The sequence below is a fragment of the Anoxybacillus suryakundensis genome (genome assembly GCF_001418025.1).
GTDB lineage: Bacteria > Bacillota > Bacilli > Bacillales > Anoxybacillaceae > Anoxybacillus > Anoxybacillus tengchongensis.
In genome coordinates, this window is record NZ_LIOK01000004.1 from 57,672 (window position 1) to 115,342 (window position 57,671).

Sequence of the window (57,671 nt, forward strand, 5' to 3'; positions counted from 1 at the left end):
AAACGAACGTAATAAAACGAATAACGGTCTCGTTCGTCAATATATGTAATTTCCCATAGCGGGACCTCTTTTTCCATTCCTAATTTCACTGATACGACCGCTTTTGGTTGATACGGTTGTACGGAAGAGAGCGCTTGTTGTTTCGTAATACCTTCTGAAGCCTTTCGAACATCAACCACTCTTCCTTTTTCCGTCACCCATGCAATCATTTGTTCACCTTTATCATTTTTGCCTATGACGATGACGTATACATCGCTACCTCGATACGTATACACATCCGTCACTTCGACAATTCCCTTTTTCTCCACCTGCTTCATTGCACGTTGTTCACTTTCGTTTTTAGACGATATCGCATCGCTATATGCGTCGATGTATAGGAATAAAGCGGCGAACAACACGCATACGAAGGCAATGACTATTTTTTTCACCTTCATCCCTTCTTACGTTCGATAAATGGTAAACACAGCCTTTTCTTTATTTTCTTCATCAAGCGCTAGTCCGAACATTAAATCTTTTTCTTTTAACGTTCGGTTCAAACAATCAACAATTTTGTATAAGTCCGATGAGTATTCAACTTTTACAGTTGCTAATACTTCGATTTTGCTCTCCACGACCCGATCCTCCATGTGCACAAATTTTGTTACTTATATCGTTTATCATGAACGGAAACAATACACTTACACACCGATTTCGGTGTGTAAACATCTTCATTGTAGCAACGATTTCCTACATTGGTCAATTTGAATTAAAAAAATTCCTATCGTACACACCGCGGGCCGAATGCTGGCCCTTTTTTTAAAATGTCATGACATCGTATTCCTCTAAGTTGCATTTCACTACAATCACACCAAAACGATTTGTCTCATAACAATCGATCCAAGCCGCGTACAACCGCTCAAGCAACCGTTCACTCGGCCAGATGCCGTGCTTTTTGAAAATGATTGCTACTTGTGGGTCGACATGTTTTAAAAAAGACGTCCGCGGATAGTCATTTATACCGAAATGGGCAATTTTCAATATGTTTACGTCATGAAGCGGCATGGTCATCAACTTTCGCTCGACATCATTGTCAGCGTGCGCCATATACAAAAGGCGGAGTTGACCGTATTGAAGGGACATCGTTACATCTTTATGGGCAATATAGAGCGGCTGTATCCGAAAATGCGGAAGCGGTTCATATACTTTTTGTTCTTTCCATTCATGCACTATTTTCGGATCATACGTTTTGTGAATCCACTCGACATTTCCGGTATATTCTTCATCATCGCTCGTTAGTATAAGTTCATCGACTTCATTAACATGAAATTGGTCGAACCATCTTTTTAACTCGCGTTCTGTATGTGGTCCACCTGTATTGAGCAATATCGTTTTTCCGCTTGCATGCTTAAACAATGTCGCTTCACCGTTACTGAGCGGTAAAAAAATAATGGCCATTTCTTCTTCTTCAAGCATCATATCGATTTTTTGAATGTGCTCTCCTGTCGTTGAAGGATGCATGAAACTACTTAATACAAAAAAGAATAGCATCCATTGCAAAACATTCACTCCCTTCATCTACATCTTTTATCTTTTACTGATGAAGGGAATTTTATAGCCACTCATTTACATGTTGTAAAAGTTCGGTAAGTGGCGCATGATATATACGGATATGTGGCAATGATTGTAAAAAATATTTACTGTACGATGCTGTTAATAATCGTTGGTCTAAAACGAAAATGATTCCCCGATCTTCTTTTGTACGAATTAATCGTCCAAATCCTTGTTTAAAGCGCAAAATTGCTTGTGGCAGCGATAAATCGTAAAACGGATTACCCCCTTTGGCGCGAATATAATCGCTTTTCGCTTCCATGACCGGATCATCTGGTGGAGCAAATGGTAGCCGAACAATGACGACGCATGTTACTTCATTTCCTGGAAGGTCCACTCCTTCCCAAAAGCCACTCGTACCAAATAAAATCGCTTGCTCGAATTGTTGAAAATGTCTTGTTAATTTGGCGGCATTTCCACCGCTTACTCCTTGGGCAAGCAATACAAATGATTGCTCGTCATTGAGCTGTTTTGCGAAGGTATACGTTTGTTTCAATAGCTCATATGACGTAAACAATACAAGCATGCGGCCTTTTGCATGTTCAGCAATACGAATAATTTGCTGGGCGGCATGTTCAGCATATTGCTCAACAGTAACAGAAGGAAACGTCGGCACATCGTTTGGTACCATAAGCGCAGCTTGTTTTTCATATGAGAACGGCGAAGGAATAATACGCGTTAATGGATAAAAATCATCAAGACCAAGTCGCGCAATCATAAACGAGAAACGATTGTTTGTCGTTAACGTTGCTGAAGTTAAAATAACACTCCGCTTACGTGAAAATAATTGCTCAGCAAAAAAATGGGCTAAATCGAGCGGCTGTGAAATGACCGTAACCGCATTAACCGCTGCTTTTGCATCTACTTCTAGCCAACGAACAACGTCATCGTCGTCGTTCATTAATAAATGTTGCAACGTAGATAAAACGTCAATAAACGTTGTAAAAGGTTGTAGCTCTTCTTTTGGAATATCGTCTATCATTTGCGCCAATTGTTGTACTGTGCTCATAATGCGCATAAGTAATTCAATCGTTCCATTCCATTCTTTCCCATACTCTTTCCAAGGAACAAAGCGATAACGAATACGTCCATCTCCTTTTTGTCTGCGTAATACATAATAGCGAAGAGATTGAAATAGTTGATTTAGTTCATATTCAAGATCGCCTAGAAGCGAGCGAAGTGCACCCATTTTGTGTATCATAGCAATGTCGTTCATTCGTATCCACAATAGGCGAACGTACTCATATGACACGTGCCTGCCGAAAAAATGAGCAGCTACATCTTCTAAATGATGCGCTTCATCGATGATGAGTTGTTCATATGAAGGGAGAAACTTTTCATCAGCAGTTAAATCATGCATAACGAACGAATGGTTTGTAATAATGACATGCGCATGTTTAGCCTGCTCTTTGGCACGAACAAAAAAATCGTATTCCTCATTCGTGTCATCGCTATGCACATCTTCCCAAAATAGCGTACCTCCCGCAGTTAAGTTTAGTTCATCGACGTCACCTGTCTCTGTTTCTGTTAGCCAGACGAGCAATTGACATTTTGTTAAAGCGATATCGTAGTTCGTATCTATATCGTCTAACGTACGAGCAAATTTTTTTACGCTGATATAATTTCGTTTGCCTTTCAAAACAGCTGTTGTAAATGAAAAAGGAACAAGCTGTGTGACCCTCGGTAATTCTTTTTCAATCATTTGTTTTTGCAACTGGAGCGTATGTGTGCTAATGACGACAGGTTGCTGTTGCTTTACCGCATAAAAAACAGAAGGAAGTAAGTACGCCATCGTTTTTCCAATGCCTGTTCCCGCTTCAATGAGTGCATGTTGACACGTTTGTAACGCGTAGTCGACGTCTTCCATCATTTGTTTTTGTCCATCTCGATATTCAAATGGCGAAACAAATGGGTTTGTCGCAAGCCATTGTGAAAAAGATGGAATATGTTTACGGTAGTCAGTTCGTTTTGGCGAAAACCATTTTTTTAAAGCGACCCCTTCATATTCAACCGTTTCTTCGTTCTGCTGAAGAGAGCGTTCTTTTTTAGTGATGTATTGATCTAAAAGAGCAGTTAACTCACTCTTTAGCGCTTGACTGTGTCGGCGCAGTTGTTTTAATGTCACAATCGGTAAACGAGATAGCTTATGCAATAAAAAAAGAAGCAGTTGGGCTGTCGCTTCTGCGTCGCAATCTGCTTGATGAGGACGATCATGTGCAAGCGACAACGCTTCAGCTAAATGATTCAACTTATAGCTTGACTGTGTCGGCATAAGAAAACGGGCGAGCTCCACCGTATCTAAAAGCCGACATGTCGGCGGTTGTATGCCGCTTCGGATAAACTCCTCTTGTAAAAATGCCCAGTCGAAATGAACGTTATGCGCGACAAAATAAGCTCCTTCCCATTTTTCAACAAGCATTGGGGCAATATGGTGAAACGGTGGCGCATCATGCACCATCGTATGATCAATGCCCGTTAACTGTTGAATAAAAGGGGGAATGTCTCGCTCTGGCTGAATAAATGTTGAAAAACTTTCGCAAACTTTGTCGCCCTCGATGACGACAAAACCGATTTGAATGATGCGATCTTCTTTTTTCGGAGCGTTTCCTGTCGTTTCAATATCGACGACGACAAAGCGATCATTCATCTTTTTTCACCTCGCATCTGTGTAACAAACAAAAAGAGGCGGCATGGCCTCCGCTATAAAACGGTTGCCGCCGGCTCTTGTACGATGAGTTCTTTAATGCGGTTATGCTCGTCCATAATCGCAATTTTTGGGCGATGTGACGCCAATTTTTCTTCTGGTACGAGTACATATGAAATCACGATAATGATATCATCTTTTTGAACAAGGCGAGCTGCTGCTCCATTTAAACAAAACACACCGCTTCCTCTTTCACCAGGAATAATATATGTTTCAAATCGTGCTCCATTATTATTATTTACAATTTGTACTTTCTCATTTGGAACCATTCCAACTGCATCTAAAATATCTTCATCAATTGTAATGCTACCGACATAATTTAAATTCGCTTCCGTCACACGAGCACGATGAATTTTAGCGTTCATTAATGTGCGAAACATGGTGTTGCCTCCTTATTGTACGTTCATAACGATATTATCAATCAAACGAGCGTTTGTAAACCGTACAGCGAGCGCAAGGATAATCTTTCCTTGTAACGTCTCGAGTGGCTTTAGCTCTGGATAAGAGAAAATTTCAACATAATCAATGACGCCATTTGTATGTTGTTCAATATGATGCACAATCGCTTGTCGTACCTTCCCTACGTCGCGTTCTCCTGCTTCAATTAATGATTTACCTTTTTGTAAAGCGGCATATAACGCAGGGGCTTCTTTTCGTTCTTGCTCGCTTAAATACAAATTACGTGAACTTTTCGCCAGTCCATCGTCTTCACGCACTGTCGGAACAGCAACGAGTTCAATCGGAAAATGGAAATCGCGAATAAGCCCATCGATGACCGCCACTTGTTGCGCATCTTTCATTCCAAAATATGCGCGATGTGGCATGACAATATGAAACAGTTTCGTCACAACCGTTGCGACCCCGTCAAAGTGCCCTGGGCGAGATTTGCCACAAAGTACATCGACGCGCTCATGCACCTTCACTGTTACCGACGGCCTATGCGGATACATTTCACGAACGGACGGATAGAAGATGATATCAACACCCGCCCGTTTAGCTATTTCATGGTCGCGTTCAAAATCGCGTGGATAACGTTCAAAATCTTCATTCGGTCCAAATTGAAGCGGGTTGACGAAAATGCTTAAAACAACAAAATCATTTTCCTCCCGCGCTCGCTTTAATAACGTAACGTGTCCTTCGTGCAAGTAGCCCATCGTTGGCACGAAACCAATCGTTTTTCCTTTTTGCCGTTCGGCTAACATACGGGCTTGCATCTGTTCGATTTTTTCGATTGTAATCACGATTGTTTCCCTCCGTATAACGCTAGCCATTGTTGTTCGTTCATCGTAAACGATTGCTCATCGCTTGGAAATTGGCGCATTTTTACGTCAGCTACATACTCCGCTAGCGCTTGTTGCATCGTTTGTTGTACGTTCACATATTGTTTAACAAATTTTGGTACACGTTCTACCCCATATCCGAGCACATCATGATAGACGAGCACTTGTCCATCCGTACCGACTCCCGCCCCGATACCGATCGTTGGAATTGTCAATTGCTTTGTTATCGCTTCACCAAGTTGCTTCGGTACACATTCTAAAACGAGGGCGATCGCTCCGGCTTGTTCACACGCTTTTGCTTCTTGTATGAGACGTCGAGCACTTTCGGCATCTTTTCCTTGTACTTTATATCCACCTAACACACCGACCGATTGTGGCGTTAAACCGAGGTGAGCGACAACAGGCACGCCTGCTTCTGTTAAAGAAGAAATGACTTGTAATACAGAACCTGCCCCTTCGACTTTTACAGCATTTGCACCTGATTGTTGCATGATTGCTTTCGCATGTTGTAACGCATCAGAAAGCGTGCTATACGACATAAACGGCATATCTGTAACGATAAACGTATTTGGTGCGCCACGTCGAACAGCTTTCGTATGATGAATCATATCTTCCACTGTCACAGGGATCGTCGAGTCGTATCCTAATACGACCATTCCGAGGGAATCGCCAACTAAAATCATATCAACACCGGCTGCCTCAGCAAGCTTCGCTGATGGGTAATCGTAAGCCGTCAGCATGACAATTGGCTCGTGATTTTTTTTCATGTTTAAAAAATCTAATTTCGTTTTCATATACATCCTCCTCTCAATATGCAGAGGAAATGGATAAAAAAAGCCTTCTTTCTGCCAAAATAGAGAAAGAAGGACTTTTTGTTTTGCTCCATCCCTCTGTCCCCGTCCGGTTGATCGGATCAAGGCAGAAATGATCGTCAATATGTCGTATGCGTGGTGCAGTTCTTATGAAGATACTGCCCAATTTCAACCGCTTTCATTTTAACAAATATTTCGAAATTTTCCTACTGTTTTTTTATTTCAATATCTGCTGAGTAAATGTAATGAATGGCTCCATCTTCGGTTTGCACTTTTAATGTACCTGAATCTGTAATTCCAAGCGCTACACCGCGAATTGCCCCATTTAGCGTACGCGCTACAATTTGCTGACCAATCGTGACTGCATAGCCTTCCCACAACAGTTTAATCGGTAGAAAGCCGTGTTGTAAATATTGTCCGTATAGCTGTTCTAATTTTTGTAACAATGTTTGAACGATTTTCGGACGGTGAAACGTTCGTCCCGTTTCAAGCGCCAGAGACGTCGCAATCGGGGCAATATCATTTGGAAACTGTTTTTGATTGACGTTCATGCCAATGCCGACGATGACTGCCCGTACTTGATCGGGATCGGCTTGCAATTCTGTTAAAATGCCAGCGACTTTTTTGCCATTGACTAATATATCGTTCGGCCATTTAATATCCGGTATGATGTTTGTTTCTTCTTGAATTGCCTCGGCAACCGCAACAGCAACTAAAAGCGTCAGCTGAGGCGCTTGTTGCGGTGGAATAGACGGGCGCAAAATTAAACTCATCCAAATCCCTGTTCCTTTCGGCGAATGCCATGACCGGTTTAAACGTCCTCTTCCTGCCGTCTGCTCCTCGGCAATGACAATCGTTCCTTCTTCGGCGCCTTCGTGGGCAAGTTGATGAGCTAATTGTTGCGTTGAGGGCACGCTTTCTTGATCATATACGTTCCAACCAAAACGTTTCGTTTTTAATCCGAGTTGGATCTCATTTGCGTTCAGTTTATCAGGCATTTGTTTTAAACGATAGCCAAGCCTGCGAACGGCTTCAACTTCAAATCCTTCTTTTCTTAAGTCTTCGATATGCTTCCAAACCGCTGTTCGAGAACAACCGAGCTGCTCACTAATTTTTTGCCCGGACAAAAATGTTCCATCTGCTTCTGTAAATAGTTTCAACAGTTGTTTTCTCGTCTCTGATTGCACACCGCCCACTCCTTTAGCTTCTCTTTCTCATTTTCCACTTTCCGATGCAGTACGGCACGCTCGATATTTTCAATCATTGTGGCTAACCATGGACCAGCTTTTCGTTCAAATAGAGTAAGTAAATCGTTTCCATTAATCGCAAGCTCTTTGCGATTGCGAATGGGTAACGCCTCCCACCGTTTTAATAACAGATGTACATGCGGCTCATCATGTTTACATGCTGCGCGTATGCGCTCGATATGTGGAATATATGGTCCATACTCATACAATGTATCAACTGTCCAATCCGACAGCGAACGAATATGTTCGAGCGCCTTTAAACAAATCAAAACGTCACGAATGAAGTGGTTTGGTAATTTCCATTTTTTCAGTTCTTTTTGATGAAAATGGACGACAAATGCAAATCGGGCCCATGCTTCCGTGCGATGAGTTGGCACAATGGAATAAGTAGCTAGTTGAGCAAGTTCCCTTTTTTTTGTGGCAAGCTCTGGCAAGTAACAAAATAAATTCGTTTCAATTAAAAGGTCAATTGCTTTTGACATAAACGGACCGAGCAACAATTTTTCAAATTCAACAGCGATGCGCTCAACAGCAATATGTTGCAATAAATGTCCGTATTGTATAATGGCTTGTTTCGTCTTTGTAGATAAAGAAAAGCCGAGTTGGCTGACAAACCGAAGCGCTCGCATCATCCGCAACGCATCTTCATTAAAGCGCTCCGCAGCATCACCAACTGTTTCGATCATGCGCTGCTTTAACGCTTCCGTTCCCCCAAACGGATCGATGATGTCACCGTGCTCATTCATCGCGATGGCGTTCATCGTAAAATCGCGTCGCTGCAAATCTTCATAAAGGGAGCTGACAAACGTGACCTCTTTTGGCCTTCGATAATCTTCGTAACGTCCTTCTTTTCGAAATGTTGTCACTTCATATGAAACGCCACGCTCAATAACCATCACCGTTCCGTGCGCAATACCGACAGGAACGGTTTTCGGAAAGATGGACATTACTTCTTGTGGATGGGCAGATGTCGCAATATCAATGTCACCGAGCGGTCTTTGTAGTAAATAGTCCCGAACCGCCCCGCCGACAAAATACGCTTCATGCCCGTGACGTTTCAATGTTTCAATGATAGAAAGCGCCTGTTGAAATTGTTCGTTCATCATTCATCCCCTTTAAGTTGAAAATAAATATGTTCATATTGTGCCACAATTTTCTCAGAATAAAATTTTTCATACACGGTTTCACACGCCCTCTGTCCCATCGTTTGACGAAGGACTTCATCCGTTAATAAACGGAGCGTTTGACGTGCCGCATCGTTGATATCACCGAGCGCACATAAGAAGCCGTTTTTTCCATCTTCAATGACTTCTGGAATGCCACCAATCGCCGTGCCAACGCAGGGCACATGACATGCCATCGCCTCAAGTAAGACAAGACCGAAGCTTTCTTTTTCTGACAATAATAATTTCACATCGCTAATCGAGTACAAGTCTGCTAAATTTTCTTGTTTTCCTAAAAAGCGAACATGGTCGCATAGTTTCAATTCTTTCACGAGACGACAAACAACCGTCATTTCTGGCCCGTCACCGACAAGGAGCAATTTAGCAGGGACTTGTTTCACAACAAGCGCAAATGTACGGACGACATCGCATACCCGCTTCACTTTACGAAAGTTAGACACATGAATAACTACTTTTTCATGCGGGGCGATGCCGTATTGCCGACGAAGTTCATCATTTCGCCGTTTGCTGTATACACGTTCGTCAACAAAGTTATATACCGTTTGAATCGGCTTTTGCACGTCAAGTAGTTCATACGTTTGAATAGCTAACGCATTCGATACAGCTGTAACGACATCGGATTGCTCGATGCCGAATTTAATTAAGTCACTTAATGACGGATCGTACCCAAGCACAGTAATATCTGTACCATGTAGCGTCGTCACAATTTTTAAATGATCACCGACCATTTGTTTTGCTAAAAAGGCGCAAAGGGCGTGCGGAACAGCATAGTGGGCATGAATGATGTCAAGTTGTTCCCGCTTCGCCACTTCTGCAATTTTACTCGCCAACGCCAAATCGTATGGCGGATATTGAAATACGGAATACGGATTAACTGTCACTTCATGATAGTAAATATTAGGATATACTTTATTTAGTCGAAACGGAATGCTTGATGAAATAAAGTGAATATCGTGACCGCGTTCAGCAAGCATTTTTCCTAATTCCGTCGCAACGACCCCAGAGCCGCCGACTGACGGATAGCAAACGATTCCTATTTTCAGTTTCATTTTTCTTCCCCTAACAAATCATGTGCAAGTATAATTGGTTTTTTTGATACAAACCCTTCCGCAAACGAAACACCGACTTCTTTTCCGAACAATCGCTCACGGCTTTCAACGGTTTCAATATAGCCGTTCGTTAACGGCGTGTCAACTGAACCGCTCATTCGCTCAAATTGGCTTTCGTATGCCTGTAAACTCGCTAACTTTTTATCGATCGTATGACTAATATCAACAACAAAATGAGGGCGATGAAATCCGTTAATCATATAAAAATAAACGGCTTGCACGCGATGAGGAGGGAGCTGTTGTCCATCTTCATAGCGGCGAATGGCAGCTGAAAACACCGCTTCTTCCACTAATCTCGCGCATTGTCCATGATCCGGGTGGCGATCTTCCCAATATGGTGCAAATACAATATGCGGTCGATATGTACGAATAACTGTCACGATCGGGTCAATGTGCTCTTTTTGCATAGTTAGTCCACGATCTGGAAGATTGAGCTGTATACGTGTATGAACGCCGAGAATGTCAGCTGCCCGCTTTGCTTCTTGCTGGCGAATATGTACCGTTCCGTTCGATGATAGCTCTGCTAGCGTTAAATCACATATGCCGATATCGTATCCTTGTTGAGCGTATTTCGCAATCGTTCCGCCCATACCGATTTCAACATCATCGGGATGGGCACCAAATGCTAACATATGCATTACTTCTTCCCTCGCTTCACAATATTCCGCCATGCAAAATCGCCACGCTCTAAACCGTGTATCAGTACTTCAGCTGTTCCCATGTTCGTCGCCAATGGAATAGCATACACGTCACAAAGACGAATAAGGGCGCTAACATCCGGTTCATGCGGTTGAGCTGTCAATGGATCGCGGAAGAAAATAACCATATCCATATCGTTATTTGCAATCATCGCACCGATTTGCTGATCGCCTCCAAGTGGACCAGATTGAAAGCGATGAACAGAAAGACCTGTCGCTTCTTGAATGCGCAATCCCGTCGTACCTGTTGCATATAGCTCATGTTCAGCTAAAATATGTTGATAAGCTGTCACAAACTGAACCATATCTTCCTTCTTTTTATCGTGCGCAATTAAAGCAATTTTCAATGCCCTCTCCTCCTTATTCAATTAAATGTTCTAATCCATATACGAGCGTTTCTAGCTTCATCACCGTTTCAACAGAAAAGCGAACACCCGACATAAATGATGAACGATGAAACGAATCGTGACGAATCATCAATGTTTGTCCATCGCCACCAAAAATGACTTCTTGATGGGCTACAAGCCCTGGCAAGCGAACGCTATGAATGCGCATGCCATCATATAAGGCTCCGCGCGCTCCTTCCATCGTCTCTTTTTCAGCTTCATGCCCTTGCATAAATGAAGGACGCACTTGTTGAATGAGTTGCGCTGTTTTCAACGCTGTGCCAGACGGAGCATCGAGCTTTTGATCATGATGCAGTTCAATAATTTCTACATGTGGAAAATATTTAGCCGCCATTTGCGCAAATTTCATCATTAAAATCGCCCCAATGGCAAAGTTTGGTGCAATAATCGCCCCGATTTTTTTCTCTTCAGCTACTTGTGTTAAACGTGTTAAATCATCTTCTGTAAATCCTGTCGTACCAACGACTGGTCGAACACCGTAATGCAATGCAATTTCCGCATGACGTTTTCCGACTTCTGGCGTCGTTAAATCGATGAATACGTCTGCTTGCACTGTTTGTAAGCATCGCTCTAAATCTGTAAAAATCGGGACTTCAATTGCTGGAAAACCGTCAAGTTGTGCTAACGTTTTTCCTTCGTTTATTCGGTCTACAACAGCGACAAGCTCAAAATGTTTTGTTCCATGAACGAGAGAAACAGCTTCTCGACCCATTCGTCCACGTGGTCCGGCAATAACAATTCGAATCATCTTCCCTCTTCCTTTCTTGTCCAACGATCACGATCTCGCGTTTGAAATTTATGCATGACCGTATCATGCGCTTCTTGTAAATCGATATGTAACGAATTGGCCATACATATAAGTACAAACAATACATCCCCTAGTTCTTCTTGAATCGTTTTTTCTCGTTCCGTTTTCTTTTTTGGTTTTTCACCGTAGTGATGGTTCACTTCGCGAGCCAGCTCACCTAATTCTTCTGTTAAACGAGCCAGCATGGCGAGCGGACTAAAATACCCTTCTTTAAACTGTCCGATGTATTCGTCAACTTCATGTTGCATTTGCCGCATCGTTTTTTCCATTGTCTTCACCTCTTACATTCATGTTAGCTAAAAGTGGGGCATTTGACAAATGTTTTTGACGGGTGCGATGACATTCCTCTATAATAAAAAACGCAGTCATATTCGAGAGGTGAAGACGATGAAACTAAAGAATGTCGCGTTTATTTTACTAGGATCTGCTATTTTTGCGTTTGGACTTGTCCACTTTAATATGGAAAATAAATTGGCGGAAGGCGGATTTACAGGGATTACGCTTCTTTTATACTTTTTGTTTGGCATTGATCCTTCTATTTCAAACTTAGTGCTGAACATCCCACTCTTTTTTATCGGATGGAAATTGCTTGGACGGACGACGTTTTTTTATACGATTCTCGGAACAGTTAGTTTATCTGTATTTCTTTGGGTTTTCCAACGGTACGGATTTCACATTCCACTCAATAACGACCTTACGTTAGCGGCATTGTTTGCTGGTGTGTTTATCGGGGTCGGTCTCGGTATTATTTTCCGCTACGGCGGAACAACAGGCGGTGTCGATATTATTGCGCGGCTCGTATATAAATATAAAGGCATTAGTATGGGAAAAACGATGTTTTTGTTTGACTCATGTGTCATTTTTCTCTCGTTGCTGACGTATTTACCGTACCGTGAAGGCATGTATACGCTCGTTGCGGTGTTTGTCGGGGCGCGCGTGATTGACTTTTTACAGGAAGGAGCATACGCGGCAAAAGGCGCAACCATTATTTCTGAAAAAAGCGATTTAATTTCTGAAAAAATTATGACGGAAATGGAACGAGGGGTTACAATTTTAAAAGGAATCGGCTCTTATACAAAACGCGAACGAGATGTTTTATATTGCGTTGTAGCTAAAAACGAATTATCGCGTTTAAAATCCATTATCACGTCCGTTGACCCATATGCTTTTGTCGCCATTAGCGATGTACACGATGTACATGGTGAAGGATTTACACTAGATGAAAATAAACAACCGCTACATGAATAAAAGCGTCCATCGACGGACGCTTTTATTGTTTATCCTTTACCACTTTTCGTTCTTTTTCCCCACGATATTTTCGCCATCCTACATACGTTAACGTCATAATAATCATGCCACCGATAGACGTCATAACCCACCAAAGTGACGGAAGTGTCGTTTCTTTTTTTCCATCAGCAAACAAAGCGTACAAATCTTCTTCCATTTGTCGCAACTCTTTCATTCGCTCTGTTGCATGCAACTGACGAAAAGCAGGAGCTTCTAAAAGAGAAATATGAGCAGATACACGTTGCACTTGTTCACGATCGGCGTTAATTTTTACGCTCGGTTCAATGAGTTGATACCGTTGTAAAAATTGATGAAACGCTTGTTGAAATAGTTGTTCGTCCTCACGTTCCATCGCTTGCTTCATCTTTTCAAATGCTGACATGACAGCGTATTTCATTTCTTTCCAAAGCGGTTGATGTTTCGTGTGAACAGCATCAACAGCAAGCCGAAATTGCGTTAATTGATTGATTCGTTGTTCCATCGGTACACTCGATGCCGTAACCGCTTTTAATGCTTCTTCGTGCGTAGCCGTTAACACATATATGACATCCATGGAATGAATGTCTTCACGAAATAATGCGAATTGTTTTTCGAAATATTCTAATAACTGCTTCGCTTCTTGCAGGCGATCATTTTTTGTTAGCTGAAGCGCTTCGTCAGAAATTTGATCGAGTTTGTCCCACTCATGTCCGTTTGCATATACGGTATACGGAAATAAAGAAATGATGATAAACATCACGACGAATCGAATGCGCATCTCCTTGTCCCTCCTTACGATCTTACTATTGAATATATGATCGCAAAAAGAGACATAGACCTCGATTTATCGCCGACGCGAAAAAATGTACGCCACCGCAATCGAAACGATGCTTAGCCAAAATGTAAAATAGCCGATTTGTAGCGTATATTGCGCCAACATCCGATATTGTGGCATCATCCCAAATACGTAATCGATGACGTCGTTATGCAATGTCCAAATGGCAGCGATGACAACATGACCAAATGACATGCGATACTGTGGGGCATATAGCACTGCTTGCATCGCCATCGCTCCGTGCGATACAACGAGCATCCATCCCGCCCAACCGAGTTCTCCTGTCACAATAAATACAAGCATATTCATGACAACAGCCCAAATGCCGTATTTTACGAGCGTAACAACCGCCAACGCTTCCATGAGTGGCCAATGCGTATGACGAAGCCAAGCGATTACAACAAAAACAAAAAACAAACTCGCTGTTGGACTATCCGGGACAAACGGAAGAAAGATCGTTGGCGTTTCGGACAATTGCGGCCCATACCATATGTAACCATAAATTGTCCCAATGACATTGACGACCAATAATAGCATTAAAAACGAGCGATGCATCAGCCAATCACGTATGTATAACATATACTAAACCTCCCATATGTACAAAAAAGCTGACTGATGTTCAGTCAGCTTTCATCAATTATTCTGCTTTTAAACCTGCAACGAACTCTGCAAGCTTTTGCAATTCTTCATCCGTACCTTTGAACAATCCAGCAGGCATGCCACCTTGACCGTTTTTCGCAATATTAGCGATTTCTTCAGGAGATAATCCTGTGCCGACAAGAGATGGAGCAGCTGGACCACCTTGTAAGTTTTCGCCGTGACATGTTAAGCATGTGTTTGCTTCTAAAATTTTATATCCTTCTGCATTTTTGTCAATTTCTACTTCTGCACGAATTTTTCCTTGCTCAGCAGCCGCTTCCCAGTCGTGCGTGACGACAGATTCCCATGTTAAGAAAATGATTGCAGCGAGCGTAAGCAACATCATACCAACGGCAACTGGACGCTTCGATGGACGACGCTCCGGACCGCGATCTAAAAACGGCGCAAGCAATAGTGCTCCAAATGCGAGACCAGGAATAATAATTGCTCCGACAACGGTATATGGACCAGATGCAAACGAGTATTTCAATAGCTGGTACAAGAATAAGAAATACCAGTCTGGAAGCGGAATATAACTTGTATCTGTCGGATCCGCAATTCGCTCAAGTGGCGACGGATGTGCGACGGTTAAACATAAAAAGCCGATTAAAAAGACGGAGCCGACCATCCATTCTTTTAATAAAAAGTTCGGCCAGAACGCCTCGGTTTTCCCCGGATATTCGGAATAGTCTTTCGGAATGTTCGGCTTGCGCATGGCAGGCACGCGTGAATCGCCGACAAATTTCATCCCTTTTCCGCGATGCATATCGTTCCCTCCCTTATGCTAAATTTTACAGTGGACCAGAGATACCTTGTTTTCGAATCATTAAGAAGTGTGCAGCCATTAAACCTAATAACGCCCCTGGCAAGAAGAATACGTGAATCGCAAAGAAGCGCGTTAACGTTTGAGCTCCAACGATTTCATGATGACCTGCCAATAACGTTTTAATCGCTGGGCCGATAACTGGTGTCGCTTCAGCAATTTGCAATCCTACTTTTGTCGCAAAGAGCGCTTTCATGTCCCAAGGTAATAAGTAACCTGTGAAGCCAAGACCCATCATAACCATAAAAATAAGTACACCAACGATCCAGTTCAACTCACGTGGCTTTTTGTAAGCACCTTGGAAAAATACGCGCAACGTATGTAAAAACATCATCACAATAACAAGGCTTGCCCCCCAGTGATGCATGCCGCGCACAATTTGCCCAAACGCCACTTCGTTTTGTAAGTAATAAACAGATTCCCAAGCGTTTTTAATATCTGGTACGTAATACATCGTTAAAAACATACCAGATAAAATTTGGATAACTGTAACGAAAAACGTTAATCCACCAAAGCAGTAAACAAACGCTGAAAAATGATGCGCAGGGTTTACGTGCTCTGGCACTTCATGATCTGCGATATCGCGCCACAAAGGCGTAATATCTAGCCGTTCATCAACCCAATCGTAAATCTTATTAAGCATATATTACGCCTCCCCTCGTGGTTTCGCTTTTCCTAAATACAACGTGCCGTCTTTCACTTCATATTCATAACGGTCTAGTGGAGCCGGTGGTGGCGTGTTTGGCACGTTCGTTCCGTCCTTTTCGTATAATCCATAGTGACAAGGACAGAAGAAACGGTTTGGATTGCTTTTTTCACCGTTCCAGTTCACCGTACAGCCAAGATGTTTACAGATTGGTGATAGCGCAACGATATCCCCGTTTTCATCTTTAAATACCCAAGCCGATCTTGGCTCTTCTGACTCATACCACGCGTCTTTTACTTTTACTTTGAAGTCGAAGCGCTGTGGTTCTGTCGTAATGTCTTTTACTTGGGCAACCGCAACCATATCTTGCCCAGCTTCTTCTTTTAAGATCGGATCTAAGGCAAAGCGCACCATTGGTGATAAAATACCAGCTGCCATAAATCCGCCTACACCTGTTAACGTGTAGTTTAAAAATTGCCGTCTTGACACGCGATGCTTTTTCTCGCTCATCGTTTTCCCCCCTCTATGCAAAGTTAAGTCCATCCGGACGAATTGTTATAACACATATATAAAACTAGGACAACCTAATGATATATCATGTTTCCATCAAGGTCAATATAATGATAGTGTAAACGCTATCTAATTTTTTAACGTCCATTTTGCAACTAATGCATCCATTACTTGTTCGACTTGTTGGCGCATCACTTTTTGCTTATATGCTCCATCAGCATGTTCAAGCGGTAGCGCTGGTACATACACAAACGATTCATCCGCAATATCCGCATGCGAAGTAAGAAAACATATGTGTTGAAATCCCGCTTGTTTCAACATGTTTATCCACTCATACACCCGCGCTTGTATTTGTTCTTGCACGAAATATGTGAGTGGCGGAAATAACATCACCCTCCCTTTAAACTGTCGCTCCACTTCATTTGCAATAAACAACGTATGCTCGCTCATTTCAGCAAACGCTTTCATATTTGTGATTCCTATCGGTACACACGGAACGAGCGCGGTATCCACATACTCCTTCGCTTGTTGATACATGTCTACATCTTTTGCTGTCCATTTCATTCAAATCACTCCTTATGTTTCCATCTTACACGAAATATATATGTATTTTTTTGAACATTTTGTGACAAATATATACATAGCAAAAAGCGTTGCGAAACCACGAGGTTAGCGCAACGCTTTTAATTGTTCAGTCAGCTCACGAAACTTTTGTTCATCTTGCTGATCAAGCGCCTCGTCAATTAATCGCATAATTTTTTGTCGTTGAAAATGTTGAATCGATTGGTGCACAATTGTTTCAACGAGTTGTTCATCTTGTTTGTTCGCTTTTTTTGGCATATACGGATTTTCTTCAAGCACTGCCACGTATTGCGGCGAATGAAATGCACCGCGAAAATTAAGTTGAATGTAAATATCCTCATCACGATTTAAGCGAATATCGTGAAACGATTTTTCCGCATCTGTCGTGATGACGTTTTGCTTATAAAATCGAAACGGCACATCGTCAACACAATGCGTCGACATCATCATGCCACGCGGACAATATTCCGCATGTTCCACAAAATGCACGTTTTCCATGAGTGCATCATGACTAAGTAAATAGTTTAAAATCCATACACATTCACGCCGTTTTAATTGATAATTGTTTAAAAACCAGCGAACAAACTCTTTCTTCTCCCGAACAGAAACCATTCCCTTCCCCCCTTGCATCCGAATGACAACTTCATTCAAACTGCAACATCATATGGGCAATCTCTTCGTTTGTCGAATCGATACGTAATAGTTGTTCAAATATATCTTTTGCTCTTTCTCTTCTTCCCTCCTCAAATAAAAAGTAGCCAAAATCATATAAAAAGTTTGGATCATCTTTAAAAAAAGTATATGCTTCTTCATAATGATTTAATGCCTGATCATACATTTCAAGCTTTTGCTTCGCCTTCGCAAGTTCCCATTCAAATTGTGGATCATACTCACCTTGATCGATCGCTTGTTGAATGACATGTACAACGTCTTCATACCGTTCCTCATGGAAAAGCAAACTCGTCTGTATAAACAATGCTTCTAAATAACCCGGATCAATATCGAGCGCTTTTTCAATGTACATCAACGCTTCCTCTCGCTTGCCGAGTTTTAATGCGATTTTCCCAACATATACGAGTAATTCTTTATTCCATTCATCTATTGTTAATCCTTCTTTTGCTATTTCGTAACTTTGTTGTATATCTCCTTCTTGTTCATACGATTTTGCTAAAAATAAATAAAGAGGCACATACTCGCGATCAAGCACTTTTAGCTCACTAAATTTCGTAATAGCTGTTTTATATGCTTCCGCTTGATATGCTGTAAATCCGTATTGAAATAACGTATGCACATCGAAACGTTCGTTTAATGCTTCTTCATAATAAGATAATGATCGTTCAAATTCACCAAGTAAGCTATATGCTTCCGCTATGCGCTGGGCAATGACAGTACCTGCGAGCATTTTTGTTTTGTTTATGACTTGTTCATAATATAGCAAACTTTTTTGATATTGACCGGTCGTAAAGTATAACTCTGCTAATGCAAACTGAACGAGTGGTTCGTCTGGCATGTTTTCATATGCTTTTAATAGTTTTTGTTCACTTACTTCATCTAATCCTTGCATTTGATAAAGGTCTGCCATTAACAAGCATGCGCGCACATAATATGGGTCATCTTCTTCTATGTCCATCAACAATTCGAGCGCTTCTTCTTCTTTATCCATCTCTGTATATATTTCTGCTAAAAAAAGTTGTAGTTCGCGTTCGTCTGGATAACGTGTAAGCAACATACGAACGAGCGATTCCGCCTCTTCTAACAATCCCCACGAAAATAGTTGGTCTGCTAACATATATCGCTCTTCATCGTTTCCGTTTTGTTTCACTTGTTCGGCAAGTGCTAATGCGCGTTCAACATCACCTTGTTCAACGAGTTGAACGATTTGATCTACTGTCTTCATCAATCTCACCCTCATCATTCATATCATCACGCTTTATCATACCACCGAACAAATAAGCATGCAAAAAAAGAAGCTGATCCATCATAGAATCAGCTTTGCAAGGCATGCAAATGTTCAAAAAATGCCGGATATGACACCGCAATCGCTTCGGGACGTTGGAGAGTGACGTTTCCTTTTGTGATGCATGCTGCGATAGCTAACATCATCCCGATGCGATGATCACCGTAGCTATCAACAATGACATCGTTTGCATAAAGCGGTGTTTTTCCGTGAATAACCATCCCATCCTCTGTCGCTTCGATGTGAGCACCAAGCTTTCGTAACTCGGATACGACCGTAGCAATACGATCTGTTTCTTTTACTTTTAACTCACTTGCATCTGTAATGACGGTCGTTCCTTCTGCTTGTGTTGCTAAAAGCGCAATGATTGGGATTTCATCAATTAATCGTGGGATTATATCTCCTCCGATATGCGTTGCTTTCAACGTTGAAGTACGAACGGTAATATCGGCTACAGGTTCACTTTCTTCATGACGAACATTTTCAATAGAAATATTTGCCCCCATGTCTTTTAATACATCAATAATCCCTGTGCGCGTCGGATTCATTCCGACATGTTTTAATGTAATTTCACTATTTGGGACAATTGCGCCAGCGACTAAAAAGAAAGCTGCGGAAGAAATATCACCTGGCACTTGTATATCAATCGCTTGAAGCGTTTGTCTTCCTGTGACGGAGACGCTTAATCCGTCGACATGCACGTCCGCTCCAAACGCTCTTAACATACGCTCAGTATGATCGCGTGAACGATGGGGTTCAGTAACTGTAGTCGTTCCTTCTGCATGTAAACCTGCAAGCAAAATAGCCGATTTTACTTGTGCGCTCGCAACAGGGGAATGATATGTTATCGGCTGCAATTGGCCACCACGAATGGCTAACGGTGTATAGCGTCCTTGTTCTCGGCCGTCAATGTGCGCACCCATTTGTTTTAACGGTTTTGTGACGCGATCCATTGGTCGTTTCGCAATCGAATCATCTCCGATTAAACAAGCATGGAATGGACAAGCTGCTAAAATGCCTAACAATAAACGTGTCGTCGTCCCTGAGTTTCCGACATTTAATATATGTGTAGGTTCTTTTAAACCGTCAATCCCTTTTCCTTCTACAATCACTTCATTTCCTTGTTGGGTAATTGCTACACCCATTTTTCGAAAACAATCGATTGTACTTAAACAATCTTCACCTGTTAGAAAATTTGTCACCCGAGTTGTCCCTTTCGCCAGCGCACCAAACATAACGGCGCGGTGAGAAATCGACTTATCTCCCGGGATAGCAATCTCTCCTCGCAATGCATGAATATTTGTTTTTAATTCCATCATTCCACCCTCTTTTACACAACGTGCGTTTCATAGTTTGTATTTGCTTCAATACAATGCTTTGCTCGTTGACGGTCATCTTCTGTTTGAAAGCTTAAACGAAGCACACCATAAATATCTTCGCGCGTTTCAATAATACGGATGTTTGTAATACTAATGCGCGCTTTTGCCAAATAACCCGTAATTTCAGAAATAACCCCTGGATAGTCTGGCACATCAACATACAAATCGTAAAAAGAAGGAATCGCTCCTTTCATTCGAACAGGCAACCCATCACGAAACTGTTTCGCTTCATGAAAATATTGATAAATGCGTTCGCTATCACCGTCAGCAACGTATGTGCGGATTTTTTTCATTTCCTCGATCCAACGATCAAACAGCTGCAGCAACTCCTCTTTATTATGTATGAAAATATCACGCCACATTTCCGGATTGCTTGAAGCAATGCGTGTAATATCACGAAATCCACCTGCCGCTAATCGGCTCACAAGTTCATCTTCTCGCTCATACTGCTGTGCTTGATGAACAAGGCTTGCTGCAATGATGTGCGGAAAGTGGCTAATGACGCCAGCAATGCGGTCATGCTCTTTCGGTGTTAATGTAACAAAATGAGCTTTCGTTCCTTCAAGCCAATATTTTAGTCGTATGACATCTTCTTCTTTCACATGTTCCGTTGGTGTTAAAATGTAAAACGCATTTTCAAACAAATGCGCACGCGCAGCTGCCACTCCGCTTTTATGAGAGCCGGCCATCGGGTGTCCACCGATAAACGTCGCTCCTTTTTCTAATAACGGCAACGCTTGTTTGACGATGCGCTCTTTTGTGCTTCCGACATCTGTTACAATGACGTTTGGTCGCAACGGGAGATGAACTAAGTCTCGAAGCAATTGCTCCGTTTGAACGACAGGGGCAGCAAGCACGATGACATCCGCTTCACATGCCCCATGAGCAAACGACGGTACCAATTCATCAATGACACCAAGCGAACGCGCCAAACGCAACGATTCGTCTGATACGTCATATCCGATCATTGTCGCGTTCGGATGCGCTCGCTTTATAGCAAGCGCAATCGAACCACCAATTAAGCCAAGACCGGCAATTAAAATGTTTCCTCGCAAAACTGCTCACTTCTTTCTTTCAACATGTTTGTTAAAACACGAATAATCGTTTCGTTTTGTTCCGGTGATCCGACTGTAATGCGCACAGCGGTCGGAAAACCGAGAGCGCATCCTGAACGAACAATGATGCCGCGTTGAAGCAAATACGTAAACACTTCGTCACCGCTAAAACCGAAATCAATTAAAATAAAATTCCCTTCCGACTTGTAGTAACGCAAGCTATGTTCATCACAAAACGTGTAGAATTGATTTAACCCTTGTTTATTTTGTTGTGCACATTGTTCAATAAATGTTTGATCGTTTAATGCAGCTAATGCTGCCACTTGCGCCAGCCGAGATGTATTAAATGGTTCACGCGCTGGCTCGATTGCTTGTAAAATATGCTCGTGGGCAATGCCATATCCGATGCGGAGCGCTGCTAACCCGTATGCTTTTGAAAACGTGCGTAAAATCATCATATTTTCATATTGTTGAAGCAAAGAAACGGTATTTGGATAATCTTCCGCTTGCACGTATTCATAATACGCTTCATCAACAACGACGAGCACATGTTTCGGTACTTTGTCCAAAAAGGCACGCAAAGAAACGTCATTCACATACGTCCCCGTCGGGTTATTTGGACTACAAATCCAAACGACGCGCGTATGATCATCGATCGCTGCAAGCATCGCTTCTAAATGATGATGCCCGTCTTGAAGAGGAATCTCGCGCACTTCCGCACCTTCAATGACCGCATTATGGCGGTATTGTGGAAACGTCGGCGTAGCCATCACTGTATTCGTCCCTTTTTGTAAAAAGGCGCGACAAACAATTTGAACGATTTCATCCGAACCATTTCCGAAAATGAGTTGCTTTTCATTGACACCAACGTGCGATGCAAGCGCCTCGCGCAACGCTCGGCTATATCCGTCAGGATACAAAGCTAAGTAATCAAGTTCTTTCATAATCGCCTGTTGAGCAAGTGGTGAACATCCGTACGGATTTTCATTTGATGCAAGTTTAATGACCGTTTCTAACCGATATTCACGTTTTACTTCTTCAATCGGTTTGCCCGGTTGATACGGTTTTAGTTGGTTCAGTTGTTGTTTGACTTTCATTTTTCCCCACCCTTTTCAATGGTTCAATAAGTGAAACGACATATTGAGAAAAAGCGATAAGCGCGTTTGGGCGTGTACGGACGTCGTTTAATTCATCTTGTAGCTGTTCAATTTTTTGCACAATGGCGCTACCGATGACGATGCCATCACACACGTGTTGTAGTCGATCTACTTGTTCAGCTGTCGAAATACCGAATCCGACGACAACAGGGACACGGGTATATAATTTCACTTGTTTCAAAAATTCGTGCAATTCCGCCGGCAACGAATCCCGAATGCCCGTTACACCTAACGATGACACGCAATATAAAAACGATTGAGCTTGTGATGCAATCATTGCGATGCGTTCATGAGACGTTGGAGCAACAAGCGAAATATAAGGAATTTTATATGCGTCACCTAATGTTCTCATATACTCGCTTTCTTCAAACGGTAAATCTGGAATGAGTACACCGCTCGCACCGTTTTGTTGCGCTAAAGCAAAAAAGCGTTCTTCTCCTAATTGTAACACAGGATTGTAATACGTAAAGACAATAATCGGAATTTTTACACCTTTTTTTCGCATCCGTCCAATGAGCTCAAGCGCTTTTGTTAACGTCATTCCATTATTCAGCGCTCGGCTCGCTGCTCGTTGAATAATTGGACCATCTGCAAGCGGATCGGAGTATGGTACACCAAGCTCTAATATCGTCGCACCTGCTTTTTCAAGCGCAATCGCTAAATCCATCGTCACGTCTTCAGATGGATCGCCAGCAACGATAAATGGAATAAAATGTTTCATCTCGGCTCATCCCCTTCCAAATAGTTCATGACCGTTTGCACATCTTTATCTCCTCTTCCTGATAAACAAACGAGAATCGTTTCGTTTTTTGGACGAAGAGGGGCGATTTGAAACGCTTTAGCAAGTGCGTGCGCCGATTCGATCGCTGGAATGATTCCTTCTGTTTCTGCAGTCATTTGAACTGCTGCAATCGCTTCTTCATCTGTGACACTTTCATAGCGAACACGACCGATATGTGCTAAATATGCATGTTCTGGTCCGACACCTGGATAATCCAATCCCGCTGAAATCGAATAAGGCTCTGTAATTTGACCATGTTCATCTTGCAATACGTATGTGAGGGAGCCATGAATGACACCTTTTGTCCCTTTTGTTATTGTTGCAGCATGCTCAGTTGTATGCACACCTTTTCCGGCTGCCTCGACACCAATACATTCGACGTCATCCTCTAAAAATGGATGAAACATGCCAATCGCATTACTTCCACCACCAACACAAGCGATGATCGTATTTGGGAGTTTTCCTTCTACTTTTAACATTTGTTCGCGCGCTTCTTCCCCGATAATACGTTGAAATTCACGCACCATCATCGGATACGGATGCGGTCCAACGACAGAGCCAATCATATAAAAATGATCGTCACAATGCTCCACCCAATAACGAATCGCTTCGTTTGTCGCATCTTTTAGTGTACGATTGCCGCTTGTTACGGGAATGACTTGTGCACCAAGCAGTTTCATACGAAATACGTTTAATGCTTGTCGCTTCACATCTTCTTCACCCATAAACACTTTACATTCCATACCAAAACGAGCGGCAACAGTAGCGGCAGCTACTCCGTGTTGGCCAGCACCTGTTTCAGCGATAATTTTTCGTTTTCCCATTCGTTTCGCTAACAACGCTTGCCCAATGGCGTTGTTAATTTTATGAGCACCTGTATGGTTTAAGTCTTCACGTTTAAAGTACATTTTCGCCCCGCCTAATCGTTCTGTCAAGTTTTTTGCAAATGTTAAAGCGGTCGGGCGACCTGAATATTCATATAAATGATGCATATATTCCGCATGAAATGAAGGATCTGACAACGCTTCATGCAGTTGTTGTTCAATATCAGCTAACGGGCGCATTAATGTTTCTGGAACAAACTTTCCGCCAAACATGCCAAAGCGACCACGTTCATTTGGTAATGTTACCATTTCATCACCTTCTGTTCCATTTGTTTTATTTTTTGTTCACTTTTCTGCTCATTTTCTTCAATGCCACTACTAATATCTATACCAAACGGCTCATATGCTAACAGTTGCTCAACATTGTCCGGCGTAATACCTCCAGCGATGAAACAAGGCACACCTTGGTTATATGCTTCTTCCATATAGTGAGGAACATTGCACCAATCAAATGAGATGCCTGTTCCCCCCCACGCTCCTTTTCGTCCGCTATCAATGACAAAACCGTCTGCAATGCCCTTCCATGCGCGCATATATGTCCATGCTTTTGGGGCGTGATGAATGACTTTCCAAACGGGAAGTTGAAACGCCTCTTTTATCTCCTTCACCATCTGGACCGTTTCCATCCCATGACATTGAATAATGGATAATGGAACGTGCTCAAGAACGGAAGCAACGGAACGAATAGTTGGATGAACGAAAACCCCAACGATTTGTTTTGTTTCAAGTTGAACGACAGATAACCATCGTTTTACATCTTTCGATTCGACTTTTCGCTTACTTTCCGCAAACACGAATCCGATATAGTCCGCTTTGCTTTTGGCAATAATTTGAACATCTTGCAACGAACGATTCCCACAATATTTTAAAACGGTCATATTTCACGCTCCCCAAACAATTCATAAACGGCTACATCGACAGCCGGCTTGCGCATAAGCGCTTCACCGACGAGCATCGCATGAGCGCCTGCTTGGCGAACGGTTTGTACGTCATCATATGTGTGAATGCCACTTTCACTAACGATAATGCATGGAGGCAAAAGCGGAACAATTTGTTTTGTCACATGAAGCGATGTGTGAAACGTTGTTAAATCGCGATTATTGATGCCGATCACTTTCGGTGTGAAACGTTTTAAAATCGCTTCTACTGTTTTTTTGGTATGCACTTCTACTAAACATTGCAATCCCATTTCGTGCGCTTCTTCATATAATTCATGCAAAAAACTCGGATCAAGCGCTTCACCAATGAGTAAAATGGCATCTGCGCCAATGCGCACACTTTCGACAAGTTGTTTACGATCAATAATAAAGTCTTTACGTAAAATTGGAATTTGCACGTGTTGTTTCACTTGCGTCACGTATGACCGATGGCCAGCAAAATATTTTTCATCTGTTAAAACGGACACGACATCGGCACCTGCTTGCTCGTATGCACGGGCAATATCAACGACATTCACATGTTGTCGAATGATTCCTTTTGATGGTGACGCTTTTTTCACTTCTGCAATCAATCCTAAAACGCGACGTGGCTTTGCTAAAGCGTCGTAAAACGAACGACGCGGAAGTTGTTCATATGTCTCTGGTAATTGTAACGATAAAACTTCTTCCCTCTTTGTTTGTAAAATGGCTTCAAGCATACATAGCACCTCGCAATCGCTGTAAATATGCATAAGCACGACCCGTTTCAATCGCCCGCTTCGCCATATTCACTCCTTCTTCAATATTCGATGCAACACCAGCAACATATAAAGTAACACCTGCGTTTAGTAAAACGATATTTGTCGCACTTTCATTTGCGCGTTGAGCAAACACACGTTCAATGAGTTGCGCACTTTCGTTTACGTTATGAACGCATATGTGAGACAAACAACCACGCTGTAACCCTACATCTTCTGGTGTAATGATGCGCTCAATGATATGGTCATGTTTGAGTTCAATTAATTGTGTTACCGCACTGATGCTACATTCGTCTAAACCGTCATCGCTTGTGACAAACACGGTATGTTCCGTTCCCACTCGTCGCAACGCTTCAGCCATTTTGCGCGCATCTTTTTTATCATGTACGCCAATGACTTGGCGTTTCGGTCGCGCAGGATTGACGAGCGGACCGAGCAAATTGAATACTGTTCGCATTTTTAAACTTTGACGAACAGAGGCAACATGCTTCATTGCCTCATGATAAAATGGGGCGAATAAAAAAACGAGCCGATGTGTACGTAACGCTTGTTTTGCTTCTTCTTCCGTTTTCGGCATTGGGATTAGGAAATGCTCAATGACATTCGCGCTTCCACTTGTCGACGACACCGCACGATTGCCGTGCTTTGCGACTGCAACATCGAGCGAAGCCACAAGCAAAGCGACGGCTGTCGAAATGTTAAATGTCCCTTTTCCATCTCCACCTGTTCCACACGTATCGATCACTGGTTCGTCGAAAGAAACCGTTCGCATACGTTCACGCATGGCCCGAATAAAGCCAACAAGCTCATCAACCGTTTCACCACGAAACCGCAACAAAACTAAAAAAGCAGCTACTTGTCTTTCATCCGCTTCCCCGCTCATCATCGCATGCATCGCTTCATACGCTTCTTGTTCCGTCAACGTTTGTTGTCCAGCACATTTATGCAAAAACCGTTCAAACATGTCGCTTCCCCCTTTGAAATACGTGCTCTGCAAGCTGAATCGCATGAATTAAAGCGCTCGCTTTATTTCGTGTTTCTTTCCATTCCAATGCAGGCAATGAATCCGCAACGATTCCCGCCCCTGCTTGTACGTATGCTACATTATTTTTTAATACAGCTGTGCGAATGGCTATACACGAGTCAATATTCCCGTCAAAACCAATATAGGCAACCGTACCTGCATATACGTTGCGTGCTGTCGGCTCTAGCTCTTGAATAATTTGCATCGCCCGAATTTTCGGTGCTCCACTCACCGTTCCTGCAGGAAAAGCTGCGATAAGGGCATCAAGCGGATGAACGTCATCACGGAGCGTTCCCGTTACTTTTGAGATTAAATGCATGACGTGTGAAAACTTCCCGATTTGCATAAATTGTGGCGTACGCACCGTCCCATACATAGCAACGCGACCGATGTCGTTGCGTGCTAAATCGACAAGCATATAATGTTCCGCTCGCTCTTTCGGGTCATGAAGCAACTCGTTCATGAGCGCAACATCTTCTTGTTCATTTTTACCGCGGCGACGCGTCCCTGCGATCGGATCAATTTCAAGCTCCCTGTTTCGTACTTGAATGAGCTTTTCTGGGGAGCTACCGACGATGTGTTCTTCACCAATTTTTAAATAAAATAAGTATGGTGACGGATTTAATAAACGTAATAAACGATATAGCTCAAGTCCATCAATGGAAGTTTCAATCTCAAATCGTTGCGACAACACCGTTTGAAACACATCTCCGCTTGCAATGTACGATTGAATGTTTTCAACAGCTCCATAAAACATTTCGCGACCCATATTCGAACGAACTCGGTCAAATGAAACACATATATTTCGGTCGAACATCATATGTGCTTGTTCATCGTAGCCTTGAACCATTTGACGTGCTAGCTCATCGATTCTTCGGCAAGCTGCTTCATATTTTTCTACTTGTTTTGCTTCATCATCTGTTTCCGTTAAACGAACATAATGAATAAGTAATAGCTCTTTCTTTATATGATCAAAGGCAAAAAGTGTTTCACAAACGACAAAATGGACGATTTTCATTTGTAAGTCGTTATGTGCATGATATGGAACTTTCTCAATAGAAGAAATAAAATCGTAGCTTATATACCCGACAGCTCCTCCACGAAACGGAACGTCCAATGATAGCAGTTGAACGTTTAAATGATGTTGCATCATCGCAAACGCTTCTTGAATTGTCGCCGTACACGCGAGCACTTGTTGTTTTTCTTTTACAAAAAATTGCTTGCCGTCATCACTTTCAATCGACATAAACGGACGAATGCCGATAAACGAATAGCGCGACCAAGGGGACATATCGTCTTTGCTCTCAAGCAAAAACGCCGCCTCATCACGTAACGCCACAAATAGCTGTATGGGTTGAAACGTATCTGCAAAAAAACGGCGCACAATCGGAATCGTCCGAAACCGGGAAGCTGTTTGTAAAAATGTAGCTATATTCATGATCGTTCTCCTTTCTTGGAGAATGAACATGAGGGGGAAACAAAGAGGAAAGTAAAAAAGCCTAAAGACGAGCGGCCTTTAGGCGTACGTATCCTAATGATCCTCTGCTCCGCTCTCACTCATTCTCTACTCCACTCAACTCTTACTCCACTCAACTAACTTATAAACCATCATATTATATGTCTGACTTTTTTGTCAACTTTAAATCTGGGCGAAGTTGGATAGCATCGCGTAAATATACGTGATGCATATCTTGTTGCGTTCGATTTGTATGTACGGTCATCATGACGCGAATACATTTTGGTAACGCGTGTGGAACGTTAATTTCACGCATACACATGACGGGCACATACGTCCAGCCGTCCAGATGACGCAACGCTTTTGCTGGAAACGTAGCGTTTAAATCATCGGTCATCGAAATGAGTACCGATACGACGTCTTCTGCTTTCACATCGTTTTGCTGTATCATTTCCGTTAACAATCGCTTCGTTTCATCTATAATTTCTCGTTCATCGTTATCGCTCACAGTCGTTGCCCCGCGAATCGCTCGAATCACATTTTTCCCCTCCTTCTTCGGCAAACACGTATAACCATCTCAATAATTGCTCATCGTCTATACGCTCTACACATACCGTTCCAATCTCTTTCATTAACACCATACGCACCGTTTGATCTTTCGCTTTCTTATCTTTTTTCATTTTTTCGAGCAACCGTTCGGGCGATACGTGCGATGGAAGGGATGTTGGAAACCCGTAATGTTTAAACAGCGTTCGAAAAGATGAATAAAAAAGCGGTTGTTTGTAAAAATGTTCGCTTACAAAAATGGCAAATAGCATACCAAGAGCAACCGCATCTCCATGCGTCATCACCCCATAACCAAGTTCACTCTCTAGCGCATGACCGAGCGTATGACCGAAGTTTAAATGAGCGCGAACACCGTGCTCTTTTTCATCTTTGGCGACAATAGCGGCTTTAATTTCAATTCCTTTTTGAATCGCGTATTGCAAACGGTCACCATGCAAATCATCGAGCTTTTGCACATTCGCTTGTAACCAGCCGAAAAAAACACGATCATAAATTAAAGAGTGTTTAATAATTTCCGCAAAACCTGACCGCATTTCCTGTTCTGGAAGCGTATGAAGCAAAGAAATATCGTAAAAAACGAGTTCAGGCTGATAAAAAGCGCCAATCATATTTTTTCCGAGCGGATGGTTAATAGCCGTTTTCCCACCAACAGCACTGTCATGCGCTAGTAACGTCGTCGGCACTTGAACGAATCGAATGCCACGCATATATGTCGCTGCGACAAAACCTGCTAGATCTCCAACGACCCCTCCGCCAAGCGCAATGATTAATGAATCACGATCGAGACGGTTTGTTAACGCTGCTGTATGACACGCGTAAAACTGTTCAAATGACTTCGCTTCTTCTCCACTTGGAATAATATGCGTATACACACGGTCATATGTTTGTCGAAGAGCTTGTTGCACATCGGCTAAGTAAAGCGAAGCGACTGTTTCATCTGTAATGATAAGGACAGCTGTCACATGTGGACAAATACGATCAATCATGCGATCTATCATATGCAATAATTCATTCCCAATGACAACTTCATATTGTTTCGACGACGTAGCGATGTGAATGCGTTTCATCATTAAAACTCCTTTGCGTACCGGCGCATGTTTTCCACATTCTCTATAATGAGATCGATGCGATCTTGTCCAAATTGTTCGACAATGGCATTTGCAACTTCCCATGCTACAACGGCTTCCGCAACAACGCTTGCAGCTGGAACTGCGCAACTATCTGAACGTTCAATGCTTGCTGCAAACGGTTCTTTCGTTTCAATATCAACACTCATGAGCGGTTTATATAATGTCGGAATCGGCTTCATGACTCCGCGAACAACGATCGGCATGCCCGTCGTCATCCCGCCTTCAAATCCGCCAAGTCGGTTCGTTTTGCGCGTATATCCCATTTCTTTGCTCCATATAATTTCATCGTGCACTTCGCTGCCAAAGCGACGTGCAGCTTCAAATCCGATACCAAACTCAACGCCTTTAAAGGCATTGATGCTAACAATCGCAGCAGCAATTTTTGCATCTAACTTCCGATCATAATGAACATAGCTCCCTACGCCAACCGGAACACCTTCAACAATGACTTCAACAATTCCACCAATCGAGTCGCCTTTTTCTTTCGCTTCATCAATTGCGGCCATCATCTTTTTTTCCGCTTCCGCATCAAAACAACGAACAGGAGATTGTTCTGTCACTCGTTGCAACTCCTCAAGCGATGTATACGCGGTATGTTCCGCCTTTACTCCTCCAATTTCAACGACGTGGCTTGCGATGCGAATACCTAATTCCGATAAAATGCGCTTCGCTACCGCTCCAGCTGCTACGCGCACCGTTGTTTCACGCGCCGAAGAACGCTCTAATACGTTGCGCATATCACGATGACCATACTTGATCGCCCCGTTTAAGTCAGCGTGTCCTGGACGTGGGCGCGTCACTTTTCGTTTCACTTCTTCTGTATCACTAGCGAGCGGTTCGATCCCCATAATGTTCGTCCAATGTTTCCAATCGCGATTTTCAACAACGAGCGTAATCGGAGAACCGAGCGTTTTCCCGTGACGAACACCGCTTAAAATCTTTACTTCGTCTTTTTCAATTTGCATGCGTCGTCCGCGACCATATCCTTTTTGGCGACGCGCTAAATCTTCGTTAATATGCTCCGCCAAAAGCGTCAATCCGGCCGGAACACCTTCAATAATTGTTGTTAATTGTGGACCGTGAGATTCACCAGCTGTTAAGTATCGCAATTCCCTCTCTCCCTTCATCTCTTTAAAGCGATTATGTATGAATATAGCACATTTTTTTGGTGGACGTAACCCCTTAATTGCACAGAAAGCGACCAAGTGCGGTCGCAACTACATTTTTCGATAAAAAAATGTATCTTCCACTTCAAAACCGTATGCCGCCGGATTAAAAATTTGTTCCGTGCTACCGACGAAAAATATTCCTCCAGGTCGAAGAGCGCGATTAAATTTTAAGTACAACTCATGTTTTGCTTCTTCTGTAAAATAAATAAGCACGTTGCGACAAACAATTAAGTCGAAGTTTGTATCAAACGGATCGGCAAGCAAATTATGCTTTTTAAACGTGACCGCTCGTTTAATATCATCGATAATTTTATAGTGAGCCCCTTCTTTAACAAAAAATTTTTTCTTCACATCTTCTGGCACTTCTTGAAGAGAACGTTCCATATAAATGCCAAGCTTCGCGCGAGCCATGGCGTTATCATCAATGTCTGTCGCTAATACACTCACTTGCGATAATGGCATAAATTTAGACAAAATAATCGCTAACGTATATGGCTCTTCCCCAGTTGAGCAAGCGGCACTCCAAACTTTCAATCGTTTATTTTTTTCAAGAAGTTTCGGAATAATTTTTTTCTCTAGCACTTCCCATCGTTTTGCATTTCGGAAAAATTCAGATACGTTAATCGTCATGCGATCTAAAAACTCATGAAACAACGCTTGATCATGATTCATTGCCCGAAAAAATTCATCAAAATTTTTAAATCCTTTCTTTTCATAAAGAGAAGTTAAGCGCCGTTTCATTTGCGCTTCTTTATATAACGCTAAATCAATACCTGTTTTTCGTTTCACGTTTGCAATAAATTGTTGATAATCACTCATTCTAAAAACTCCTCTTCCTTTTCTTTCATACATACAGTATAACGAAAATGTGAAAAAACAGGAATAAAAAAATAAAGATAGGCATGCGCCTACCTTTTTAGTATATCCACTCGTTCATTAGCTTGTTGTAAGAAACGAGTTCTTCTTCTTTGAAAAATAGTTGAATTTCGCGCGCAGCGCTCTCTTTTGAGTCAGAACCGTGAATGATATTTTTTCCGACAGTTAAGCCGAAATCACCGCGAATAGTGCCTGGTAACGCTTCTTGTGGGTTTGTTTTTCCCATCATTTGACGAGCTGTTGCGATAACGTTCTCGCCTTCCCATACCATCGCAAATACTGGACCGGACGTAATAAATTCAACGAGCTCACCGAAAAAAGGACGCTCTTTATGTTCTGCATAATGTTGTTCAGCAAGTTCACGCGATACTCGCATCAACTTTGCTCCGACAAGCTGAAAACCTTTGCGCTCAAAGCGAGCAACGATGTCACCGATGACACCGCGCTGTACCCCATCTGGTTTGACCATTAGAAATGTTCTTTCCATGACGAATTCTCCACCCCTGATACGTTATGTATTGGAATTGACTCCTCCGCAATTATACCATTTTGTATGCAAGTTAGCAATATTCGCCATGAAAACGTTTTAATTTTTCTTTTAATATTTTCGCTTTCCGATATATTTCGCAATGTTATAAAGTGCTGTCCAAGCGCGATTGCGCGGCAATTTTTGTAACGTATCAAGCGCTTTTTGCAAATAGCGATCCCCGAGCTCATACGACTTTTCGATTGCATTTGTTTGCTTAATGCGATCAATGACATTTGCCATTTCAAGATTTGTCGTATGTTCGTTTACTTTCATAATTTGTTCTTTCAATGTTCGTTCCCTCATGGCATACAAAACAGGGAGCGTTACATGACCTTGCGATAAATCGCTGCCTGCTGGCTTACCGAGTTGCTTTTCTGTCCCAATAAAATCAAGAATATCATCTGTAATTTGAAACGACATACCGACGTAATAACCGAACCAATACAACTTTTTATGGACAGCTTCAGGCGCTCCTGCCACGACAGCGCCGAGTTGGCAACTTGCTGCAATGAGCAACGCGGTTTTTCTCTTAATTCGTTGCAAATAACGACGTAAATTTTGATCAAATCGGTATTTGTCGCTAATTTGTTCAATTTCTCCTCGACATACTTCAACAATGGTGTTTGCTAAAATGTGATGAGCGACTGGATCATCGATTTCACACATTTGCTCAAGCGCTCGGGCAAACAAATAGTCACCAACGTACATGGCGAATCGATCGCCCCATTTCGCTTGAATCGTCTCCTTTCCACGTCGCAACATCGCCCCATCAATCACATCATCATGGACAAGGGAAGCCATATGAATGAGTTCAAGAGCAACAGCTACCCGCTTCATCTTCTCAAAATGATACGTACCAAATTGTCCGCCAAGCAAAACAAACACCGGACGAATGCGCTTTCCTCCCGCTTCGAGCAAATGTAACGATGCTTCGTTGACGAGCGGATCGGACGTTTGCACCGTTATTTTTAATTGTTCTTCGATTCGGTTTAAATCTCCATTCAAAAACGAATACATCGCTTTTAGTTTCATCACTATTCACCTTAACGTCTATCAGGTTTATGTCCGAGATGCATCGCTGCCACTCCAAACGTATACGGTTTCACTTGTACGTCCACGAAACCGGCTTGACGAAACATATTCGCTAACTCATCCATTCCCGGAAATTCGCGTGCTGACTCTTGTAACCACGAGTATTCTTCATAACTTTTCGCGAAAATTTTCCCAAAAAAGGGCATAATATAGCGAAAATAGGCATAGTACAGTTGCCGAAAACCGATAAGCGTTGGCTGTGACGTTTCTAGACAAACGACTTTTCCGCCTGGCTTTGCTACACGATACATTTCTTTTAATACCGTCATATAGTCAGGAACGTTACGCAATCCAAAGCCGATCGTCACATAGTCGAACGTATCATCAGGAAACGGTAAACTCATCGCATTACCATGGACAAGCATAACGTGTTGAAAACCGTGCTCTTTTACTTTTTCTTCCCCAACTTTTAACATATTGCGACTAAAATCAAGCCCATACACTTCACCGCTAGGTCCAACGGCTTCGGCTAACGCGATTGTCCAATCTGCCGTTCCGCAACATACATCGAGCGCTTTCGCTCCCTTTTGTACATTCATTCGTTTCATCGTATCTTTTCGCCATGCGACATGACGTTTAAAACTAATGACTGAATTCATCCGATCGTAATGATCAGAAATTTTTTCAAATACACGATGCACACGTTCTTCTTTCGACTGTTGCATAAAAATCCCCTTCTTTCAACTGAAATCAAACGAGGAGATGAGAGAATCGCTCTTTTACTTCTTCGTGCACATGAAACGGGAGAAGATCTTGCAATTTTCGCTGACAGTGATCGATATAATCTATTAACGCTGTCGATTTCGCTCCATCACGATGAACACGTTTTAACGAGAACAAGTAATACGCTAATTCTCCCCACTCATGAGCATGCACATGTTCCGCAAGCTGACGAAGCAAAGCGGATTCAATAACAGCGATGCAATGAAAGCGTTCAAGATCATTCGACGACAGTTGCTGCAGGCGAATTTTTTGTATATTGATCTCTTTAATCGCTTCGGCAAAGCGACGAATGAGTGAAATGTCATGTCGTCGCGCTAAAAATTCGTAGTACAATCCACTATATAAATCTCCGGCAAGCACCGTTAATTGCCTTTGTTGCATCATTTGTTGCTCATCTACTTCATCATGGGTGTCAAGGGCGAGTTGAATTAACATCATGGCAAACACGTAATCGAGTGCGATGTTTTCTTCCACTTGAGCGGAACGTAACATATAAAGAGCAAACGATATGCGATCTTCATCTATGATGCGTGGTTGTATATAGCGATCTACATACGAATGGGCAATTGCCTGTTGAATGCGCGTCTTTACTTGTTCGATTTGCTGTTGTATATCCATGACTCATCACCCTTGCTTCCCAAAAACTCAAACTTTATTATATCATAAACCTTCTTCACGTTAACGATGATTTTTCGCATCAGACTGGATTTCGCCATGTTGCGTTTGAATAAGTGCTTTTCCACGCACTTTAATCGCTGATGTATGCTCTGTAAATTGGGCAATAAGCACTTCCCCTTGATCAAGCTTTTCAGAATGATGGAAACGCGTATCCGAACCACGCGTCAACCCGATGACATTCACTCCGTCTTCTAACGCTTTAATTACAACATAATCGCCTTGCATCGTAATAACCCCTCCTATTTAATAAGCGCTAATATTTCCGCGCGAGCTTTGTCATCTGTTTCTAGCGTTCCACGTACTGCCGTTGTAACTGTTTTCGCTCCTGGTTTTTTCACGCCACGCATCGTCATGCACATATGTTCAGCCTCTACAACAACCATCACTCCATGTGGTTCGAGCGTCTCCATAATGGCGTCAGCTACGGTTGCCGTAATTCGCTCTTGTAACTGCGGACGTCGCGCGACTGTTTCGACCGTCCTTGCTAGTTTGCTTAATCCTGTCACTTTGCCGCCACGCGGAATGTATGCAACATGAGCAACACCGAAAAATGGAACGAGATGATGTTCACACATCGAATAAAATGGAATGTCTTTGACGAGGACAAGTTCTTCATGATCTTCACTAAATACCGTTTGTAAGTGTATTTTCGGATCTTCGTTTAAACCTGAAAACACTTCCGCATACATTTTTGCTACCCGCTTCGGCGTATCAAGTAAACCTTCACGATTTGGATCTTCACCGATAGCTTCTAAAATTAAGCGGACTGCCTGTTCGATTTGTTCTACATTCATTTGTTGCATCCTCCTAGCATTCAACTTCACGTAATCCGATTCTAGCATATAAAGATGAAAAAAGGCAAAAAAGAAGAGGTAGCTCGCAACCGGCTACCTCTTTGGCTGTATGTAATTTCTTACTTTACAGCATCTTTTAACGCTTTCCCAGGTTTGAAAGCAGGAACTTTGCTTGCAGCAATTTCGATTTCTTCTCCTGTTTGCGGGTTGCGTCCTTTGCGCGCCGCACGCTCACGCACTTCGAAGTTACCAAAACCGATTAATTGCACTTTATCACCGTTTTTAAGCGCTTCTGTAATCGCATCAAAAACCGCATCAACTGCTTTAGATGCATCTTTTTTAGAAAGGCCGCTTGCTTCAGCTACCGCGTTGATTAATTCCGTTTTGTTCATGCCATTCACCTCCTCCCAAAGCGTATGTATTATACATTACTTTCAGTTGTTTACACTTTCTATTGTTTCTATACATTAACATGCCTTATATTAACTGATTCTTGCTCATAATTCAACATTTTTTCAGCAAAATCATGCAATTTGCCTATTATTCTCCAACGAGTCTAACATTTTCTGAATAAAGATTATCATATCGCTCTTTTTCACTGCAAGAAAAAATTTTCGTTTCAAAGCAAAAAAGACCCCAAATGGAGTCTTTTTATAATATAATGGCAATCAGTCCACCAGATCCTTCGTTAATGATGCGCTCTAACGTTTCTTTTAGTTTGTAACGGGCATTTTCAGGCATAAGCGCCAACTTTGCTTGAATGCCTTCCCGAACAATGGAACTGAGCGAGCGGCCAAAAATATCAGAATTCCAAATGGAAAGAGGATCATCTTCAAAATCTTGCATCAAATAACGGACGAGCTCTTCACTTTGTTTTTCTGTTCCAATAATTGGTGCAAACTCTGATTCCACATCGACTTTAATCATATGAATGGATGGGGCAACGGCTTTTAGTCGAACACCAAAACGAGAGCCTTGGCGAATAATTTCCGGTTCATCTAAGCTCATATCAGAAAGTGACGGAGCAGCGATACCATAACCTGTTTGTTTCACCATGCGAAGCGCATCAGCGATTTGATCGTATTCTGCTTTCGCATAAGCAAAATCTTGCATCAATTGCAGCAAATGATCTTTTCCGCGAATGTCAACACCGACAACTTCTTTTAAAATTTGATCGTACAATTCGTCCGGCGCGTATAAATCAATTTCTGCAATGCCTTGCCCCATTTCAATACCAGCTAAACGAGCTTCATCAATAAAGTCATATTCGCTAAATTGTTGCACGACGCGGTCGACATCGCGTAATCGCTTAATATCTTTTACTGTATCGCGCACTGCATCTTGATAACTTTCACGCAACCAATGATTTTCGCGCAACACCATAACCCAGTTTGGTAAATTGACGTTCACCTCTAATACTGGAAACTCATATAATGCCTCACGGAGCACTTGATATACATCTGTTTCACGCATTCCTTCTACACTTAATGCTAACACCGGAATATCGTATTTTTCGCTTAATTGTTGCTTTAACATTTCTGTTTCTGGATGTTGCGGACGTACTGTATTAATAATCATAATAAACGGCTTACCTACTTCTTTTAATTCGTTGACGACACGTTCTTCCGCTTCGATATAATTTTCGCGCGGAATTTCTCCAATCGAACCATCCGTTGTAATGACCACGCCGATCGTTGAATGTTCTTGAATGACTTTTCTCGTGCCAATTTCGGCTGCTTCTTGAAACGGAATCGGCTCTTCATACCATGGTGTGTGAATCATACGTGGTCCGTTTTCATCTTCAAAACCTTTTGCCCCTTGGACTGTATAACCGACACAATCTACAAGACGAATATTCACTTCTAGTCCATCGTCTACTTTCACTTTTACCGCTTGATTCGGAACAAACTTCGGCTCTGTCGTCATGATCGTTTTTCCAGCTGCACTTTGTGGCAGTTCATCTTGTGCCCGCGCTTTATCTGCTTCGTTTTGAATATTCGGAATGACAACAAGTTCCATAAACTTTTTAATAAATGTCGATTTGCCTGTTCGAACAGCACCGACAACTCCTAAATAAATATCTCCGCCTGTTCGTTCAGCAATATCTTTAAAAAGATCGACCTTTTCCAACTGCCTTCCCTCCCTTATATTTGAAACATATGAGGACACTATATGCATATGTTGTTGTCCTATTTGTTTATGACTAAAAAAATCCCTTCTCTAAAATGTATTTGTTTAGAGAAGGGATCATGACTTATTTCACAAGAAAAATTGGCTCTTTTTTCTTTTCATCAATCGTATAAGGGAGGGAATAAGCAGGTACAAAAAGCGAATGCTTGACAAGCAAGTCGCGAATATCATCTCCATACCGATAGTGATGCGCTTCTGTTTGCAGTTTTTCGTATAAATCAATACGGTAATCAATATAAATTTCCCCTTTGCCATCGATGATGAGAGGAAGGTTTTTTCCGGAATACGGGCTAACGACATGGGGAGGCGCATCTAAACGAAGCTTCTTGTAATCGAGCGTAAATACACCTTTCGCCAACACGTCTTTAAATGGCGGGTAACCATGGGCGTCTTGATACATACGAATACGCAATTTTAAATCACGAATCGCCTCTGCGGCACGTAAATCGAGCAATTTCACTGTCGGATTTGTTTCGACATCAACGAGAACGTATTGATATACGCCACCGCTTTCAAATGCATTTCCTGGCGGCTCTGCCATATATCGTGGCACAAGCATGTTGAAATCAATCGGATATTTTTGATAAATTGGCGTAGACATATCACGTGTTTTAATTGGTAGTAAACCACCTGTCGCTTGTCGATATTCATTTACTGCTTGTTGCACACGCTCGACTTGTTCTTTATACGGAATTTGGTTTTGTGCTAATCGCTCTTGTGGATATAAACATCCAGATAACATCATCGATACGACAACGACCATTGCAGAAATTAGCCACTTTTTCATTATTCATCCATCCTTTTATTCTTGCACCGGTCCGCTAAATACGACAAATACAATAATGAGACCAGCGATAATCATACTTATGTATGCAATTGTCGCTAAAACGATTTTAATGACCTTATTTTTTACCTTATATCGACTAAAATAAATCGAAAATACAGAGACAAACATCAATCCAATTCCTGTTAATGAAATCCACATTTTTAAAAGACCCGGCGACATCTCTCTCCCTCACTTTCTATAATAATGGCTGCATAAAAAAGCTGAAGTAAAGCGGGGCGTCTTTACTTCAGACGATGACTAAACATGCACCATCCATTCAAGTCTGAGAATGTTTTCATAGCATTGTATGCAATATAAATAACAAAGCGCTCTTCACATGCCCATTTCAAAGAAAATTATAGCGAAATGTTTGCCAAATCTTCAAGTTCTGACGTTTTTCCACGAGCCATCAACGAATCTACTGCACTTTTTACATCTTTTCCGTTAAATAATACATCGTAAAGTGCATTTGTAATCGGCATATCCACATTCATTTTTTTCGCTAACTGATAGGCAGCTTTTGTCGTTCGCACACCTTCAACAACCATTCCCATATTTGCTAGCACATCATCAAGCGCATATCCTTTTCCAAGCATATTTCCTGCGCGCCAGTTGCGTGAATGGACGCTTGTACATGTGACAATTAAATCACCAATTCCTGTCAACCCGGCAAACGTAAGCGGGTTGGCACCAAGTCGACTACCGAGGCGAGCCATTTCCGCAAGCCCGCGCGTCATAAGCGCTGCTTTCGCATTATCCCCGTAACCGAGTCCGTCGGTAATTCCTGCTGCTAATGCAATAATGTTTTTTAATGCCCCGCCAATTTCTACTCCGATTAAATCTGGGTTTGTATATACGCGAAAATATTGGTGATTCATAAACAAATCTTGAATGCGCTCCGCTGCATCCATATTTTTCGATGATACGGTCACCGTTGTCGGATGACGTAAACTCACTTCCTCGGCGTGACTTGGACCTGATAAAACGACAACATCTTGCAACCGTTCTCCCATTTCTTCTTCAATAATTTCTGAAATACGTTTATTTGTATCTGGTTCAATACCTTTGCTAACCGAAACGACCGTAATCGGCTGTTCTTTACACGCGCGAACACGCTGCAACACATCGCGAATCGCTTTTGTCGGAACAGCTAATACGACCGTTTCAATCCCTTCCAGTGCTTTGGCAAGATCTACATAACCGACAATCGTTTCAGGAAGATGAATATTCGGTAAATATTTCTCATTCGTATGTTTTTCGTTAATTTCATCAATTTGCTCTTGGCGCTGTCCCCAAAGTCGAACGTCGTGTCCATTATCAGCAAGAACGATCGCCAAAGCCGTGCCCCAACTACCTGCACCTAATACTGCAACCATCTAGTCACCCCCTTAATTTTTCGGACGTGCAATGATTTTGATTGGCGTTCCTTCAAATCCGAACGTATCACGAATACGGTTTTCTAAAAATCGCTCATACGAAAAATGCATAAGTTCAGGATCGTTGACAAATACGACAAATGTCGGTGGTTTTACTGCAACTTGTGTCATGTAGTAAATTTTTAATCGTTGGCCGTTATGTGTCGGTGTCGGATTCATCGCAATTGCATCCATAAGCACTTCATTTAATACGTTCGTTTGGACGCGCATTGCATGATATTCGCTTACCATTTGAATAACCGGTAGCAACTTGTGCAATCGTTGTTTCGTTTTGGCAGAAACGAATACGACGGGAGCATAATCAAGAAATTGGAAATGATCACGAATTTTTTTCTCGAATTCATTCATTGTCTTTTCATCTTTTTCAATCGCATCCCATTTATTCACAACAATGACGACACCACGGCCGGCTTCATGTGCATATCCAGCAATTTTTTTATCTTGTTCAATAATGCCTTCTTCGGCGTTAATGACGACAAGCACAACATCAGAACGCTCAATGGCTTTTAATGCACGCAACACACTATATTTTTCGGTACTCTCATACACTTTTCCTCTTTTGCGCATCCCCGCTGTATCAATAATGACATATTCTTGTCCGTCTCGCTTAAATGTCGTGTCGATTGCATCCCGCGTCGTTCCTGCTATATCGCTAACAATGACCCGTTCTTCTCCTAAAATTGCATTAACAAGAGATGATTTCCCAACATTCGGGCGACCGATTAAACAAAACTTAATGACATCGGCATCGTATTCTTTCGTTTCACGCTTAGGAAAATGCGCAACGACTGCATCTAACAAATCTCCGATTCCTAATCCATGCGTACCTGAAATCGGAATCGGCTCTCCGAATCCAAGCGTATAAAAATCGTAAATGTTTTCACGCATGTCTGGATTGTCAATTTTATTTACAGCCAAAACAACTGGTTTATTCGAGCGATATAAAATTTTCGCTACTTCTTCGTCCGCTGCTGTGACACCGTCACGACCATTCGTCATAAAAATAATGACGTCCGCCTCGTCAATTGCAATTTCAGCTTGTTGACGAATTTGCGTTAATAAAGGTTCATCACCGATATCAATTCCACCGGTATCAATAATGTTAAACGTTGTATTTAACCATTCTGCGCTACTATAAATCCGGTCACGTGTCACTCCCGGCACATCTTCTACAATCGAAATACGTTCCCCAACAATACGATTAAAAATCGTCGATTTCCCAACATTTGGACGACCAACGATCGCTACAACTGGTTTCGACATATTCTCACACTCCTTCACTAAAATTCGAAACCCGAACAAAAAAGAAGCCCTTCCACTGAAGGGGCTAGCTTTCCCATTTTATCAAAAAAATCAATGTTTCACAATAATGAGCAAATCGTCGCTTAATGCGTGAGCAATGCCGTCTAAAATCGCCTCTAAATTGGCTGCGATGCGCTGCATTTCTTCATCATTTTCACAAACGAACGTCATCCCGCCAGCCACTTTATGTGGTGACGTCGTAATGACAGCTAAAATCATTTTTTCTACAGTCATCTTAACACCTTCCCTGCTCGATTCGTTTCGGATTTCGTTGGCATGCGAATCGCATTTTCTAACGTCGGTACGTTACGAATGATCGCTTTAGCTTTTTCGACATCTTTTTCTTGAGGTAAAATGAAAATGCCGACTCGGCCATCATCCAAATCGCGCTTAGCAAGCGGTACAAGCGCTGGTGTGCCGGAATCGCGATACACACCTAACGCCGTTGAAATATCATGCAAAATCGCTTGACGCTGTCCGAGATTTGCAATGGTTGAGCGAGCGTTAAAGTTTTTCGGTTTTAAAATAAATCCCATGCCGTATCGTAAAATTTCTTCGCGCCGTGCTTCTAACCCGATATTCATCATATAAATATTGTCGACATACAATCCAGCTCCTTTAAAATGCGGCTTCACGTATTCCACTTCGACAATATCCCCAAGCCGACTACCAGACATTAGTTTACGCGCAACGATAAATGAAATGACAGCCGCAACAAGCCCAAGCCATACATTCCAAACTAAGTAAGCAAACGTGCTTAAAAATGATGAAAAAATAACTAAATAGTTTCTCCCTTCAAAAACGATCGCAATTCCTTCAATATACGTCTTGCCTCGCGGGACGAGCTCATATTGATCAAGCTCATTTAACGTATTTCGTTCCATGTTGCGCACATCGCGAAACTGAGAGGCAGCTAATGCTAAAAATGTAATGGCTGCAAACTCTTTTTCCATAATAGCTGGGACCGCAATCGTTCCGAGCCCAGCTGCAATAAACCCTAAAGCAATATGAATAATTTTCCCGTGTAAATAAGTCGGATATTGACGGTAGTCTGTTTTTAATAAATACAGTCTCGTTAATATACCAATCGTTACGCCAAATAAAATCGGATACGTATATTCGTTCACGTCTTAACCTCCTTTACCCGCTTTTGAAATCGTCCATCGATATACATAGGTAATTGTTCAAGCCATTTCCATAAAAATAAACATGCTGTTGCTAACGCCCAGCCATCTAAAAAAGAAAGGGAACCGATCAAATGAGGAAAAGAAAATTGCTTTAACACAAATGCATATAAAAAATCACCTTGACAACACCCGACCGTCAACACAAGTAAGCGATCATAAAATGAGCGATAGAAGGCAGACAATGCAAACAAAAGTGCGAAAGCTAGTAACCATCTCGCTTCAATAAACACCCAAATCGGGTCGAACAATAATAGAAAATGAAATGCGGCATACAACATGGTCAAACTTGCACTTGCGAATGCAAAATAAACGAATATCGCTCCCTTTTGTTTCATTACGAAAAAGTAACTAACAATAAGCATAAGTATGTAAGTAAGTGAAATGTGAAACGAAAAAATGGTTACCTCATGAATAGATAATGTAATTAACAATAAAACATATAGACAAATCGATAGACGAACGCGATTTTTCGGGGCAAAAAATGTGTAAACAATCCATAAAAACCAGGAAATCCAATAAAAATAACCTCCTTCCACCGTCACACCTCCACTTTCCATTATGTCTTATTTTTAAAAATTTAATCTCTGCATGTAAAAAAAGAGAACGGACAAAATAAAAAACAAGGAGGGATATAGATGGGGAAAGATCGCCAAGAGAAGAAGTTAAAGCAATCACGTCGCGTTGAATCAGATCGTGATCCAGCGAAAAATTTTAAAGGGAGCACAAAAATAGAAACATAACGATCTACACAAAAAAGGTGCCCCGTCTTTTTTCGGGACACCTTTTTATGAGCGCTGACTATAACGCGTCGTTTCGACGCCGCGTTCGCGCAACCAATGATGCGTTTTTCCTGTAATAACGAGGGGTGCTTTCTGTAAGTCGGCAATCGTTGCAGTACCAAGTGCAGTCATGATGAGTGTTAAGTCTTCATGCAAACGATGAATTTCGGCCATTAATGCCTCTATGCCTTGCTCGATTAACATACGCAACATATAACCTGCCATGCCTACCGCAGAAGCACCGAGTGCAATACATTTGGCCACATCGAGTGCATCTTGTACTCCTCCGCTTCCAATAATGCTTATACGCTGCACTTCGGACGCCACTTCCGCAATCGATGCTGTCGTCGTTATTCCCCATTCGTTAAAATACGCAAGCTGTTTTTCACGCCGCTTATTTTCAATTTGTGCAAAATTTGTGCCTCCAAAGCCTCCGACGTCAACAGCACATACACCTACATTTTCTAGCGCTCGTGCCGTCTCTTTGCTCATTCCAAATCCGACTTCTTTGACGATCACAGGCACATCGACGGCAGAAACAATTTGTTCAATGCGTGAAAGCGCTCCACAAAAATTACGATCCCCTTCAGGCATAACTAATTCCTGAACAACATTTAAATGAATTTGAAGTGCGTTCGCTTCGATCATATCAACGGCACGCTTTGCCTCGTCAACCGTTGCTTCGCTGCCTAAGTTAGCGAACACAATGCCATGTGTATTGACTTTTCGAATAATTGTAAACGACTGTCGCTCTCGTTCATCTTTTAAAGCGGCCATTTGTGAGCCAACGGCCATAGCCACGCCACATTGCTTCGCAATATAGGCGAGCTGCTCGTTAATTTTTGTCGTTTCGTCGCCCCCGCCACCTGTCATCGCATTAATGAAAATCGGCGAACGTAATGAAAGTTCGCCGATGTTTGCTTGTAGATCGATATGAGCAGTGGATATATTCGGCAAGCTATTATGCACAAATGTAATATCTTCAAATCCGTGCAAGCGACGTTGTCCTGTTACAAGAGCGTATTCAATATGTTGTAATTTTCGTTTTGCACGTTCCACTGCGATCACCATTTTATTTTAATTTTTTTAACTGCTCTCCAATTACTTCGCCAATTTGAAATCCTGTCGTCGTTTCTGTTGAAGTTGTATATTCACGATAATCTTCTTGTACATCATCTTCAAGCAACTCTCGAATGCTTAATGATAATCGTTTCTCTTGTTCGCTGACAGCAAGAACTTTTACTTTTACGACATCGCCTTCTTTTAACACTTCATGCGGCGTGCCAATATGTTTCGTTGAAATTTGAGAAATATGAACAAGGCCTTCGACTCCTGGGAGCACTTCGACAAACGCTCCGAATGGGGCTAAACGTTTGACTGTGCCTTCTAATACGTCGCCTTCTTTTATTTTTTGTTCAATGCCGTCCCAAGGAGCTGGAAGTGCAGCTTTCATTGATAAAGAAACGCGTCCGCTTTCCTCATCAATCGCAAGCACTTTCACCTTTACAACATCGCCTTCGTTTACGACGTCTGACGGATGATCTACACGTGTATGAGCAAGTTGAGAGATATGTACAAGACCATCAATGTCGCCAATATTGACAAACACGCCAAAGTTGGCCATACGTACCACTGTTCCTTCAAGCACTTGACCGACTTGAAGCGACTGTAATACGGCTTTCTTTTTCGATGATTGTTCTTCTTCTACAACCGCGCGATGTGATAAAACAACGCGATTTTTGGCACGGTCAAGCTCTACAACTTTCACAGTTAATGTACGTCCTTTATAGTCTGTGAAATCCTCGACAAAATCTTTTTCAACAAGCGAAGCCGGAATGAATGCACGGACGCCAACATCCGCCACAAGTCCACCCTTTACAATATCTTTTACAACCACATCAAACGTTTCACCATTTGCGTGTTTTCGCTCGAGATCTTCCCATGCTTTTTCTGCATCTGCAGCTTTTTTCGATAAAATAAGGGCTTCATCTTCTACTTTTTTCACTTGTGCAATCACTACATCTCCGACTGCAAGTACATCGCTTGCTTTCTCGATATGAAGGCTTGATAGCTCACTAATTGGGATAATACCAACTAGCTTGCTTCCCTCGACATCTACAAGCACTTGCTTGTCTTCTACTTTTGTTACTTGACCTTTCACTGTGTCGCCTACTTCATAGACACGCACATCAACTTGATTCATCTCTTCCATAGTGAATACCTCCTTACACTCCACACCTGCTCGACGACAGAAATATATGTTCAATGGGCGAACAACGATGTGCTCGTCCATTTGACACACAGAAAAAAATTCCTTTTTTACTAATCTGTATTAAAACATCCATTTTGTCAAGTCATAACTATTGATGTTTATGCAAAAGTTGTTGAATGTGTTCCATAATGACGGCTGTTACTTCATCAGCACTTGCTCTTCTTTCTCGCCACGGCGCAAAATCAATTGGAGCACCGTATACGACTTTTAACTTTTTCCCAACACGATAAGGACCGATAATAGCACACGGCACAACAACCGCTTCGCTACGCAACGCAAAAAATCCTGCTCCTGCCAGCCCTTTTTTCAATTTTCCATCTTTACTTCGCGTTCCTTCTGGAAATAATCCGAGTACTTTTTTTTCTTTCAATAAAGCTAAACCTGTTCTTAATGCCTCACGGTCGCCCATTCCACGACGAACGGGGAACGCATGTAGACGTGAAACGAGTTGTTTCACAATAGGTGTGCGGAACAGTTCTTCTTTTGCCATAAAATGAACTGGGCGCGGACATGTAATGCCGACGACAGGCGGATCTAAGTTGCTAATATGATTGGCACAAATCATGACAGCACCTTCTTTTGGGATATGCTCTACCCCACTTACTTCAATACGGTAAAGCGGAGTAAGCACTTGTTTTACAACTGTACGAGCAAACGTGTAAAAACTCACTACCCCTCCACCCTTTCTTGAACGATGCGCATAATACGATCGACAACCTCATCAATCGATAACGATGTCGTATCAATTTCAATGGCGTCTTCTGCTTTTTTTAATGGAGCAACCGCACGTTCAGAATCAATTTGGTCACGCCGAGCAATTTCTTCTTTTAGTTGCTCGAAATCAGACGGAATACCCCTTTTTACATTTTCTTCATGGCGCCGTTTAGCTCGCTCTTCAACAGAAGCAAGCAAAAAAATTTTCACTTCAGCATGTGGCAACACATGTGTGCCGATATCGCGACCGTCCATGACCACGCCGCCATGTCGACCTAACTCTCGCTGACGTTTGACCATTTCTTCGCGCACAGCTGGATGTTTCGCTACATACGATACGTTATTTGTAACATCATTCGTTCGAATCGCTTCGGTCACATTTTCACCATTCGCAAACACAAGCTGTCCACTTGGCGATGGCTTTAATTCAATATATGTATCATGAAGTACATTCATTAATTGTTTTTCGTTATGAACGTCTACTCCGCGCTGAAGAGCGCAATATGTTAAGGCGCGATACATCGCTCCTGTATCAATATAAACGTAAGATAATGCTTCCGCTAATCGTTTCGCGACCGTGCTTTTACCAGCAGCCGCCGGTCCGTCAATCGCGATCGAAAGTTTCTTTTCCATAATGCCTCCTGTGAATCAGTTTGTTTTCAACAAAAAAGCAGGAACGCCCCTGCTTCTTATATTGTACCATACCGCTTATCGTTGGTCGAATGTTTCAATCGTTTTTAATACGGAATTTTTCATGACACCTTCGTAATGAACGACTTTTACAATATAAGGAGCCAACGACGAATGAGAAATAACAAATTGAGCAATAAGCAAAAAAATAAATTGAATGATTGCTAGCTTCCATAACATTCGTTCCACTGTCTTCATTCGTTTCTCCCTCTCTGTCATTTTTATCTTATTATGAGAGAGAACGTATCGATTTATGCGTCAAACTGCTCTTTTTTTCTTAACTCAAGCTGTTTTTCAAAGCTGTAACGAATTAATGTGAGCCGATCGACATCGCTCACTTCTAAAAACTGCAAAGATGCTTTTACGACGTTTTCTTCAAATATACGAACAACGCGTGCAGGAAAACGTAAATAATGATAATCCCCTGAACGCATATGCAGCACGAGCCAAATTTCAATTGTCATCCCATGTTTTAACCCTGTTTCGCGATGTGGCAATACAATCGCTGCTCCCCCTGCACTTATGTCGCTTGTCACTGTCGTAAATGGAGCAAACTCATCATTGAGAGGATGAACAGCAACGTCTACAATCGTTTCAACACGTACGAACTGACGACGTTGAATGCGTAGAAGGTGTCGATCCCCTGGATATGATAAAATGAGCAACGGAATGTTTTGTTTTGTGCGACCTAACACTTCCGCTTCAAACGCATAAACAGCTTCATCCTCGCCGACAAAACTGACTTTTAATTGCGTTCCGTCTAACAAAAAAGCTGTGCGATTTGTGCTCATATCAATTGGGTAATCAATATAAATTTTTCCTTCTTCTATTTCAGCTACTTTACACTTATACTTCTCCATTTGCTCGCTATATTTTAGTTCAAGCGTTAACGGTACTCCAATTTTAATCAATGTGTAAGTCCCCCTTGCTAAAAACATTTCCGTCTTTCCATTTGGTATATGAAAAATACACCTCATAGCATTTTCAATTTGACAATAACATGATACCATCAAAATGAAAAGAAAAGAATTGGGAACGAGGAAGAATTTATGTGGGCTATTATTTCTGCGGGCATTGCTCCCGGACTAGCGTTGCTCAGTTATTTTTATTTGAAAGACGAATACGAAACCGAGCCGTTATCACTCGTTTTGCGCATGTTTTTATATGGTGCATTTTTAGTTTTTCCGCTTATGTTTATCCAGCACGTATTAAAAATTGAACATATGTTACCAAATCCTTTTGTTGAGGCGTTTTTATCAACAAGTTTATTGGAAGAGTTTTTTAAATGGTTTATATTTTACTATGCCATTTATGATCATCGGGAATTTAACGAACCGTATGATGGCATTGTTTATGGAGTGAGTGTATCACTCGGGTTTGCTACGCTTGAAAATATTTTATATTTATTTGCAAACGGGGTAGAGTTTGCAGTTACTCGCGCGCTTTTACCTGTGTCAAGCCATGCATTGTTTGGTGTTATTATGGGTTTTTATTTAGGAAAAGCAAAATTTGGGTTACCTAAAAAACAAAGAAATTATATATGGTTTTCTTTCCTTCTCCCATTTTTATTTCATGGCATATATGACTATATTTTATTAACACAAGAACGTTGGATATACTACATGCTCCCCTTTATGATTTTTTTATGGTGGCTCGCTTTACGAAAAGTCAAACTTGCAAAAGGAATGACGATAGAGATCGCACAATCATCAAGTCAGGCGTAACGCTTGGCTTTTTATTATGCCGTTTTGTTTGTCTCATGTATAAAAACGTCATTGTGACAAAAAATAGCGTTAAAAGGTATTGTTTACACATCAAGGGAGGAGTCACAATGCGCAAATGGTTCATTTGTTTATTTTTGATTTTTTCGTTTAGTTATACATCGCAGGCACATGCATTTTCTAAACAAGTCATTCAACGCGGAGCTGTCGGTGATGATGTCATTGAACTACAAGCAAGATTGCAATATCTCGGCTTTTATAGAGGGAAAATTGATGGGGTGTTTGGTTGGCGAACATATTGGGCGTTACGCAACTTTCAATACAAATTTAAGTTGCCTGTAGACGGATTAGTTGGAGAAACGACAAAGCAAAAATTAGTACGCGCCTCAAAATATTACAAATCGTTTGTTCATAGCAATTTAAGAAAAGGAAACACGTTTACTCATTATGGTGGCATTCCATTAAGCAAACAAGTCAAGGTACGTCAAACGAAAGCCAAAAATCAAGCAACTGCAACGAGAACAACAAATAAGCAAGCAAACAAAACGACAAATCCTCAGCAAACAGCTGTAAAACGTGTAAAAACGGCTGCAGTAAATGTACCAAATGGCTTTTCTCAAAATGATATACAACTGATGGCGAACGCTGTGCATGGTGAAGCGCGGGGTGAACCGTATATCGGCCAAGTAGCTGTTGCAGCAGTCATTTTAAATCGTATCAATAGTCCTTCGTTTCCAAACACAGTAGCTGGCGTCATTTTTGAACCAGGAGCGTTTACAGCTGTCGCAGACGGACAAATTTGGCTCACTCCAAATGAAACATCCCGCAAAGCGGTACTTGATGCGTTAAACGGGTGGGATCCATCTAGCGGAGCGCTATATTATTTCAATCCAAACACAGCAACAAACGGATGGATTTGGAGTCGTCCACAAATTAAACAAATTGGAAAACATATTTTTTGTAAATAGGAGGGGAGTTTTTTGCTACGAATTTTACTCATCGCCGCTCTATCGATTGGCATTGCTGGCACAGCATATTGGGGTTATCGGGAACACCAACAAAAAAATGCGATTTTGATTCATGCGGAAAACAACTATCAACGTGCATTTCACGATTTAACGTATCAAATCGACTTGCTTCACGACCAAATTGGAACAACGCTTGCCATGAACTCCCGGCAATCGCTGTCACCTGCGCTTGCGGAAGTATGGCGTCTTGCCTCTGAAGCGCACGCAACTGTTGGGCAGCTCCCTCTTTCTCTTTTGCCTTTTAATAAAACAGAAGAGTTTTTGTCTAATATTGGTTCATTTAGCTACCGTGCGGCGATTCGGGATTTAGATAAACAACCGTTAAATAATGAAGAATATAAGACATTACAACAACTATATAAAAAGTCTGCTGATATTCAACAAGAGTTGCGAAATGTGCAACATCTCGTATTAGAAAACAACTTGCGATGGATGGATGTTGAGCTGGCACTCGCGACAAACAACCGTCCAAACGACAACACAATTATTGACGGGTTTAAAACGGTAGAAAAAAACGTCCAATCTTATAACGAAACCGATTTCGGTCCTTCGTTTACAAACGTTGAAAAGCGAACAAAAGGGTTTGAACATATTTCTGGAAAAAAGATTACGAAAGAAGAAGCAAAACAAATTGCAAAAACATTTCTTAGGCTAAAAGGAAATGAGGAAATACAAGTTGTTCATAGCGGAGAAGGAGCGAGTGATGCGTTTTATAGTGTGACAATTAAAAATCCAAAAACAAAGAGTGAGACGTATATGGATATTACCGAAAAAGGGGGATACCCGATTTGGGTTATTGAAAATCGCCCGGTTAACAAACAAAACATCAGTTTAAATGACGCAACGATACGCGGGCTTCGCTTTTTAAAACAACATAAATTTAACAACTTCGAACTGTACGAAAGTACGCAGTATGATCATGTCGCTGTGCTCACGTTCGTTACAGCACAAAACGGTGTTCGTATTTACCCCGAATCGATTAAAATGAAAATCGCACTAGATGATGGAAACATTATTGGTTTTTCCGCTCGCGACTACTTATCGTCAAAACGTGAACGAACCATCCCAAAACCAGCGATTTCGATTGAACAAGCACGTAAAAAAATGAATCCGAATGTCACCATTATGGAAGAAAGAAAAGCGATTATTATGAACAATGTAAATCAAGAAGTACTTTGCTATGAATTTTTAGGAACGCTCGGAGACGACACATACCGCATTTTCATTAATGCACAAAATGGAATCGAAGAAAAAGTAGAAAAACTTCAAAATCCTGAACCTATATATGGTGAAATATAAGGGGCTAGCAATCAGCCCCTTTTTTCTGTCGTTTCGATGATGGCGTCACGCATAATAGTGATCATCGCTTCTAGTTGTTCAAATGTACTAGCTAACGGTGGCATAAAGACGATGACATCCCCTAGTGGACGTGTTAGCATCCCTTTTTCTCTCATCGTTAGCGTAGTTTTATATCCCATACGTTCGGCCCATGGATACGGTTCGTGTGTATGACGATCACGCACAAGTTCGATGCCACACATGAGTCCAAGCTGGCGCACATCACCAACATGATCGAGCTCAGTAAACGATGCAAGTTGTTCAGCAACGAACACCGCCTTTTTCTCTATTTGTTCTATTAGTCGCTCACGCTCAAAAATTTCTATGTTAGCTAAAGCAACTGCACAACCGAGTTGGTTTCCTGTATAAGAATGTCCGTGAAAAAACGTTTTAAACTCTGTATAATCGCCATAAAACGCTTCATAAATCGTTTCAGTTGTCAATGTAGCTGCAATTGGCAAATAACCGCCAGTAATACCTTTTGCAACCGTCATGATATCAGGTTTCACATTTTCATGCTCGATCGCAAATCGTTTTCCTGTCCGTCCAAAGCCCGTAGCTACTTCATCGACAATCAATAAAATGTTATATTTCCGACATAATTGTTCTACTCCTTTTAAATATCCCGTTGGCATTACATGCATGCCACCTGCTCCTTGAATCATCCCTTCGACAATCATAGCTGCAATTTCTTCATGATGTTCAGCAAATATTTTTTGTAACGCCTCTAACGCTTCATCACGCACAACGTTTGGATCGTTGCTCGGATGACGATAGACGAGCGGAAATGGGGCTTTATAGCTCGTAAACATAAGCGGTTCATATACGGTATGAAAAATGTCGATGGCTCCAACGCTAATGGCACCAACTGTGTCTCCGTGATAGCCGTTTGTCAGCGTGACAAATTTTTGTTTTTTATCTTCTCCGATATTCCGCCAATATTGAAAAGCGATTTTTAACGCAATTTCTACAGCTTCTGCTCCACTATCCGAATAAAACACGCGGGTTAAATGGCTTGGCGTCCATTCGATTAATTTTTCGGCTAATGCAATAGCAGGAACATTCGCTGCACCTAAAAGCGTCGAATGGGCAATTCGTTCAAGTTGAGCCCGAATCGCATCGTCCATTTCTTTTTTTCGATGGCCATGAACGTTTAACCAAAGAGATGAATATCCGTCATAATATGTTTTTCCGTTCACATCCGTCAAAAAAATACCTTCACCGCTTTCAATGACGAGTGGGTGTTGTTCATAATCTTTCATTTGTGTGAACGGCAACCATAAATATGTTTTACTTTTTTCAATCCACTCGTTCATTGCCACCATTCCTTTCTCCATATAATTTCACCACGTAAAAAGTTCGTCATATGCGAAATTTCACCAATGACCGGGATATGTGTCATCGCTTCAATCATTCGTATGTTCTCTTGTTCAATTTCATTTTTTGGTGTAGAAAAGCCGTTCATGATAATGCCAGCTATTTGTAAACCAAATGATTTCGCATATTGTACAGTTAACACCGTATGGTTAATCGTCCCGACACTCGCCCGAGCAACAATAATGAGCGGAAGAGATAACAACTGAGCTAAATGAGCAACAAGAAACGATTCGTCAACGAGCGGAACAGCAATTCCTCCTGCACCTTCGACAAGTACGAAATCATGCGTTTGTTGTAGCCTTCTCATATGTAACAAAATACGATCTGGTTCTATTGTGACCCCATCAATTTTTGCAGCGAGATGTGGGGAGCAAGGGGTTTTTAGTAAATATGTACATCCATCTTCATCAGTCACATTGATCACTTTTCGATACATGTCCACATCAGGCGCAACCCATTTTCCATCTCGCCATTGCGCTCCGCTTTGCACAGGCTTATAAGCCGTTGCACATATACGTTTGTCAGTAAGGGTTTGCAACATGCAGGCAGTAACAAATGTTTTTCCGACATCTGTGTCTGTCCCTGTAATGAAAAAACCTTTCATAATGTTCCTCTCCCTTTTATATTGTTAACTTTTATTTTATTACAGTTAACAATATAAAACAACAAAAAAATGCCCGAGCGTTACTCGGACACTTTTTTCTCTCTTTTTGCAATACATGCAGCAATGAAGTCGCCATGGAAACGACCGTTTTCAATAAAAATTTCATTGGCGTTATTTCCAGCCGCAATAACCCCGGCAATAAAAATACCTTCCACATTTGTTTCCATCGTTTCCGGGTTGTACATTGGTCGCCCTGTTTCTGCATCAATATGAACGCCCATTTTCTTTAAGAAATCGTGATCAGGATGATATCCCGTCATCGCAAAAACGAAATCGTTTTTTATTTTCTTTTCTTCACCATTTACTGTATAAATGACCGCATCTTCTGTAATTTCTTTCACATGAGCATTAAATTCCATTGTAATGACACCTTGACGCACAAGCGAGTCAAACTCAGGTAAAATCCACGGTTTAATGCTGGAAGAATATTGTGAACCGCGATACAAAACGGTGACGCGCGCCCCTGCTTTTACAAGTTCTAGCGCTGCATCAACACTTGAGTTTTTTCCCCCAATGACGACACAATCTGTATTGTAGTATGGATGGGCTTCTTTAAAATAATGGGTCACTTTCGGCAAATGCTCTCCAGGTACATTCATATAGTTCGGATTGTCATAATACCCTGTTGCAATAATGACGTATGTCGCTTCGTACGTATCTTTACTTGTCTCCACAATAAACGTTCCATTGGCTTGTTTCTTCACGCGCTCTACTTTTTCAAACGAATGAACACGAATATTTTTTCGCGTCACAACTTCTCGGTAATAAGCAAGGGCTTGATTGCGCTTCGGCTTGCGATTTTCTGTAATAAACGGTACACCACCAATTTCTAAACGATCACTCGAACTAAAAAATGTTTGATGTGTCGGATAATGATATATTGAATTGACGATATTTCCTTTTTCGATAACAAGCGGTGAAAAGTTTGCGTTTTGCAAAGCAATCGCAGCTGCTAATCCGCACGGTCCTCCACCGACAATAATCATTTGTTCTTTTTTCACTTGACGCTCACCTCAATAAAAAATCTCCTATCATACAATGATAGGAGATTTTTTGCGTTCGTGCAAACATTAAATCCAACCGCGGAAACGGCACGCTTCCGCCATTTTACGCACACCGACCATATAAGCTGCTAAGCGCATATCGACGCGACGTGTTTGAGCAGTTTCATATACGTTATTAAACGCTTTCACCATCACTTTTTCAAGTTTTTCTTCCACTTCCTCTTCCGTCCAGTAATATCCTTGATTGTTTTGCACCCATTCGAAGTAAGAGACCGTTACACCACCAGCGCTTGCTAAAACGTCAGGAACGATCAAAATGCCACGCTCCGTTAAAATTTCTGTCGCTTCTAATGTCGTTGGACCGTTTGCCGCTTCGACAACGATTTTCGCTTTAATGTTGTGCGCATTTTCTTCTGTAATTTGGTTTTCAATCGCAGCTGGCACTAAAATGTCGCACTCTAATTCAAGCAACTCTTTGTTCGTAATTGTATTTTTAAACAGCTTCGTCACTGTACCAAAGCTGTCGCGACGATCTAATAAGTAATCAATATCAAGACCATTTGGATCGTATAAACCGCCATATGCATCAGAAATGCCGATCACTTTCGCTCCAGCATCATGCATAAACTTCGCCAAATAACTTCCCGCGTTACCGAATCCTTGCACAACAACACGCGCGCCTTTTAAGTCGATGCCGCGCTTTTTAGCCGCTTCGCGAATACAAATTGTAACACCTTTAGCTGTTGCCGTTTCACGACCGTGTGAACCACCGAGTACAAGCGGCTTTCCTGTAATGAATCCCGGTGAGTTAAATTCGTCAATACGGCTATATTCATCCATCATCCACGCCATAATTTGCGAATTTGTAAACACATCAGGCGCAGGAATATCTTTCGTTGGACCGACGATTTGGCTAATGGCACGAACGTAACCGCGACTTAGTCTCTCTAACTCACGGAATGACATCGTACGCGGATCGCATACAATTCCGCCTTTTCCACCGCCATACGGTAAATCAACAATCCCACATTTTAAACTCATCCAAATAGAAAGTGCTTTCACTTCACGTTCTGTCACATTCGGGTGAAAGCGAATACCCCCTTTAGTTGGACCGACCGCATCGTTATGCTGTGCACGGTAGCCAGTAAACACTTTTACTGAGCCATCATCCATGCGCACCGGAATTTTCACCGTTAACATGCGCAACGGCTCTTTCAACAGCTCATACACCTCTTCAGGATATCCGAGCTTTTCAAGTGCTCTATGTATGACGATTTGCGTTGCTCGTAGGACATCATGTTTTTCTTCGTTGGTATGCTTTTCGGCTACCATTTGTAAACCTCCCATAACCTTTTGTAAAATATTGTCCGCCTTTCATGTCATAGTATACACCTTCTATGCGCATATGCAAAGAAGTTTTTATTGATTTTTTGTAATCGTTTTCAAAAAAAAACGATCATTCACATGACAATACGAAAGCGATATAATGAACATACGATAGAAAGGGGCGAAAAAGATGAAAAAACGAATTTTATTTTGTTTTGCACATCCTGATGATGAAACGTTTACGGTTGGAGGATTGCTTGCCTCATTAGCGAAGCGTGAGGATATCGAAACGATCGTATATAGTGCGACGCTTGGCGATGCTGGAAAATGCGGAAATCCGCCAGTTTGTACAAAGGAACAACTCCCTCACGTACGTAAAAAAGAATTAGAACAAGCGACAACTATTTTAGGTGTTGATTACGTCGTTACCGATACATATCCCGATGGAAAACTACCCGAATATGAAACACAACTTGTTGATTCGATTCGTCTCATCATTGAACAATATAAACCGACCGTTGTCGTCACTTTTCCGCCACATGGTATTTCTGGACATCGAGACCATCAAGCGATTCAGCGAGCTACCTATCAAGCAGTAACATCAATGGATCATATTGTCGAACAGTTGTATTACGTGACTGTCGTTGGTCGTTCGAACCGTTACGGTGACCCAATCGAAAACATTGATATCGTCTTTACGTTTACAGATGAAGAAGCAAAAAAAGTGCGCGAAGCTTTACTTGCGCACCGCACGCAACATTTATCTGTCGAGCGCGTGTTCCCGACTATTCATCATGACTCGTTTCATAAGTTTCAAAATCGTGAATACTTTATACGTGCATGGTCAAAAGAAAGTGAGCCACCATATCCGTTTTAAAAAATAACCTTCGCGCATGGGCGAAGGTTATTTTTGTACAAAGTATTTATATAGTTGGGCGATCGCTTCGTTGGCGATCAATTTTTTGCCGTACTCTTCGACACGATAAATCGTTAATGTGGATGGGCTGCCGTATTCAGCCAAAATAGCAACAAAGTCATCTGTCGGGATAACGGATTCAGCAAAATGTAAATAAAAGCGTCCTTCATAACTGTAAAGTGAGCCGCCATGACAACCGAGCGAATAAAGACGCGTTGCTAATTGAATGACATCTTCAAACGTTTGAAATTCGAAAAATATATCATCGCTTTCATCTAGCGTTACTTGCATTTCAATATAATCGTCGCTAAACTCGTCTTCCTCATCTGTCATCTCACCTTCGCTCGTTACGATCACGACCATGCCCTGTGCCGGTAAAGAGTACACTTCAACAGCGACCGACCCGTTAATTTCAAAGCCGAGTTCCTCACTTGCTTCCTCAATCATATCACGAAATAGTTCATGCACTTTAAACGTGTCTTTCCATAAATCTTCTTTCGTTAAACCGCGCTCGACTAGATCATCAAATGTGAGGAATATTTTAATTTTATTGTAGTTTAAGCGTTCAAGCCGCATAAACATCCCTCCTTACCTACACAGACTTTACTGTTAGCATATGACGAACGTGTAAAAATGTTCGTCATGTTACTAATGAGTTTACATCGTTTTCTCCCTTTTAGACAAGTATTTTTCATTCGATTTTAACCATTCATCCCATTGCTCTTTTGACTGTCCGAGAAGATGATCACGATACTTGCTTTTTATTTGTTCATCAACTTCATCAAACGCCCGTCCACCGATTCCAATACGAATATGTGGATATGTTTGTTTCAATTGA

Annotated in this window: 68 protein-coding genes (2 of these 68 cut by a window edge); 6 read left to right on the forward strand and 62 right to left on the reverse strand. The window is 41.8% G+C overall.

The genetic code is table 11. The features are described from left to right. The 14 genes from ASC42_RS03755 to ASC42_RS03815 form a co-directional block, all read right to left on the reverse strand. Positions 1-434: the 5' portion of a cell wall elongation regulator TseB-like domain-containing protein gene (locus ASC42_RS03755; protein ID WP_032099856.1), read on the reverse strand. 55 nt of this gene lie to the left of the window's left edge; the window shows 434 of its 489 coding nt (coding positions 1-434); the start codon lies at positions 432-434; its stop codon lies beyond the left edge, outside the window. Between the two features lie 6 nt (positions 435-440). Beyond that, positions 441-611, reverse strand: a complete 171-nt coding sequence (locus tag ASC42_RS13625) for a YpmA family protein (RefSeq protein WP_006319505.1) — start codon at positions 609-611, stop codon at positions 441-443. A gap of 184 nt (positions 612-795) precedes the next feature. Beyond that, entirely contained in the window at positions 796-1,527 is a 732-nt protein-coding gene (locus ASC42_RS03760; protein WP_245191142.1) for a ComEC/Rec2 family competence protein, read from the reverse strand. 61 nt (positions 1,528-1,588) lie between these two features. After that, positions 1,589-4,234, reverse strand: a complete 2,646-nt coding sequence (dinG, locus tag ASC42_RS03765; protein ID WP_055440625.1) for an ATP-dependent DNA helicase DinG — start codon at positions 4,232-4,234, stop codon at positions 1,589-1,591. Between the two features lie 53 nt (positions 4,235-4,287). Beyond that, the gene (panD, locus tag ASC42_RS03770) at positions 4,288-4,671 is read right to left on the reverse strand and encodes an aspartate 1-decarboxylase (RefSeq protein ID WP_003394601.1); all 384 of its coding nucleotides are present in this window, start codon (positions 4,669-4,671) and stop codon (positions 4,288-4,290) included. Positions 4,672-4,683: 12 nt separating this feature from the next. Beyond that, complete coding sequence (panC, locus tag ASC42_RS03775; RefSeq protein WP_055440626.1) at positions 4,684-5,532, reverse strand: pantoate--beta-alanine ligase; 849 nt, start codon at positions 5,530-5,532, stop codon at positions 4,684-4,686. Beyond that, positions 5,529-6,365, reverse strand: a complete 837-nt coding sequence (gene panB, locus ASC42_RS03780) for a 3-methyl-2-oxobutanoate hydroxymethyltransferase (RefSeq protein ID WP_055440627.1) — start codon at positions 6,363-6,365, stop codon at positions 5,529-5,531. Before panB ends, panC begins: the two co-directional genes overlap by 4 nt. Before the next feature lie 224 nt (positions 6,366-6,589). Next, a complete protein-coding gene (locus tag ASC42_RS03785) occupies positions 6,590-7,570 on the reverse strand; it encodes a biotin--[acetyl-CoA-carboxylase] ligase (protein WP_055440628.1) in 981 nt (326 codons plus the stop codon). Further along, positions 7,540-8,733, reverse strand: coding sequence for a CCA tRNA nucleotidyltransferase (locus tag ASC42_RS03790; protein WP_055440629.1), 1,194 nt, complete (start codon positions 8,731-8,733; stop codon positions 7,540-7,542). Before ASC42_RS03790 ends, ASC42_RS03785 begins: the two co-directional genes overlap by 31 nt. Continuing rightward, positions 8,733-9,863, reverse strand: coding sequence for an N-acetyl-alpha-D-glucosaminyl L-malate synthase BshA (gene bshA, locus ASC42_RS03795; RefSeq protein ID WP_032099862.1), 1,131 nt, complete (start codon positions 9,861-9,863; stop codon positions 8,733-8,735). Before bshA ends, ASC42_RS03790 begins: the two co-directional genes overlap by 1 nt. Further along, positions 9,860-10,594: a bacillithiol biosynthesis deacetylase BshB1 gene (bshB1, locus tag ASC42_RS03800; RefSeq protein ID WP_055440630.1), complete on the reverse strand. Its 735-nt coding sequence runs from the start codon at positions 10,592-10,594 to the stop codon at positions 9,860-9,862. Before bshB1 ends, bshA begins: the two co-directional genes overlap by 4 nt. Further along, positions 10,561-10,968 carry a methylglyoxal synthase gene (mgsA, locus tag ASC42_RS03805; protein WP_032099864.1) on the reverse strand — a complete coding sequence of 136 codons (408 nt, stop codon included), beginning with the start codon at positions 10,966-10,968 and terminating at the stop codon, positions 10,561-10,563. Before mgsA ends, bshB1 begins: the two co-directional genes overlap by 34 nt. A gap of 13 nt (positions 10,969-10,981) precedes the next feature. Next, entirely contained in the window at positions 10,982-11,776 is a 795-nt protein-coding gene (dapB, locus tag ASC42_RS03810; RefSeq protein ID WP_055440631.1) for a 4-hydroxy-tetrahydrodipicolinate reductase, read from the reverse strand. Further along, a complete protein-coding gene (locus ASC42_RS03815; RefSeq protein ID WP_032099866.1) occupies positions 11,773-12,105 on the reverse strand; it encodes a nucleotide pyrophosphohydrolase in 333 nt (110 codons plus the stop codon). The genes dapB and ASC42_RS03815 overlap by 4 nt, the downstream gene beginning before the upstream one ends. A 118-nt stretch (positions 12,106-12,223) precedes the next feature. On the opposite strand from ASC42_RS03815, the gene ASC42_RS03820 reads away from it, so the two are divergent. Further along, entirely contained in the window at positions 12,224-13,084 is an 861-nt protein-coding gene (locus ASC42_RS03820; protein ID WP_342413229.1) for a YitT family protein, read from the forward strand. A 22-nt stretch (positions 13,085-13,106) separates the two neighbouring features. Here the strand turns inward: ASC42_RS03820 and ypjB are convergent, their stop codons facing one another. From ypjB to ASC42_RS04000, 36 genes are all read right to left on the reverse strand, one after another. Continuing rightward, positions 13,107-13,880 carry a sporulation protein YpjB gene (gene ypjB / locus ASC42_RS03825; RefSeq protein WP_055440632.1) on the reverse strand — a complete coding sequence of 258 codons (774 nt, stop codon included), beginning with the start codon at positions 13,878-13,880 and terminating at the stop codon, positions 13,107-13,109. Positions 13,881-13,946: 66 nt separating this feature from the next. Then, positions 13,947-14,516 (reverse strand): lipoprotein heptaprenylglyceryl N-acetyltransferase LhaT, encoded by a 570-nt coding sequence (gene lhaT, locus ASC42_RS03830; RefSeq protein WP_055440633.1) that lies wholly within the window; start codon positions 14,514-14,516, stop codon positions 13,947-13,949. 58 nt (positions 14,517-14,574) lie between these two features. Further along, positions 14,575-15,342 carry a menaquinol-cytochrome c reductase cytochrome b/c subunit gene (locus ASC42_RS03835; protein WP_055440634.1) on the reverse strand — a complete coding sequence of 256 codons (768 nt, stop codon included), beginning with the start codon at positions 15,340-15,342 and terminating at the stop codon, positions 14,575-14,577. A gap of 25 nt (positions 15,343-15,367) precedes the next feature. Further along, complete coding sequence (gene qcrB, locus ASC42_RS03840) at positions 15,368-16,042, reverse strand: menaquinol-cytochrome c reductase cytochrome b subunit (protein ID WP_006319468.1); 675 nt, start codon at positions 16,040-16,042, stop codon at positions 15,368-15,370. Between the two features lie 3 nt (positions 16,043-16,045). After that, complete coding sequence (locus tag ASC42_RS03845) at positions 16,046-16,555, reverse strand: Rieske (2Fe-2S) protein (protein WP_003394568.1); 510 nt, start codon at positions 16,553-16,555, stop codon at positions 16,046-16,048. A gap of 129 nt (positions 16,556-16,684) precedes the next feature. Then, positions 16,685-17,119, reverse strand: coding sequence for a YpiF family protein (locus tag ASC42_RS03850; protein WP_055440635.1), 435 nt, complete (start codon positions 17,117-17,119; stop codon positions 16,685-16,687). Positions 17,120-17,224: 105 nt separating this feature from the next. Beyond that, complete coding sequence (locus ASC42_RS03855) at positions 17,225-17,749, reverse strand: ReoY family proteolytic degradation factor (protein WP_055440636.1); 525 nt, start codon at positions 17,747-17,749, stop codon at positions 17,225-17,227. 31 nt (positions 17,750-17,780) lie between these two features. Continuing rightward, positions 17,781-19,034, reverse strand: coding sequence for a tetratricopeptide repeat protein (locus tag ASC42_RS03860; RefSeq protein ID WP_055440637.1), 1,254 nt, complete (start codon positions 19,032-19,034; stop codon positions 17,781-17,783). Between the two features lie 89 nt (positions 19,035-19,123). Beyond that, positions 19,124-20,410: a 3-phosphoshikimate 1-carboxyvinyltransferase gene (aroA, locus tag ASC42_RS03865; RefSeq protein WP_055440638.1), complete on the reverse strand. Its 1,287-nt coding sequence runs from the start codon at positions 20,408-20,410 to the stop codon at positions 19,124-19,126. Between the two features lie 14 nt (positions 20,411-20,424). After that, positions 20,425-21,528 (reverse strand): prephenate dehydrogenase, encoded by a 1,104-nt coding sequence (locus ASC42_RS03870; RefSeq protein WP_055440639.1) that lies wholly within the window; start codon positions 21,526-21,528, stop codon positions 20,425-20,427. Continuing rightward, the gene (gene hisC / locus ASC42_RS03875) at positions 21,510-22,625 is read right to left on the reverse strand and encodes a histidinol-phosphate transaminase (RefSeq protein ID WP_032099875.1); all 1,116 of its coding nucleotides are present in this window, start codon (positions 22,623-22,625) and stop codon (positions 21,510-21,512) included. The genes ASC42_RS03870 and hisC overlap by 19 nt, the downstream gene beginning before the upstream one ends. Further along, positions 22,567-23,406 carry a tryptophan synthase subunit alpha gene (gene trpA, locus ASC42_RS03880; RefSeq protein ID WP_055440640.1) on the reverse strand — a complete coding sequence of 280 codons (840 nt, stop codon included), beginning with the start codon at positions 23,404-23,406 and terminating at the stop codon, positions 22,567-22,569. Before trpA ends, hisC begins: the two co-directional genes overlap by 59 nt. Further along, positions 23,403-24,599, reverse strand: a complete 1,197-nt coding sequence (gene trpB / locus ASC42_RS03885; RefSeq protein WP_055440641.1) for a tryptophan synthase subunit beta — start codon at positions 24,597-24,599, stop codon at positions 23,403-23,405. Before trpB ends, trpA begins: the two co-directional genes overlap by 4 nt. Then, positions 24,593-25,228 carry a phosphoribosylanthranilate isomerase gene (locus tag ASC42_RS03890; RefSeq protein WP_055440642.1) on the reverse strand — a complete coding sequence of 212 codons (636 nt, stop codon included), beginning with the start codon at positions 25,226-25,228 and terminating at the stop codon, positions 24,593-24,595. The genes trpB and ASC42_RS03890 overlap by 7 nt, the downstream gene beginning before the upstream one ends. After that, on the reverse strand, positions 25,225-25,986 hold the full coding sequence (trpC, locus tag ASC42_RS03895) for an indole-3-glycerol phosphate synthase TrpC (protein ID WP_055440643.1): 762 nt from the start codon (positions 25,984-25,986) through the stop codon (positions 25,225-25,227). Before trpC ends, ASC42_RS03890 begins: the two co-directional genes overlap by 4 nt. Further along, positions 25,979-26,989 (reverse strand): anthranilate phosphoribosyltransferase, encoded by a 1,011-nt coding sequence (gene trpD, locus ASC42_RS03900; protein WP_055440644.1) that lies wholly within the window; start codon positions 26,987-26,989, stop codon positions 25,979-25,981. Before trpD ends, trpC begins: the two co-directional genes overlap by 8 nt. Then, positions 26,982-28,487 carry an anthranilate synthase component I gene (gene trpE / locus ASC42_RS03905; RefSeq protein ID WP_055440645.1) on the reverse strand — a complete coding sequence of 502 codons (1,506 nt, stop codon included), beginning with the start codon at positions 28,485-28,487 and terminating at the stop codon, positions 26,982-26,984. The genes trpD and trpE overlap by 8 nt, the downstream gene beginning before the upstream one ends. 175 nt (positions 28,488-28,662) lie before the next feature. Beyond that, positions 28,663-29,043, reverse strand: a complete 381-nt coding sequence (aroH, locus tag ASC42_RS03910) for a chorismate mutase (RefSeq protein WP_032099881.1) — start codon at positions 29,041-29,043, stop codon at positions 28,663-28,665. Beyond that, positions 29,003-30,142 (reverse strand): 3-dehydroquinate synthase, encoded by a 1,140-nt coding sequence (gene aroB / locus ASC42_RS03915; protein ID WP_055440646.1) that lies wholly within the window; start codon positions 30,140-30,142, stop codon positions 29,003-29,005. Before aroB ends, aroH begins: the two co-directional genes overlap by 41 nt. Then, a complete protein-coding gene (gene aroC / locus ASC42_RS03920) occupies positions 30,142-31,311 on the reverse strand; it encodes a chorismate synthase (protein WP_055440647.1) in 1,170 nt (389 codons plus the stop codon). The genes aroB and aroC overlap by 1 nt, the downstream gene beginning before the upstream one ends. A gap of 108 nt (positions 31,312-31,419) precedes the next feature. Beyond that, on the reverse strand, positions 31,420-32,190 hold the full coding sequence (locus tag ASC42_RS03925; RefSeq protein ID WP_055440648.1) for a CheR family methyltransferase: 771 nt from the start codon (positions 32,188-32,190) through the stop codon (positions 31,420-31,422). Between the two features lie 97 nt (positions 32,191-32,287). Continuing rightward, the gene (gene ndk, locus ASC42_RS03930; protein ID WP_055440649.1) at positions 32,288-32,734 is read right to left on the reverse strand and encodes a nucleoside-diphosphate kinase; all 447 of its coding nucleotides are present in this window, start codon (positions 32,732-32,734) and stop codon (positions 32,288-32,290) included. Between the two features lie 111 nt (positions 32,735-32,845). After that, positions 32,846-33,808: a heptaprenyl diphosphate synthase component II gene (gene hepT / locus ASC42_RS03935; RefSeq protein WP_055440650.1), complete on the reverse strand. Its 963-nt coding sequence runs from the start codon at positions 33,806-33,808 to the stop codon at positions 32,846-32,848. An 11-nt stretch (positions 33,809-33,819) separates the two neighbouring features. Then, entirely contained in the window at positions 33,820-34,533 is a 714-nt protein-coding gene (locus tag ASC42_RS03940; RefSeq protein WP_055440651.1) for a demethylmenaquinone methyltransferase, read from the reverse strand. Between the two features lie 25 nt (positions 34,534-34,558). Further along, the gene (locus ASC42_RS03945) at positions 34,559-35,209 is read right to left on the reverse strand and encodes a heptaprenyl diphosphate synthase component 1 (protein WP_055440652.1); all 651 of its coding nucleotides are present in this window, start codon (positions 35,207-35,209) and stop codon (positions 34,559-34,561) included. A 60-nt stretch (positions 35,210-35,269) separates the two neighbouring features. Beyond that, positions 35,270-35,494 carry a trp RNA-binding attenuation protein MtrB gene (gene mtrB / locus ASC42_RS03950; RefSeq protein ID WP_003394526.1) on the reverse strand — a complete coding sequence of 75 codons (225 nt, stop codon included), beginning with the start codon at positions 35,492-35,494 and terminating at the stop codon, positions 35,270-35,272. A gap of 14 nt (positions 35,495-35,508) precedes the next feature. Next, positions 35,509-36,072, reverse strand: coding sequence for a GTP cyclohydrolase I FolE (gene folE / locus ASC42_RS03955; protein ID WP_032099890.1), 564 nt, complete (start codon positions 36,070-36,072; stop codon positions 35,509-35,511). Between the two features lie 110 nt (positions 36,073-36,182). After that, positions 36,183-36,455 carry an HU family DNA-binding protein gene (locus ASC42_RS03960; protein WP_003394524.1) on the reverse strand — a complete coding sequence of 91 codons (273 nt, stop codon included), beginning with the start codon at positions 36,453-36,455 and terminating at the stop codon, positions 36,183-36,185. Positions 36,456-36,714: 259 nt separating this feature from the next. After that, positions 36,715-38,193, reverse strand: coding sequence for a stage IV sporulation protein A (gene spoIVA / locus ASC42_RS03965; protein ID WP_055440653.1), 1,479 nt, complete (start codon positions 38,191-38,193; stop codon positions 36,715-36,717). Positions 38,194-38,317: 124 nt separating this feature from the next. Further along, on the reverse strand, positions 38,318-39,040 hold the full coding sequence (locus ASC42_RS03970) for a hypothetical protein (protein WP_055440654.1): 723 nt from the start codon (positions 39,038-39,040) through the stop codon (positions 38,318-38,320). 15 nt (positions 39,041-39,055) lie between these two features. After that, positions 39,056-39,259: a DUF2768 domain-containing protein gene (locus ASC42_RS03975; protein WP_032099893.1), complete on the reverse strand. Its 204-nt coding sequence runs from the start codon at positions 39,257-39,259 to the stop codon at positions 39,056-39,058. A gap of 176 nt (positions 39,260-39,435) precedes the next feature. Further along, the gene (locus ASC42_RS03980; protein ID WP_055440655.1) at positions 39,436-40,455 is read right to left on the reverse strand and encodes an NAD(P)H-dependent glycerol-3-phosphate dehydrogenase; all 1,020 of its coding nucleotides are present in this window, start codon (positions 40,453-40,455) and stop codon (positions 39,436-39,438) included. Between the two features lie 12 nt (positions 40,456-40,467). Then, on the reverse strand, positions 40,468-41,778 hold the full coding sequence (gene der, locus ASC42_RS03985) for a ribosome biogenesis GTPase Der (RefSeq protein ID WP_055440656.1): 1,311 nt from the start codon (positions 41,776-41,778) through the stop codon (positions 40,468-40,470). 90 nt (positions 41,779-41,868) lie between these two features. After that, complete coding sequence (locus ASC42_RS03990) at positions 41,869-42,051, reverse strand: capping complex subunit for YIEGIA (protein WP_032099896.1); 183 nt, start codon at positions 42,049-42,051, stop codon at positions 41,869-41,871. After that, on the reverse strand, positions 42,048-42,944 hold the full coding sequence (locus ASC42_RS03995) for a YIEGIA family protein (RefSeq protein WP_055440657.1): 897 nt from the start codon (positions 42,942-42,944) through the stop codon (positions 42,048-42,050). Before ASC42_RS03995 ends, ASC42_RS03990 begins: the two co-directional genes overlap by 4 nt. Further along, positions 42,941-43,540, reverse strand: coding sequence for a YphA family membrane protein (locus tag ASC42_RS04000; protein ID WP_055440658.1), 600 nt, complete (start codon positions 43,538-43,540; stop codon positions 42,941-42,943). The genes ASC42_RS03995 and ASC42_RS04000 overlap by 4 nt, the downstream gene beginning before the upstream one ends. A 99-nt stretch (positions 43,541-43,639) precedes the next feature. Between ASC42_RS04000 and ASC42_RS13630 the strand changes: the two genes are divergently transcribed. After that, a complete protein-coding gene (locus tag ASC42_RS13630; protein WP_072242658.1) occupies positions 43,640-43,744 on the forward strand; it encodes a YpzI family protein in 105 nt (34 codons plus the stop codon). 45 nt (positions 43,745-43,789) lie between these two features. Here ASC42_RS13630 and fni read toward each other — a convergent pair whose 3' ends face one another. The 6 genes from fni to ASC42_RS04030 form a co-directional block, all read right to left on the reverse strand. Continuing rightward, positions 43,790-44,842 carry a type 2 isopentenyl-diphosphate Delta-isomerase gene (fni, locus tag ASC42_RS04005; RefSeq protein WP_055440735.1) on the reverse strand — a complete coding sequence of 351 codons (1,053 nt, stop codon included), beginning with the start codon at positions 44,840-44,842 and terminating at the stop codon, positions 43,790-43,792. 13 nt (positions 44,843-44,855) lie between these two features. Next, complete coding sequence (gene rpsA / locus ASC42_RS04010) at positions 44,856-45,995, reverse strand: 30S ribosomal protein S1 (protein ID WP_055440659.1); 1,140 nt, start codon at positions 45,993-45,995, stop codon at positions 44,856-44,858. Between the two features lie 148 nt (positions 45,996-46,143). Beyond that, complete coding sequence (locus ASC42_RS04015) at positions 46,144-46,725, reverse strand: lysophospholipid acyltransferase family protein (RefSeq protein ID WP_055440660.1); 582 nt, start codon at positions 46,723-46,725, stop codon at positions 46,144-46,146. Next, positions 46,725-47,402, reverse strand: coding sequence for a (d)CMP kinase (gene cmk / locus ASC42_RS04020; protein ID WP_055440661.1), 678 nt, complete (start codon positions 47,400-47,402; stop codon positions 46,725-46,727). Before cmk ends, ASC42_RS04015 begins: the two co-directional genes overlap by 1 nt. 75 nt (positions 47,403-47,477) lie before the next feature. Then, positions 47,478-47,657 (reverse strand): YpfB family protein, encoded by a 180-nt coding sequence (locus ASC42_RS04025; RefSeq protein WP_055440662.1) that lies wholly within the window; start codon positions 47,655-47,657, stop codon positions 47,478-47,480. A 53-nt stretch (positions 47,658-47,710) separates the two neighbouring features. Then, entirely contained in the window at positions 47,711-48,370 is a 660-nt protein-coding gene (locus ASC42_RS04030) for a flagellar brake protein (RefSeq protein ID WP_055440663.1), read from the reverse strand. 138 nt (positions 48,371-48,508) lie between these two features. Here ASC42_RS04030 and prsW point away from each other — a divergent pair, with 138 nt between their 5' ends. From prsW to ypeB, 3 genes are all read left to right on the forward strand, one after another. Continuing rightward, entirely contained in the window at positions 48,509-49,183 is a 675-nt protein-coding gene (prsW, locus tag ASC42_RS04035; protein ID WP_055440664.1) for a glutamic-type intramembrane protease PrsW, read from the forward strand. A gap of 107 nt (positions 49,184-49,290) precedes the next feature. After that, positions 49,291-50,148 (forward strand): spore cortex-lytic enzyme, encoded by an 858-nt coding sequence (sleB, locus tag ASC42_RS04040; RefSeq protein ID WP_425339067.1) that lies wholly within the window; start codon positions 49,291-49,293, stop codon positions 50,146-50,148. Between the two features lie 12 nt (positions 50,149-50,160). Continuing rightward, positions 50,161-51,507, forward strand: coding sequence for a germination protein YpeB (ypeB, locus tag ASC42_RS04045; protein ID WP_055440666.1), 1,347 nt, complete (start codon positions 50,161-50,163; stop codon positions 51,505-51,507). A gap of 11 nt (positions 51,508-51,518) precedes the next feature. Here the strand turns inward: ypeB and bioA are convergent, their stop codons facing one another. From bioA to ASC42_RS04065, 4 genes are all read right to left on the reverse strand, one after another. Further along, entirely contained in the window at positions 51,519-52,883 is a 1,365-nt protein-coding gene (gene bioA, locus ASC42_RS04050) for an adenosylmethionine--8-amino-7-oxononanoate transaminase (protein WP_055440667.1), read from the reverse strand. Further along, positions 52,859-53,527 carry a dethiobiotin synthase gene (gene bioD / locus ASC42_RS04055; protein WP_055440668.1) on the reverse strand — a complete coding sequence of 223 codons (669 nt, stop codon included), beginning with the start codon at positions 53,525-53,527 and terminating at the stop codon, positions 52,859-52,861. Before bioD ends, bioA begins: the two co-directional genes overlap by 25 nt. A gap of 80 nt (positions 53,528-53,607) precedes the next feature. Beyond that, a complete protein-coding gene (locus ASC42_RS04060) occupies positions 53,608-54,588 on the reverse strand; it encodes a YpdA family putative bacillithiol disulfide reductase (RefSeq protein WP_055440669.1) in 981 nt (326 codons plus the stop codon). Between the two features lie 69 nt (positions 54,589-54,657). Continuing rightward, positions 54,658-55,923 carry a Glu/Leu/Phe/Val family dehydrogenase gene (locus ASC42_RS04065; protein WP_035046061.1) on the reverse strand — a complete coding sequence of 422 codons (1,266 nt, stop codon included), beginning with the start codon at positions 55,921-55,923 and terminating at the stop codon, positions 54,658-54,660. A 184-nt stretch (positions 55,924-56,107) separates the two neighbouring features. Between ASC42_RS04065 and ASC42_RS04070 the strand changes: the two genes are divergently transcribed. Next, positions 56,108-56,794 (forward strand): PIG-L deacetylase family protein, encoded by a 687-nt coding sequence (locus ASC42_RS04070; RefSeq protein WP_055440670.1) that lies wholly within the window; start codon positions 56,108-56,110, stop codon positions 56,792-56,794. 27 nt (positions 56,795-56,821) lie between these two features. Here the strand turns inward: ASC42_RS04070 and ASC42_RS04075 are convergent, their stop codons facing one another. Together ASC42_RS04075 and ASC42_RS04080 are read right to left on the reverse strand one after the other, a co-directional pair. Next, positions 56,822-57,409 (reverse strand): genetic competence negative regulator, encoded by a 588-nt coding sequence (locus ASC42_RS04075; RefSeq protein WP_032099910.1) that lies wholly within the window; start codon positions 57,407-57,409, stop codon positions 56,822-56,824. 81 nt (positions 57,410-57,490) lie between these two features. After that, positions 57,491-57,671, reverse strand: partial view of a MerR family transcriptional regulator gene (locus tag ASC42_RS04080; protein WP_032099911.1) — the final stretch only. It continues 740 nt past the right edge of the window; the window shows 181 of its 921 coding nt (coding positions 741-921); its start codon lies off the right edge, out of view; the stop codon is at positions 57,491-57,493.

Coding starts and splice junctions, on each gene's coding strand:
- ASC42_RS03925 (WP_055440648.1), bottom strand. CDS start 32,190: ATGAGTGATTATCAACAATTTATTGCAAACGTGAAACGAAAAACAGGT.
- ASC42_RS03975 (WP_032099893.1), bottom strand. CDS start 39,259: ATGTCGCCGGGTCTTTTAAAAATGTGGATTTCATTAACAGGAATTGGA.
- hisC (WP_032099875.1), bottom strand. CDS start 22,625: ATGAAAGTCAAACAACAACTGAACCAACTAAAACCGTATCAACCGGGC.
- ASC42_RS03890 (WP_055440642.1), bottom strand. CDS start 25,228: ATGACCGTTTTAAAATATTGTGGGAATCGTTCGTTGCAAGATGTTCAA.
- ASC42_RS03815 (WP_032099866.1), bottom strand. CDS start 12,105: ATGGAAAAAACGATGCGGCAAATGCAACATGAAGTTGACGAATACATC.
- ASC42_RS03850 (WP_055440635.1), bottom strand. CDS start 17,119: ATGAAATGGACAGCAAAAGATGTAGACATGTATCAACAAGCGAAGGAG.
- ASC42_RS03820 (WP_342413229.1), top strand. CDS start 12,224: ATGAAACTAAAGAATGTCGCGTTTATTTTACTAGGATCTGCTATTTTT.
- bioD (WP_055440668.1), bottom strand. CDS start 53,527: ATGAAAGGTTTTTTCATTACAGGGACAGACACAGATGTCGGAAAAACA.
- ASC42_RS03845 (WP_003394568.1), bottom strand. CDS start 16,555: ATGAGCGAGAAAAAGCATCGCGTGTCAAGACGGCAATTTTTAAACTAC.
- bshB1 (WP_055440630.1), bottom strand. CDS start 10,594: ATGGCGGAATATTGTGAAGCGAGGGAAGAAGTAATGCATATGTTAGCA.
- trpB (WP_055440641.1), bottom strand. CDS start 24,599: ATGGTAACATTACCAAATGAACGTGGTCGCTTTGGCATGTTTGGCGGA.
- ASC42_RS13630 (WP_072242658.1), top strand. CDS start 43,640: ATGGGGAAAGATCGCCAAGAGAAGAAGTTAAAGCAATCACGTCGCGTT.
- lhaT (WP_055440633.1), bottom strand. CDS start 14,516: ATGTTATACATACGTGATTGGCTGATGCATCGCTCGTTTTTAATGCTA.
- trpD (WP_055440644.1), bottom strand. CDS start 26,989: ATGTTTGAACGGTTTTTGCATAAATGTGCTGGACAACAAACGTTGACG.
- ndk (WP_055440649.1), bottom strand. CDS start 32,734: ATGGAAAGAACATTTCTAATGGTCAAACCAGATGGGGTACAGCGCGGT.
- panD (WP_003394601.1), bottom strand. CDS start 4,671: ATGTTTCGCACATTAATGAACGCTAAAATTCATCGTGCTCGTGTGACG.
- ASC42_RS03940 (WP_055440651.1), bottom strand. CDS start 34,533: ATGCAACAGTCGAAAGAAGAACGTGTGCATCGTGTATTTGAAAAAATT.
- ASC42_RS04065 (WP_035046061.1), bottom strand. CDS start 55,923: ATGGTAGCCGAAAAGCATACCAACGAAGAAAAACATGATGTCCTACGA.
- ASC42_RS04025 (WP_055440662.1), bottom strand. CDS start 47,657: ATGAAGACAGTGGAACGAATGTTATGGAAGCTAGCAATCATTCAATTT.
- ASC42_RS03960 (WP_003394524.1), bottom strand. CDS start 36,455: ATGAACAAAACGGAATTAATCAACGCGGTAGCTGAAGCAAGCGGCCTT.
- ypjB (WP_055440632.1), bottom strand. CDS start 13,880: ATGCGCATTCGATTCGTCGTGATGTTTATCATCATTTCTTTATTTCCG.
- ASC42_RS03760 (WP_245191142.1), bottom strand. CDS start 1,527: ATGCTATTCTTTTTTGTATTAAGTAGTTTCATGCATCCTTCAACGACA.
- dinG (WP_055440625.1), bottom strand. CDS start 4,234: ATGAATGATCGCTTTGTCGTCGTCGATATTGAAACGACAGGAAACGCT.
- hepT (WP_055440650.1), bottom strand. CDS start 33,808: ATGAAACTAAAAGCGATGTATTCGTTTTTGAATGGAGATTTAAACCGA.
- trpE (WP_055440645.1), bottom strand. CDS start 28,487: ATGAATATAGCTACATTTTTACAAACAGCTTCCCGGTTTCGGACGATT.
- ASC42_RS03945 (WP_055440652.1), bottom strand. CDS start 35,209: ATGGATATACAACAGCAAATCGAACAAGTAAAGACGCGCATTCAACAG.
- bshA (WP_032099862.1), bottom strand. CDS start 9,863: ATGAAACTGAAAATAGGAATCGTTTGCTATCCGTCAGTCGGCGGCTCT.
- ASC42_RS03790 (WP_055440629.1), bottom strand. CDS start 8,733: ATGAACGAACAATTTCAACAGGCGCTTTCTATCATTGAAACATTGAAA.
- aroA (WP_055440638.1), bottom strand. CDS start 20,410: ATGGAATTAAAAACAAATATTCATGCATTGCGAGGAGAGATTGCTATC.
- ASC42_RS03980 (WP_055440655.1), bottom strand. CDS start 40,455: ATGGTTGCAGTATTAGGTGCAGGTAGTTGGGGCACGGCTTTGGCGATC.
- panB (WP_055440627.1), bottom strand. CDS start 6,365: ATGAAAACGAAATTAGATTTTTTAAACATGAAAAAAAATCACGAGCCA.
- mtrB (WP_003394526.1), bottom strand. CDS start 35,494: ATGCAAGGCGATTATGTTGTAATTAAAGCGTTAGAAGACGGAGTGAAT.
- ASC42_RS03835 (WP_055440634.1), bottom strand. CDS start 15,342: ATGCATCGCGGAAAAGGGATGAAATTTGTCGGCGATTCACGCGTGCCT.
- qcrB (WP_006319468.1), bottom strand. CDS start 16,042: ATGCTTAATAAGATTTACGATTGGGTTGATGAACGGCTAGATATTACG.
- sleB (WP_425339067.1), top strand. CDS start 49,291: ATGCGCAAATGGTTCATTTGTTTATTTTTGATTTTTTCGTTTAGTTAT.
- rpsA (WP_055440659.1), bottom strand. CDS start 45,995: ATGGAAGAGATGAATCAAGTTGATGTGCGTGTCTATGAAGTAGGCGAC.
- dapB (WP_055440631.1), bottom strand. CDS start 11,776: ATGATTCGAATTGTTATTGCCGGACCACGTGGACGAATGGGTCGAGAA.
- ASC42_RS03970 (WP_055440654.1), bottom strand. CDS start 39,040: ATGAAAAAGTGGCTAATTTCTGCAATGGTCGTTGTCGTATCGATGATG.
- aroB (WP_055440646.1), bottom strand. CDS start 30,142: ATGATGAAACGCATTCACATCGCTACGTCGTCGAAACAATATGAAGTT.
- bioA (WP_055440667.1), bottom strand. CDS start 52,883: ATGGAGAAAGGAATGGTGGCAATGAACGAGTGGATTGAAAAAAGTAAA.
- ASC42_RS04070 (WP_055440670.1), top strand. CDS start 56,108: ATGAAAAAACGAATTTTATTTTGTTTTGCACATCCTGATGATGAAACG.
- trpA (WP_055440640.1), bottom strand. CDS start 23,406: ATGAAACATTTTATTCCATTTATCGTTGCTGGCGATCCATCTGAAGAC.
- trpC (WP_055440643.1), bottom strand. CDS start 25,986: ATGCTTGAAGCCATTTTACAAACAAAGAGGGAAGAAGTTTTATCGTTA.
- ASC42_RS04075 (WP_032099910.1), bottom strand. CDS start 57,409: ATGCGGCTTGAACGCTTAAACTACAATAAAATTAAAATATTCCTCACA.
- ASC42_RS03855 (WP_055440636.1), bottom strand. CDS start 17,749: ATGGTTTCTGTTCGGGAGAAGAAAGAGTTTGTTCGCTGGTTTTTAAAC.
- der (WP_055440656.1), bottom strand. CDS start 41,778: ATGTCGAAACCAGTTGTAGCGATCGTTGGTCGTCCAAATGTTGGGAAA.
- ASC42_RS03860 (WP_055440637.1), bottom strand. CDS start 19,034: ATGAAGACAGTAGATCAAATCGTTCAACTCGTTGAACAAGGTGATGTT.
- folE (WP_032099890.1), bottom strand. CDS start 36,072: ATGCAACAAATGAATGTAGAACAAATCGAACAGGCAGTCCGCTTAATT.
- ASC42_RS03990 (WP_032099896.1), bottom strand. CDS start 42,051: ATGACTGTAGAAAAAATGATTTTAGCTGTCATTACGACGTCACCACAT.
- cmk (WP_055440661.1), bottom strand. CDS start 47,402: ATGGAAAAGAAACTTTCGATCGCGATTGACGGACCGGCGGCTGCTGGT.
- prsW (WP_055440664.1), top strand. CDS start 48,509: ATGTGGGCTATTATTTCTGCGGGCATTGCTCCCGGACTAGCGTTGCTC.